This is a genomic window from Bowmanella yangjiangensis, from assembly GCF_018531185.1.
Lineage (GTDB): Bacteria > Pseudomonadota > Gammaproteobacteria > Enterobacterales > Alteromonadaceae > Bowmanella > Bowmanella yangjiangensis.
Genome location: NZ_JAHDJU010000003.1, coordinates 690,616 through 748,286, shown reverse-complemented (window position 1 = coordinate 748,286; position 57,671 = coordinate 690,616). Strand labels below are relative to the sequence as shown.

General features: G+C 48.1%; 52 protein-coding genes, 3 tRNA genes and 1 other RNA gene (2 of these 56 only partly in view). 45 read left to right on the top strand and 11 right to left on the bottom strand.

Features of this window, described 5'->3' with window-relative positions:
• A protein-coding gene (gene tsaA / locus KJY73_RS19095) for a tRNA (N6-threonylcarbamoyladenosine(37)-N6)-methyltransferase TrmO (protein ID WP_232848731.1) crosses the window boundary here: on the bottom strand, window positions 1-250 show its start. It extends 485 nt beyond the left edge of the window; 250 of the gene's 735 nt are visible here — the first part of the coding sequence; the start codon lies at window positions 248-250; its stop codon lies beyond the left edge, outside the window.
• A 259-nt stretch (window positions 251-509) separates the two neighbouring features.
• Between tsaA and KJY73_RS19090 the strand changes: the two genes are divergently transcribed.
• The 5 genes from KJY73_RS19090 to KJY73_RS19070 all read left to right on the top strand — a co-directional run bounded on the left by KJY73_RS19090 (window position 510) and on the right by KJY73_RS19070 (window position 7,745).
• A complete protein-coding gene (locus KJY73_RS19090) occupies window positions 510-1,433 on the top strand; it encodes an ABC transporter ATP-binding protein (protein WP_214345233.1) in 924 nt (307 codons plus the stop codon).
• Complete coding sequence (locus KJY73_RS19085) at window positions 1,433-2,161, top strand: ABC transporter permease subunit (RefSeq protein ID WP_214345232.1); 729 nt, start codon at window positions 1,433-1,435, stop codon at window positions 2,159-2,161. Before KJY73_RS19090 ends, KJY73_RS19085 begins: the two co-directional genes overlap by 1 nt.
• Window positions 2,162-2,164: 3 nt before the next feature.
• Complete coding sequence (locus tag KJY73_RS19080) at window positions 2,165-4,000, top strand: GldG family protein (protein ID WP_214345231.1); 1,836 nt, start codon at window positions 2,165-2,167, stop codon at window positions 3,998-4,000.
• Window positions 3,993-5,012: a DUF4340 domain-containing protein gene (locus KJY73_RS19075; RefSeq protein WP_214345230.1), complete on the top strand. Its 1,020-nt coding sequence runs from the start codon at window positions 3,993-3,995 to the stop codon at window positions 5,010-5,012. The genes KJY73_RS19080 and KJY73_RS19075 overlap by 8 nt, the downstream gene beginning before the upstream one ends.
• Before the next feature lie 108 nt (window positions 5,013-5,120).
• Window positions 5,121-7,745, top strand: a complete 2,625-nt coding sequence (locus KJY73_RS19070; RefSeq protein WP_214345229.1) for a DUF2339 domain-containing protein — start codon at window positions 5,121-5,123, stop codon at window positions 7,743-7,745.
• Here KJY73_RS19070 and KJY73_RS19065 read toward each other — a convergent pair.
• Both KJY73_RS19065 and folD read right to left on the bottom strand, forming a co-directional pair.
• The gene (locus KJY73_RS19065; RefSeq protein WP_214345228.1) at window positions 7,742-8,281 is read right to left on the bottom strand and encodes a DUF1415 domain-containing protein; all 540 of its coding nucleotides are present in this window, start codon (window positions 8,279-8,281) and stop codon (window positions 7,742-7,744) included. The two genes, KJY73_RS19070 and KJY73_RS19065, sit on opposite strands and share 4 nt — an antisense overlap.
• Entirely contained in the window at window positions 8,281-9,135 is an 855-nt protein-coding gene (gene folD / locus KJY73_RS19060) for a bifunctional methylenetetrahydrofolate dehydrogenase/methenyltetrahydrofolate cyclohydrolase FolD (RefSeq protein WP_206595403.1), read from the bottom strand. The genes KJY73_RS19065 and folD overlap by 1 nt, the downstream gene beginning before the upstream one ends.
• A 421-nt stretch (window positions 9,136-9,556) precedes the next feature.
• Between folD and KJY73_RS19055 the strand changes: the two genes are divergently transcribed.
• The 9 genes from KJY73_RS19055 to KJY73_RS19015 all read left to right on the top strand — a co-directional run bounded on the left by KJY73_RS19055 (window position 9,557) and on the right by KJY73_RS19015 (window position 18,708).
• Window positions 9,557-9,633, top strand: a tRNA-Pro gene (locus KJY73_RS19055).
• Window positions 9,634-9,655: 22 nt separating this feature from the next.
• Window positions 9,656-9,732: transfer RNA gene (locus tag KJY73_RS19050), tRNA-Arg, on the top strand.
• Window positions 9,733-9,766: 34 nt separating this feature from the next.
• Window positions 9,767-9,842: transfer RNA gene (locus tag KJY73_RS19045), tRNA-His, on the top strand.
• Between the two features lie 247 nt (window positions 9,843-10,089).
• The gene (tig, locus tag KJY73_RS19040) at window positions 10,090-11,391 is read left to right on the top strand and encodes a trigger factor (protein WP_206595404.1); all 1,302 of its coding nucleotides are present in this window, start codon (window positions 10,090-10,092) and stop codon (window positions 11,389-11,391) included.
• 138 nt (window positions 11,392-11,529) lie between these two features.
• The gene (clpP, locus tag KJY73_RS19035; RefSeq protein ID WP_408611402.1) at window positions 11,530-12,156 is read left to right on the top strand and encodes an ATP-dependent Clp endopeptidase proteolytic subunit ClpP; all 627 of its coding nucleotides are present in this window, start codon (window positions 11,530-11,532) and stop codon (window positions 12,154-12,156) included.
• A gap of 99 nt (window positions 12,157-12,255) precedes the next feature.
• Window positions 12,256-13,533 (top strand): ATP-dependent protease ATP-binding subunit ClpX, encoded by a 1,278-nt coding sequence (clpX, locus tag KJY73_RS19030; RefSeq protein ID WP_214345227.1) that lies wholly within the window; start codon window positions 12,256-12,258, stop codon window positions 13,531-13,533.
• Between the two features lie 124 nt (window positions 13,534-13,657).
• Window positions 13,658-16,027, top strand: a complete 2,370-nt coding sequence (gene lon, locus KJY73_RS19025) for an endopeptidase La (RefSeq protein ID WP_214345226.1) — start codon at window positions 13,658-13,660, stop codon at window positions 16,025-16,027.
• A gap of 295 nt (window positions 16,028-16,322) precedes the next feature.
• On the top strand, window positions 16,323-16,595 hold the full coding sequence (hupB, locus tag KJY73_RS19020; protein ID WP_206594796.1) for a nucleoid-associated protein HU-beta: 273 nt from the start codon (window positions 16,323-16,325) through the stop codon (window positions 16,593-16,595).
• A 226-nt stretch (window positions 16,596-16,821) separates the two neighbouring features.
• Window positions 16,822-18,708, top strand: a complete 1,887-nt coding sequence (locus KJY73_RS19015; protein ID WP_214345225.1) for a SurA N-terminal domain-containing protein — start codon at window positions 16,822-16,824, stop codon at window positions 18,706-18,708.
• A 75-nt stretch (window positions 18,709-18,783) separates the two neighbouring features.
• Here the strand turns inward: KJY73_RS19015 and KJY73_RS19010 are convergent, their stop codons facing one another.
• Genes KJY73_RS19010 through pspF form a run of 6 tightly spaced genes read right to left on the bottom strand, consistent with a single transcriptional unit; the run spans window position 18,784 to window position 25,175 of the window.
• Window positions 18,784-19,560 (bottom strand): ATP-binding cassette domain-containing protein, encoded by a 777-nt coding sequence (locus tag KJY73_RS19010; RefSeq protein WP_206594700.1) that lies wholly within the window; start codon window positions 19,558-19,560, stop codon window positions 18,784-18,786.
• Window positions 19,557-20,552 (bottom strand): oligopeptide/dipeptide ABC transporter ATP-binding protein, encoded by a 996-nt coding sequence (locus KJY73_RS19005; protein WP_214345224.1) that lies wholly within the window; start codon window positions 20,550-20,552, stop codon window positions 19,557-19,559. The genes KJY73_RS19010 and KJY73_RS19005 overlap by 4 nt, the downstream gene beginning before the upstream one ends.
• Complete coding sequence (locus KJY73_RS19000; protein WP_214345223.1) at window positions 20,552-21,445, bottom strand: ABC transporter permease subunit; 894 nt, start codon at window positions 21,443-21,445, stop codon at window positions 20,552-20,554. Before KJY73_RS19000 ends, KJY73_RS19005 begins: the two co-directional genes overlap by 1 nt.
• Entirely contained in the window at window positions 21,432-22,463 is a 1,032-nt protein-coding gene (locus KJY73_RS18995) for an ABC transporter permease (RefSeq protein ID WP_214345222.1), read from the bottom strand. Before KJY73_RS18995 ends, KJY73_RS19000 begins: the two co-directional genes overlap by 14 nt.
• Window position 22,464: 1 nt before the next feature.
• Window positions 22,465-24,081 carry an ABC transporter substrate-binding protein gene (locus KJY73_RS18990; RefSeq protein ID WP_214345221.1) on the bottom strand — a complete coding sequence of 539 codons (1,617 nt, stop codon included), beginning with the start codon at window positions 24,079-24,081 and terminating at the stop codon, window positions 22,465-22,467.
• On the bottom strand, window positions 24,081-25,175 hold the full coding sequence (pspF, locus tag KJY73_RS18985) for a phage shock protein operon transcriptional activator (RefSeq protein ID WP_214345220.1): 1,095 nt from the start codon (window positions 25,173-25,175) through the stop codon (window positions 24,081-24,083). Before pspF ends, KJY73_RS18990 begins: the two co-directional genes overlap by 1 nt.
• Window positions 25,176-25,385: 210 nt before the next feature.
• Here pspF and pspA point away from each other — a divergent pair, with 210 nt between their 5' ends.
• The 10 genes from pspA (at window position 25,386) to maiA (ending at window position 34,182) form a co-directional block, all read left to right on the top strand.
• Window positions 25,386-26,069 carry a phage shock protein PspA gene (gene pspA / locus KJY73_RS18980; RefSeq protein ID WP_214345219.1) on the top strand — a complete coding sequence of 228 codons (684 nt, stop codon included), beginning with the start codon at window positions 25,386-25,388 and terminating at the stop codon, window positions 26,067-26,069.
• Between the two features lie 77 nt (window positions 26,070-26,146).
• Window positions 26,147-26,338: an envelope stress response membrane protein PspB gene (gene pspB / locus KJY73_RS18975; RefSeq protein WP_232848779.1), complete on the top strand. Its 192-nt coding sequence runs from the start codon at window positions 26,147-26,149 to the stop codon at window positions 26,336-26,338.
• Window positions 26,335-26,754 carry an envelope stress response membrane protein PspC gene (gene pspC / locus KJY73_RS18970; protein ID WP_214345218.1) on the top strand — a complete coding sequence of 140 codons (420 nt, stop codon included), beginning with the start codon at window positions 26,335-26,337 and terminating at the stop codon, window positions 26,752-26,754. The genes pspB and pspC overlap by 4 nt, the downstream gene beginning before the upstream one ends.
• A gap of 65 nt (window positions 26,755-26,819) precedes the next feature.
• Window positions 26,820-28,238: a YcjX family GTP-binding protein gene (locus KJY73_RS18965; RefSeq protein ID WP_214345217.1), complete on the top strand. Its 1,419-nt coding sequence runs from the start codon at window positions 26,820-26,822 to the stop codon at window positions 28,236-28,238.
• Between the two features lie 89 nt (window positions 28,239-28,327).
• Complete coding sequence (locus KJY73_RS18960) at window positions 28,328-29,281, top strand: TIGR01620 family protein (protein WP_214345216.1); 954 nt, start codon at window positions 28,328-28,330, stop codon at window positions 29,279-29,281.
• A 169-nt stretch (window positions 29,282-29,450) separates the two neighbouring features.
• Window positions 29,451-30,260, top strand: coding sequence for a phenylalanine 4-monooxygenase (gene phhA, locus KJY73_RS18955; protein ID WP_332874235.1), 810 nt, complete (start codon window positions 29,451-29,453; stop codon window positions 30,258-30,260).
• 29 nt (window positions 30,261-30,289) lie between these two features.
• The gene (locus KJY73_RS18950) at window positions 30,290-30,628 is read left to right on the top strand and encodes a 4a-hydroxytetrahydrobiopterin dehydratase (protein WP_214345214.1); all 339 of its coding nucleotides are present in this window, start codon (window positions 30,290-30,292) and stop codon (window positions 30,626-30,628) included.
• A 141-nt stretch (window positions 30,629-30,769) separates the two neighbouring features.
• A complete protein-coding gene (gene tyrR, locus KJY73_RS18945; protein WP_206594712.1) occupies window positions 30,770-32,326 on the top strand; it encodes a transcriptional regulator TyrR in 1,557 nt (518 codons plus the stop codon).
• Window positions 32,327-32,515: 189 nt separating this feature from the next.
• Window positions 32,516-33,529 carry a fumarylacetoacetate hydrolase family protein gene (locus KJY73_RS18940; protein ID WP_214345213.1) on the top strand — a complete coding sequence of 338 codons (1,014 nt, stop codon included), beginning with the start codon at window positions 32,516-32,518 and terminating at the stop codon, window positions 33,527-33,529.
• The gene (maiA, locus tag KJY73_RS18935; protein WP_214345212.1) at window positions 33,529-34,182 is read left to right on the top strand and encodes a maleylacetoacetate isomerase; all 654 of its coding nucleotides are present in this window, start codon (window positions 33,529-33,531) and stop codon (window positions 34,180-34,182) included. The genes KJY73_RS18940 and maiA overlap by 1 nt, the downstream gene beginning before the upstream one ends.
• A gap of 38 nt (window positions 34,183-34,220) precedes the next feature.
• Here maiA and KJY73_RS18930 read toward each other — a convergent pair whose 3' ends face one another.
• Window positions 34,221-34,688, bottom strand: a complete 468-nt coding sequence (locus KJY73_RS18930; RefSeq protein ID WP_188696899.1) for an Lrp/AsnC family transcriptional regulator — start codon at window positions 34,686-34,688, stop codon at window positions 34,221-34,223.
• 220 nt (window positions 34,689-34,908) lie between these two features.
• On the opposite strand from KJY73_RS18930, the gene KJY73_RS18925 reads away from it, so the two are divergent.
• Together KJY73_RS18925 and ffs are read left to right on the top strand one after the other, a co-directional pair.
• Window positions 34,909-35,961: a Leu/Phe/Val dehydrogenase gene (locus tag KJY73_RS18925; protein ID WP_214345211.1), complete on the top strand. Its 1,053-nt coding sequence runs from the start codon at window positions 34,909-34,911 to the stop codon at window positions 35,959-35,961.
• 106 nt (window positions 35,962-36,067) lie between these two features.
• Window positions 36,068-36,164: signal recognition particle sRNA small type (gene ffs, locus KJY73_RS18920), an RNA gene on the top strand.
• 12 nt (window positions 36,165-36,176) lie between these two features.
• On the opposite strand, the gene KJY73_RS18915 is transcribed toward ffs, so the two are convergent.
• Complete coding sequence (locus KJY73_RS18915; protein ID WP_214345210.1) at window positions 36,177-36,452, bottom strand: late competence development ComFB family protein; 276 nt, start codon at window positions 36,450-36,452, stop codon at window positions 36,177-36,179.
• A 117-nt stretch (window positions 36,453-36,569) separates the two neighbouring features.
• Between KJY73_RS18915 and KJY73_RS18910 the strand changes: the two genes are divergently transcribed.
• From KJY73_RS18910 to KJY73_RS18820, 19 genes are all read left to right on the top strand, one after another.
• Entirely contained in the window at window positions 36,570-37,664 is a 1,095-nt protein-coding gene (locus KJY73_RS18910) for a tryptophan 2,3-dioxygenase family protein (protein ID WP_214345209.1), read from the top strand.
• A gap of 295 nt (window positions 37,665-37,959) precedes the next feature.
• On the top strand, window positions 37,960-40,911 hold the full coding sequence (locus KJY73_RS18905) for a TonB-dependent receptor (RefSeq protein ID WP_214345208.1): 2,952 nt from the start codon (window positions 37,960-37,962) through the stop codon (window positions 40,909-40,911).
• Window positions 40,912-40,979: 68 nt separating this feature from the next.
• Window positions 40,980-42,470 (top strand): sulfotransferase family protein, encoded by a 1,491-nt coding sequence (locus KJY73_RS18900; protein ID WP_214345207.1) that lies wholly within the window; start codon window positions 40,980-40,982, stop codon window positions 42,468-42,470.
• 381 nt (window positions 42,471-42,851) lie between these two features.
• Complete coding sequence (locus KJY73_RS18895) at window positions 42,852-43,616, top strand: DUF3450 domain-containing protein (RefSeq protein WP_214345206.1); 765 nt, start codon at window positions 42,852-42,854, stop codon at window positions 43,614-43,616.
• Window positions 43,617-43,621: 5 nt separating this feature from the next.
• The gene (locus KJY73_RS18890) at window positions 43,622-44,974 is read left to right on the top strand and encodes a MotA/TolQ/ExbB proton channel family protein (protein ID WP_214345205.1); all 1,353 of its coding nucleotides are present in this window, start codon (window positions 43,622-43,624) and stop codon (window positions 44,972-44,974) included.
• 1 nt (window position 44,975) lies between these two features.
• Window positions 44,976-45,500 carry a MotA/TolQ/ExbB proton channel family protein gene (locus tag KJY73_RS18885; protein ID WP_102796662.1) on the top strand — a complete coding sequence of 175 codons (525 nt, stop codon included), beginning with the start codon at window positions 44,976-44,978 and terminating at the stop codon, window positions 45,498-45,500.
• A gap of 12 nt (window positions 45,501-45,512) precedes the next feature.
• A complete protein-coding gene (locus KJY73_RS18880) occupies window positions 45,513-45,914 on the top strand; it encodes an ExbD/TolR family protein (RefSeq protein ID WP_188696923.1) in 402 nt (133 codons plus the stop codon).
• Window position 45,915: 1 nt separating this feature from the next.
• Window positions 45,916-46,530, top strand: coding sequence for an energy transducer TonB (locus tag KJY73_RS18875; RefSeq protein ID WP_214345204.1), 615 nt, complete (start codon window positions 45,916-45,918; stop codon window positions 46,528-46,530).
• Window positions 46,530-47,801: a hypothetical protein gene (locus KJY73_RS18870; protein WP_214345203.1), complete on the top strand. Its 1,272-nt coding sequence runs from the start codon at window positions 46,530-46,532 to the stop codon at window positions 47,799-47,801. Before KJY73_RS18875 ends, KJY73_RS18870 begins: the two co-directional genes overlap by 1 nt.
• A 342-nt stretch (window positions 47,802-48,143) precedes the next feature.
• The gene (locus KJY73_RS18865) at window positions 48,144-48,683 is read left to right on the top strand and encodes an HvfA family oxazolone/thioamide-modified RiPP metallophore (RefSeq protein ID WP_214345202.1); all 540 of its coding nucleotides are present in this window, start codon (window positions 48,144-48,146) and stop codon (window positions 48,681-48,683) included.
• A 66-nt stretch (window positions 48,684-48,749) separates the two neighbouring features.
• Window positions 48,750-49,589 carry an HvfB family MNIO-type RiPP peptide maturase gene (locus KJY73_RS18860; RefSeq protein ID WP_214345201.1) on the top strand — a complete coding sequence of 280 codons (840 nt, stop codon included), beginning with the start codon at window positions 48,750-48,752 and terminating at the stop codon, window positions 49,587-49,589.
• The gene (locus tag KJY73_RS18855; RefSeq protein ID WP_214345200.1) at window positions 49,589-50,317 is read left to right on the top strand and encodes an HvfC family RiPP maturation protein; all 729 of its coding nucleotides are present in this window, start codon (window positions 49,589-49,591) and stop codon (window positions 50,315-50,317) included. Before KJY73_RS18860 ends, KJY73_RS18855 begins: the two co-directional genes overlap by 1 nt.
• Before the next feature lie 234 nt (window positions 50,318-50,551).
• The gene (apt, locus tag KJY73_RS18850; RefSeq protein WP_206594727.1) at window positions 50,552-51,088 is read left to right on the top strand and encodes an adenine phosphoribosyltransferase; all 537 of its coding nucleotides are present in this window, start codon (window positions 50,552-50,554) and stop codon (window positions 51,086-51,088) included.
• On the top strand, window positions 51,089-53,437 hold the full coding sequence (gene dnaX, locus KJY73_RS18845; RefSeq protein ID WP_214345199.1) for a DNA polymerase III subunit gamma/tau: 2,349 nt from the start codon (window positions 51,089-51,091) through the stop codon (window positions 53,435-53,437).
• A 40-nt stretch (window positions 53,438-53,477) separates the two neighbouring features.
• Window positions 53,478-53,804: a YbaB/EbfC family nucleoid-associated protein gene (locus KJY73_RS18840; protein WP_214345198.1), complete on the top strand. Its 327-nt coding sequence runs from the start codon at window positions 53,478-53,480 to the stop codon at window positions 53,802-53,804.
• A 65-nt stretch (window positions 53,805-53,869) separates the two neighbouring features.
• A complete protein-coding gene (gene recR, locus KJY73_RS18835; RefSeq protein ID WP_214345197.1) occupies window positions 53,870-54,469 on the top strand; it encodes a recombination mediator RecR in 600 nt (199 codons plus the stop codon).
• Window positions 54,470-54,607: 138 nt separating this feature from the next.
• Window positions 54,608-56,530 (top strand): molecular chaperone HtpG, encoded by a 1,923-nt coding sequence (gene htpG, locus KJY73_RS18830; protein ID WP_214345196.1) that lies wholly within the window; start codon window positions 54,608-54,610, stop codon window positions 56,528-56,530.
• Between the two features lie 180 nt (window positions 56,531-56,710).
• The gene (gene adk / locus KJY73_RS18825; RefSeq protein WP_214345195.1) at window positions 56,711-57,355 is read left to right on the top strand and encodes an adenylate kinase; all 645 of its coding nucleotides are present in this window, start codon (window positions 56,711-56,713) and stop codon (window positions 57,353-57,355) included.
• Between the two features lie 66 nt (window positions 57,356-57,421).
• On the top strand, window positions 57,422-57,671 hold the 5' portion of the coding sequence (locus tag KJY73_RS18820) for an alpha/beta fold hydrolase (RefSeq protein WP_214345194.1). The gene runs 527 nt beyond the window's last position; 250 of the gene's 777 nt are visible here — the first part of the coding sequence; its start codon is at window positions 57,422-57,424; the stop codon falls past the right edge of the window.

The window sequence follows — 57,671 nt, the reverse complement described above, 5'->3', positions numbered from 1 at the left end:
GGCGGACTAATGGACTCCACCCCCTGTGAGCGGTTTGATGGAACTGGAACAGCAACCACAAATGCGAGAATTCCTCTATTCCCCTAAACGCGTTGGGATCGGCGAAATCGGCGTGCAGATGAATCTCCCCCACAGCTTCTTTTACCAGGCCGGGTTGGCGGGGAATGGCAAATTTTTCTTTGTAAGGGGTATGGATAATACCGATTGGAGTCAGTTGCATAGCCAGATTAGGTGTCATAATTTGCAACATTTTCAGTGCTGGCGGTAATAATTACAAAACCTTTTGTCGGTAGATTATCCATCAGGTATTGGATTTAACCCCAATGCTCATTCCCGGACTGGTTTTTTTAACCCACCTTTTAGGTGGGTTTTTTTTTGTCGATCAGGCATGCTGAGTCTCTTTGCGAAACCTTTGAACCAGGCTTGCTGTCTATCAGGGGTTGAAATTTGGGCGGCAGTGCCCATATGGCTAATGATTTTTCTAACTCTTTGATCATTTAAGGAATCTTATGATCTCAGTAAAGAACCTCTGTAAACAGTTTGGCAGTTTCAAGGCTGTCGATAACCTTTCCTTTGAGGTCAGGCCGGGCGATATCGTCGGTTTTCTCGGACCCAATGGCGCGGGCAAGTCCACCACCATGAAAATGTTGACGGGCTTCTTGCCCCCCAGCAGCGGGGAGATCCGTATTTTCGACCAGGACATGCAGCAGTCTGCCAAGCAAATACAGCGCCGCTTGGGCTATCTGCCTGAAGGTGCTCCAGCCTATGGAGACATGACACCGCTGCAGTTTCTCAATTTTATTGCCGATGTGCGTGGCCTTAAGGGCGAGCAGAAAAAGCAGCGGCTGGCTAAGGTTATCGACATGGTGGAACTGCGCAGCATGCTCGACCGACCTATCGAGAACTTGTCCAAGGGCTTTAAGCGCCGGGTTGGGCTGGCCCAGGCCATTTTGCACGACCCTCAAGTGCTGATTTTGGATGAACCCACAGACGGCTTGGATCCCAACCAAAAACACCAGGTCAGGGAACTGATTCAGAATCTGTCGAAAGACAAAATTGTGATCATCTCCACCCATATTCTTGAGGAAGTAACCTCGGTATGTAATCGCGCCATGATTATCGCCGGTGGCAAGATGCTGTTTGATGCCAGCCCGGACGACTTACAACGCCGTTCCCGTTACTACAAGGCTATTAGTCTGCATTTCACCCAAATGACGGATATTTCCGGCCTGGCGGAACTGCCTGGTGTGGAAGATATGGAAATTGAAAAGCACAGCGGACGGGTCGTACTGTTCCCTGAGCGCCAGCAGGACATCATGCCGGTAGTATCAGCGTACATAAGAGATCGAGGATTACAGGTAGACAGCCTGTATGAAGAGCAGGGGCGTTTGGACGATGTATTCAGACAAATGACAGCTGAGGTGAGTGAATAATGGTTGGAACATTATTTCGGCGAGAATTCGCCAGTTACTTCGCCACACCAGTGGCTTATGTGTTTATCTTGATTTTCCTGATGCTGGGCGGCGTGTTCAGTTTTTACATCGGTAATTTCTATGAACGCGGTCAGGCTGATTTACTGCCGTTTTTCAACTTTCATCCCTGGCTTTACCTGTTTTTGGTACCCGCCATGGCAATGCGCAGTTGGTCAGAAGAGCGTAAAAGCGGCACCATAGAACTGATTATGACACTGCCTGTCACTATCTGGCAGGTCATGCTGGGTAAGTTCCTGGCCGCCTGGATGGTACTGGGGCTAGCCTTGGTACTGACGTTCCCGCTGTGGTTAACGGTCAATTATCTGGGCAATCCGGATAACGGTATTATTCTGGCCGCCTACTTAGGCAGTTGGCTGATGGCCGGCGCTTTTTTGGCGATTGGCATGTGCATGTCGGCACTGACCAAAAGCCAGGTGGTGGCTTTTATCTTGGCCGTCGTGGTGTGTTTTCTGTTCGTTTTGTCAGGCAGTGGTATTGTTCTGGATGCCTTTAAAGGCTGGATGTCACCCATGATGCTAGACACTTTGGCTTCTTTTAGTTTCCTGACCCATTTTGAGTCCATGGCAAAGGGCGTGATCGCGCTCAATGATGTGGGGTATTTCCTGATCGCCATTGGAATTTGGTTATACGGTGGCTTTTTAGCCGTTGAGCAGAAGAAGGCGGAGTAACCCATGTTGAACCGATTATCGACTTTTGTTGCCGGTGTGCTCTTGCTGCTGGTGTTTTTTGTATTGGTGCTGCTAAACAATCAATTGCTGGGATCTGCACGCCTGGATTTGACAGAAAATCAGGTTTACTCCCTGTCAGAGGGCAGTAAACAAGTACTGAACGAGCTGGATGAGCCTGTCCACCTATATTTGTTTTTCTCTGATAAGGCCTCCAAGGGCATGACCGGACTGCGAAATTACGCAAACCGGGTGGAAAGTCTATTGGAAGAATATCGCTCCGCGTCAAAGGGCAAGATCATTTTGCATAAAGTGGATCCCGAACCCTTCTCTGAGGCAGAAGACGAAGCCAGTCGTTTTGGTTTAACTGCCGCCAGTGTTGGTGCGGCCGGTGATGCCATTTATCTGGGATTGGCGGCGCGTAATGCCTTTGATGATGAAAAAGTGATCGGCTTTTTTGATCCGCAACAGGAAAGCTTTCTTGAATATGAAATCAGTAAGCTGATTTATCAGCTGAGCGATCCAAAACAAGTGAAAGTGACGTTGATAACGGACTTGCAGGTGCAAGGCGGTCAAAACCCCATGACCGGGCGATTTGATCCGGCCTGGACCAGTATCAGCCAGTTGCAGCAGCTTTATGATGTACAGGTGCTGGGCTCTGATGCGGCAAGCGTGCCCGTCGACACCGACGTGTTGTTGCTTATTCATCCCAAAAATCTGACCGACGCTCTGCAATTTAGTATTGATCAGTATGCACTTAACGGTGGCAAGCTGATGGTCTTCGTTGACCCTCATCATGAGTCAGACCCGATGGCGGCGATGGGCGGCGCTAATGGGTCGGATCTGCATAAGCTGTTTGATGCCTGGGGCATCGGCTTCGATGCTGACCAGGTGGTGCTGGATGCCGCCACTGGGCTGGATATTCGTACCCAGTCCGGTGTAACAAGACATATGGGCTTTTTGGGATTGGGCGCTGAGCAGTTGGATAGCTCGGATGTCATCACTCGTGGTCTGGAACTGATTAACGGTGCGTCTTTTGGTCAGTTTAGTGCCCCCAAAGGACCAGGGTTAAGTTGGCATCCCCTGCTGCATTCCTCCGCATCCAGCCGCTTAGTGGATAATATGTCCTACGCCATGACTCGCGATGCCAAGCAACTGGCGGATAACTTTGTCAGTAGTGACCAGCAATATGTGCTAGCGGCAAGACTGGCGGGCAAAGTGAAGTCAGCCTTTGATTCAGCTCCAGAAGGCGCAGAGGTCTCACAATGGCGCGCAGAGGGTGAGATCAACGTGATTCTGGTGGGTGACACAGACCTGTTAACCGACAGGTTCTGGGTTAGTCAGAGCAACTTTTTCGGTCAAACCATCTTTACCCCTTTTGCTAATAATGGGGATTTTCTGACCAATGCAGTGGAGAACCTAGGCGGTAGTAATGCCCTGATCAGTATCCGCAGTCGCGGTACCTTCTCGCGTCCCTTTGATGTGGTTCAGGCACTCACAGTGAAAGCCGAACAGGCGTTCAGAGATCAAGAACAATTGCTGCAGCGTGAACTGGATGAGACCGAGCAGGCTTTAGCACAGCTACAGGGGCAGCGCAGCGAAGGTGGAGCCCTCGTACTTGATGCGCAGCAACAGCAAGCGCTGGACGACTTTATGCAGAAGAAAATTGAGATTCGTCGCGCCCTGCGTGATGTGCGCCATCAGTTAGATAAGGATATTGAGCGTCTAGGTAGTTGGTTGAAATTTATTAATATCGCGGTTGCGCCGATTTTATTGGTGTTGTTGTTGGGCTTGATGGCCAGATTGCTGCGCAGAAAAGCGGGGAAAGTTAAACATGGCTAAACATCTTCTCAGTTTGTTTTTGGTGCTGCTACTGGGCACTGGTGCTGGCTGGTTTTTGTTTCTGCAGGACAGCCAACCAGATGTATTGAAACAAGGGCCTCTACTACCTGAGTTGGCAGAGCAGGGCAGTAAGATTCAGCGTCTGGCAATGTTGGATGCCCAAGGTTTGTCCATCGAAGCCGAGCAGGTTGACGGCAAGTGGCTGATCAGCAGTGAAGGTGGGTATCCTGCTGATGAGCAGAAGCTTGCTGAACTATTGCAAGCCCTGGTTGATGCCAAGCGCTTGCAGGCCAAGACCCGACAGGTTAATCAGTTTCATCGTCTAGGATTACAAGCGCTGGATGCGCCAGGCAGCACGGTAAGTCAGCTAACGCTTGAAACTGACGATCGCAGTTGGCAATTACTGGTGGGTAATACGCCAGCCAGTGGGCATGGGCGTTATGTGCGTTTTGCCAATGACAACCAGAGCTGGCTGATAGATCAGGACTTAACGCTGCCAATGGCGGTGCGTGACTGGATGCGCCAACCTATTCTAAATCTTGATAAACAGCAAATTGCCAGCATCAGTCGTTTGGACAGTAAAGGCTGGCGTATCAGTCGAGAGTCGGCAGAGCAGACAGACTTTGTGCTGGATAAGCTCCCCTCCGGTCGGGAACTTAAATACGCCAGCGTGCTCGATTCGCTGTTAGCCAATGTGCTTAACCTTAATTTTGAGGAGCGCCTGGTGGTTGGCGAAGAATTCTGGCAAGCGCCCCTGCAGGCCAGCATGCAGCTAGTCACTTTCGATGGACAGCAAGTTGACCTAAGCCTGCTCGAATCTGAGGAAAAACATTATGTACGTTTTACCTCTCAAAGTAGTGCTCCGTATTGGCAAGGTGAGACTTATCTGATTTCCGGTTTTTCCGCCAATCAGTTGGACAAGCAAGTTGAGGACTTCCTGGCTGAGCCACCTGCACCTGAAAATAAATTGCCGGTTGGCCACGTAGAGGAAGGGGAAGCGCCCCATCGCTAGCCCTAAATAAACAGGCTAATAGATAAACCCGCTTATGGCGGGTTTGTTTTTTTTCAGGAATTGCGTATTGTCTTTGCTTTCAACAGGCTGTGGTGACCGGAGGTAAGCATGGATGCACTGATAGGCCTTATTTGTATTTCGGGATTGATTGCTGGTGTGGTGGCCTTTTTTAAAGTGCTTGGATTGCGCCGGGATCTGGATGCATTGCGTAAGCAAGTGGAAATCCTGCAGCAAGGTAAATCCTTGCCTTTACCTGCGCGGCCGCCTGCTAAACCCGCCAGTTTGGCTCCCAAACCCGATGCGCAGCATGCTGCTGTATCGCCTGGCAATAGCCAATTGATGCCAGGGGGCGAGCACCTACCAGCTAAACCGGCCGTGACCATTTTCTCTGAGCCTGCCCCCCAAAACCGCAGTACGACAAACCTGTCTGATACGCTCAAAGGCTGGCAAAAGCGCTTTGAGCAAAACGGAATGGTGTGGATTGGTGCGTTGGCTTTGGCCCTTGGCGGGATATTCCTGGCCAAGTACAGCCTGGAAATGGGCTTGCTGTCCCCTGTGGCCAGAATAATATTAGGGGCTGGATTCGGCGTGGCTCTGATTGCCGCTTCAGTTTGGTTACATCGCCGCGCCGTGCCTTTTGAAGGTTGGGCTAATTACACCCCCGCAGCCCTCGCCAGTGGCGGTTTTATTACCAGCTTTACCATGGTGCTGTTGTCCTACCATAACTATGCCATGCTGGGACAATTGCCGGCTTTTGTGTTGCTGGCGGTTATCGCCTTGGCTGCCAGCTATTTGTCATTACTGTTAGGGCCTTTACTGGCTGCTATTGGTATTGTTGGCGCTTATACGGTTCCCCTGTGGGTTAGCAGCGACAGTGGTAACTTGTTGGCGTTACTCAGCTATGTGAGTTTTGTCAGCTTATCGGTATTGCTGCTGGCTAAGCGGGTACAACAGAACTGGTTGTGGAATGCCTTATTTGTTGGCCACTTTGGTTGGTATATAGCGGCGCTTTGGCTTGGGCAGCCTGCAGACAGCTTAACTTTTGCTGGCTTCATTTTGTTGACTTTCTATGCGCTGGTTATTGCGCCGGAATGTGGTTGGCTGCTTAATCAGCGAGACACTACAGCCAAACCATTTAAACGGCTTTGGCAACCTAACCGCGTTAACCTAGCGCTGGCCGCGTTATTGATACCGGCTCTGCTGCACTGTCTGAGTTTAGCTTATCAGCCTGGCAGTTTGATGTTGGTGCTGACTCTGGCCATCATGCTAATCAGCCTGCCGCTGCTGAGCAGCCGTTTTGATCATGCGGCATTACTTAGCGTGCTATGCCTGCTGGTGGGTGTTTGGGTCGTGCCGCCTCCCGGCCTTGTGACGGATATCAGCCAGCTATTGCAAGACGGTTACTTGTTGGTGCTGGCAGGCAGTCTGGTGATTTTCGCTTACGGATTTTGGTACGGGCGCGGCCAGCCAACGCGCTTGGTCTTCCATCTGTTAACCGCCTTTGCCCCTTTTGTACTCATTGGTGTTGGCTATGCTATGGCGCCACAAGGCGATACCGGCATGCTCTATCCGCTTTGGGCGACTGTGCTATTGCTGATGGCGATGGTATTGGCGATGCGGGCTAAGGGGCTCACGGACAACTGGCAGGCCTTTTGTTACCTGGCAGGCAGTAATGCCAATCTGTCGCTGAGTTTAACCATGCTACTGGATGGCAGCACCCTGACGCTGGCATTGTTGATACAAGTGCTGGCGGTAAGCTATCTGGCCAAACAACGTGCACTGGCATTGCCCCATTGGATTATTAAAGTGCTGGTCAGTTTGGTGCTGTTGCGCTTGAGCTTAGCGCCCTGGACACCAGGGTATGAAGACCTGACATTGCTCGGTGTACATTGGAGCTTAGTGATTTATCCTGTGGCAATTGGTTTGTTCTATGCCACCGCCCGTCTATGGCGAGACTCTGAGCTGCAAGCTTGGTTACAAGGGGCTATCTTACATTTAGTCGCTCTGCTAGTTACCACAGAAACCAGTTATTGGTTGGTTGGGCATTACCCCTGGCCAGGTCAGTTGATCTTTGAAGAGACTGTCTTGTTGGCAATGAACTGGTGGCTGCTGGGCAGCCTGTATCTGTATCGTATGCAATTTGCCGGTGTGCTGGCGGGGCTTTACCGCACCGCCGGTGGGCTGTTGTGGTTAGGTGGTGGGTTGTTGCAGTTACAGCTGCTGTTTGGCGACAACCCTTTTATCGACTACCAAGCTATTGGTGAATGGCCGTTACTTAACTGGTTAATTCCACTTTGGGGAATTCCTGCTCTATTGGTTTGGCATCTGTCCCGGCAGCACTTGCAAGGTAAGGCCGCCGAGGTGGCCGGGTGGGGGAGTGGACTGCTGGCCATGCTGTTTATTAACGGCCAGATCCGACAGTATTGGAATGGCAGTGATATTCAAATCTGGCAAGCCACCTCCGATGCTGAGCACTACAGCTATTCACTGATTTGGTTGATATTAGCCTCGTCGTTGGTTGCCTTGGCCTACCGTCTGTCTCGTCCAACCTGGCAACGTGTTGGATTTGGCCTGATGCTGCTGGTGATCCTCAAGGTGTTTATTCTGGATATGGCGAATCTGCAGGGACTTCTGCGCGCCTTATCCTTTATCGGTCTGGGACTGTGTTTGGTGTTGCTGGGGTGGCTGTTTCAGCGGCTCAGACAGGTCGCTGAGCCAGCCACCAGTAATTAGTTTTGCTGTTTGCAGGCATCCAGCATCGATTGCAGTTGCTCGCGGCCAAGCTTTTGTGCGGTGGCGATATTCCTGGCCGGGATGTTTTCCGGGTCGCGGAATTTTGCCACGGCCAGTTCAATACTGGACTCACGTAAAAGATGCAGGACTGGAAAAGGCGCACGATTGGTAAAGTGGGCGGGGGAGTCTTTTGCCTCGCCCTCAAACCAATACTCAGGATGAAAGCTGGCGAGTTGATAGGTGCCCCTGAGCGCATTGTTGTCCAGACTCAGGTTTGCTTCATCCAACAACTGCAAATACAGCTCGAAGTCCGCAAAATGCGGCAGTATCAGTAGGCTGGTAACAATTTCTGGATGCGCATCAAGAAAATCGCATTCCTCCAGCAAGCGCTCGACAGCCTGAACCATACCGCTTTGATGGCACACTTGATAACGGGTATTGGCCAATTCTTTTTTAGCAAAAGGGCAGAAATTAAGCCCCACCACCAAGGTTTCAACCCAGTGGCGGGTTTGCTTAATGATAAGCGTGTCGTCCATTAGCTGTGGTATTTAACGTAGGCTTCCAGAGTATTCTCAATCAGGCTGGCTACCGTCATAGGGCCTACACCGCCTGGCACAGGGGTGATCCAGCCAGCACGCTCGGCAGCCTCGGCAAACTGCACATCGCCAACCAGTTTGCCATCATCAATGCGGTTAATACCTACATCAATAACGATGGCGCCAGGCTTGATCCAGTCACCAGGAATAAATTCCGGTTTGCCTACCGCGACGACCAGCAAGTCAGCTCGCTCTACATGGGCACGTAATTCTTTGGTGAACTTGTGGCAGACGGTAATAGTGCAACCAGCCAATAATAATTCTAAGGACATGGGACGGCCGACGATATTTGAGGCCCCAACCACCACAGCGTCCAGACCTTTAACCGGACGTTTGGTGGATTCGATCAAGGTCATAATGCCTTTGGGTGTACAGGGGCGCAAGGCAGGAAGGCGCTGTGCCAATCGTCCCAGGTTATAGGGGTGGAAGCCATCAACATCTTTATGCGGGTGAATACGCTCTAAAATTTGCTCGGCATTCAGACCCGCAGGTAAAGGTAACTGTAATAGTATGCCATCGACACTATTGTCATTATTTAACTCATCAACCAACTCTAGTAGCTGTTGCTGGCTGGTGGTGGCCGGCAAATCATAGGAGCGGGAAGTAAAACCGACTTCTTCACAAGCGTTACGTTTACTGCCTACGTAAACCTGAGAGGCGGGGTCACTACCGACCAGGATAACTGCCAGGCCCGGCGCCCGCTTTCCTGATGCCCGGATGGAGGCAACCTGATTGGCGACGTTCTGGCGAAGTTGTTTAGCAATGAGTTTACCGTCGATGAGTTGTGCTGGCATAGGTTTGGAATCAGTTGTCAAAAAATGATTGGCAATATTGTCCCACAGAATCGCGATTCCATTAAGTACTTGATCGGGGTCCGTCAGGCTTGTTTGATTATTTCCAGAGAAAGTGGGTTTACGGTCTTATATATAGAGCGTGGGTTTTTCTTCTTATCTATGTAGCGAAAACAAAAAATACCGTCTGGGATTCTTTGCTATAAACATAAAAGGAGAATTCGCCGAGGAAACGGAGAGAAACCGGGATTAAGGACTGAAATTGGCTAAAACGACAACGATTAAGCCGAATAATCACCACTGTGCTGAAAAAGTGCGCATACGAACTTTTTTTATTGAAAAAGTGTTTGACGGTCATAGGTCATGTGGGTAATATTCGCGCCCCGTAGCAGCCAGTAAATGTTTACCCTGCTACAGCAAGAGTCGGTGAGTAGCGCAGCTTGGTAGCGCACTTGTTTTGGGTACAAGGGGTCGCAGGTTCAAATCCTGTCTCACCGACCATCTCTTGCTTCAGGTTCGAAGAGCGCCCGTAGCTCAGCTGGATAGAGCAACGGCCTTCTAAGCCGTGGGTCGCAGGTTCGAATCCTGCCGGGCGCGCCATTCTAATCTGGCGTGACCAAAAAGAGAATCAGTGGTGGGCGTAGCTCAGTCGGTAGAGCCCCGGATTGTGATTCCGGTTGTCGTGGGTTCAAGTCCCATCGTCCACCCCACTCCTCTCTCCTCCTTATTTTAATCTCAATCTCAAATTTCTTTAAATTGTGCGTTTATCTACGCAATTTTTTCATTTTTACAACTGGAATTGACCTATTGCTGCCGCTATAATGCTGCGTCTTTTTATCAGGTCCAAGTTCACCCTTCACCAAACCTGATCCCCGCCACACAATTTTGGGCGTGATTATAAGGAAATGGGTGGGCATACAGAAAAGCCGCCTAAGTGCGCAAAGTTGAGGTAGAAGAATGCAAGTTTCCGTTGAGACGACAAAAGGTTTAGAGCGCCGTCTTACCATTACCGTACCGGCAGAGAAGATCGATGTTGCGGTAAAATCCCGTTTGCAGCAATTGGCCAGAACCCAACGGGTTAACGGTTTCCGTCCTGGCAAAGTGCCTGTAACTGTTATCCAGAAGCGTTTTGGTCAGGCTGTTCGCCAGGAAATCGCTGGTGAAGTGATGCAGCGTAATTTCTACGAAGCCGTGATCCAGGAGAAACTGAGTCCTGCTGGCATGCCTGCGTTTGAACTGAAGAAAGATAACCAAGGCGAAGACCTTGAGTTCGTTGCGTCTTTCGAAGTTTATCCAGAAGTTGAAATCAAAGATCTGAATAAGATCAAGGTGGACAAGCCTGTTGTTGAGATCACTGATAAAGATCTGGACAACATGATGGATACACTGCGCAAACAGCACGCTAACTGGAAAGAAGGCAAGCGTAAGGCTAAGAAAGACGACCGCGTGACCATCGACTTCGTTGGTACTATCGACGGTGAAGAATTCGAAGGCGGTAAAGCCGAAGGTTTCCAGTTGGAGCTAGGCAAAGGCCGTATGATTCCTGGTTTTGAAGAGCCAATCGTTGGTAAGAAAGCTGGTGAAGAAGTGGTAGCAGAAGTCACTTTCCCTGAAGATTACCATGCGGAAAAACTGAAGGGTAAAGCCGCTCAGTTTGCTATCAAGGTAACTAAAGTTGAAGGTTTGGACCTGCCAGAAGTAAATGACGAGTTTGCTAAGTTGTTCGGTGTAGAAGAAGGTGGTGTTGAGGCACTGCGCGCTGAAGTTCGTAAGAACATGCAGCGTGAACTGGAACAAACGCTGAAAAACCAGGTGAAAGAGCAAGTTATCAAAGGTTTGCTGGAAACCAACGAAGTTGAACTGCCTAAGGCTCTGGTCAGCCAGGAAATCAATGTACTGCGTCAGCAAGCTATGCAGCGCTTTGGTAACCAGCAACAAGGCAACCTGCCGCAACTGCCAGACGAGCTGTTTGAAGAAAACGCACGTCGTCGCGTAAGCATTGGTTTGTTGTTGGGTGAAGTGATCAAGCAGAAAGAGTTGAAAGTTGATCAGGCCAAAGTTGACGCCTTGATTGAAACCACCGCTTCTGCTTATGAAGACCCTGCTGAAGTAGTAAGCTACTACAAAGGCAACAAAGAGTTGATGCAGCAAATGCAGAATATCGCCTTGGAAGACCAGGCGGTTGAAAGTGTATTGGCTGACGCTAAAGTTAAAGAAGTGAAAAAAGCCTTTGACGAAATCATGAACAAGCAAGCCTAATTTGCTCGTTGTTCGTTGACTTAACTAGTCAGCAACTGCTTAAATGCTCGGTACCTACCGAGCATTTTTATTTTCAGCGGACGAAATTCTTAGTGACAAGGAGACGTCCCATTGGTGAATAACGAGAAGCCTTATATGATGCAGAACGCCTTTGAGCCCATGAATTCTTTAGTACCCATGGTGGTTGAGCAAACTTCCAAAGGGGAGCGGGCCTACGATATCTATTCCAGACTTTTAAAAGAGCGGATTATTTTCATGGTTGGCCAGGTCGAAGACCATATGGCAAATCTGATTGTGGCGCAGATGTTATTTTTGGAATCTGAGAATCCGGAAAAAGATATCTTCCTGTATATCAATTCGCCCGGTGGTTCTGTTACCGCCGGTATGGCTATTTACGACACCATGAATCTGATTAAACCTGATGTCAGCACCATGTGTGTTGGTCAGGCTGCCAGTATGGGGGCGTTTTTGCTGTCTGGCGGAGCTAAAGGTAAGCGTTACTGCCTGCCTAACTCACGAGTGATGATTCACCAACCTCTGGGCGGATTCCAAGGGCAGGCTTCTGACTTTGAAATTCATGCTCGCGAGATCCTGTCTATTAAAGAGAAGCTGAACCGTTTAATGGCTGAGCATACCGGGCAGGATTTCGAGGTTGTTGCCAGGGACACTGACCGGGATAATTTCATGAGTGCTCAGGAAGCGATGGAATACGGCCTGGTTGATCAGGTGCTGGCAAACCGGCTTGATGCTCACCAGGAAAAATAGTCAGCTGACCTAATTGCAGCCAAGAAATTGAGAAATTGGTCGATAAGGGTTAATACTTGTAAGACAGGTAGCCCCAGGTCTGACAGAGGTAACGAGTAAATGAGTAATAGTCACAGCGGGGACGGCGATAATAAGCTGCTGTATTGTTCTTTCTGCGGCAAAAGCCAGCATGAAGTGCGTAAGCTTATAGCCGGGCCATCAGTTTTTATTTGTGATGAATGCGTTGAGCTATGCAACGACATCATCCGCGAAGAAATCAAAGAAATAGCCCCGAAGAAAAAGCAGGCAGCCCTGCCTAAGCCTCAGGATATTCATAAACACCTGGATGACTATGTCATCGGTCAAGAGCATGCCAAGAAAGTCTTGGCAGTAGCGGTGTATAACCACTACAAGCGTTTGCGTAACGGTGACGTACACGAAGGTGTTGAGCTGGGTAAGAGCAATATTCTGCTTATTGGCCCTACCGGTAGTGGTAAAACCTTATTGGCGGAAACCCTGGCGCGCTTCCTGGATGTGCCCTTCACTATGGCGGATGCCACCACGCTGACCGAAGCCGGTTATGTGGGCGAAGACGTGGAAAACATTATCCAGAAGTTGCTGCAGAAATGTGATTACGACGTAGAGAAGGCCCAGCGCGGCATTGTTTACATCGATGAAATCGACAAGATTTCCCGCAAGTCGGACAACCCCTCTATCACCCGTGATGTATCAGGTGAAGGAGTGCAACAGGCGCTACTTAAGCTGATTGAGGGCACCATTGCCTCTGTGCCACCGCAAGGTGGGCGTAAGCATCCGCAGCAAGAGTTCTTGCAGGTAGACACGTCCAAGATCCTGTTTATCTGTGGTGGTGCCTTTGCCGGATTGGACAAAGTTATCGAACAGCGCATGCAAACAGGTACTAGCATCGGCTTTGTCGCTCAGGTGCGCAGCAAAGAGCGTAAAGAGGGTTTAGGCAAGCTGTTCCAGCAGGTTGAACCGGAAGACTTGATCAAATATGGTTTGATTCCTGAGTTTATCGGTCGTTTGCCTGTAGTGGCGACACTCGAAGAGCTGAATGAAGAAGCCCTGATTCAGATCTTGCGTGAACCTAAGAACGCCCTGACCAAACAATATGGCGCATTATTCTCTATGGAGAATACTGAGCTGGAATTCCGTGATGATGCGTTGCATGCCATTGCAACCAAAGCCATGGAGCGTAAAACCGGTGCCCGTGGTTTGCGTTCGATTGTTGAAGGCGTTCTGCTGGAAACTATGTATGAGCTGCCAGCCATGACTAATGTCAGTAAAGTGGTAATTGACGAGTCCGTGATCCGCGGCGAGTCCAAACCCATATTGATTTATGATAACGCCAAAGAAAAAAAGGCGGCATCTGAATAAATTAAGGCCCCCACAGGGGCCTTTTTTGTTGCTAGGATGACAAATATGACAGGGCATTCGTTGAACTTCCCCTGACTATCCCCATATAACTTCCAGTTTAGATTAGAACGATAAGAGATTGAGTATGACGACTGAGCGACCTGAACGTGTCGAAATGCCCGTCCTGGCATTAAGGGATGTGGTGGTGTATCCGCACATGGTGATCCCGCTGTTTGTTGGCCGGGAAAAATCCATCCAGTGTCTGGAAGCTGCCATGAATAATGACAAGCAGATCTTTTTGGTTGCTCAAAAAGACGCTGCTATTGATGAGCCGCAGACCGATGACATTTATAAGGTCGGTACTATTGCCACTATTTTACAGCTTTTGAAGTTGCCTGATGGCACGGTCAAAGTGTTGGTTGAAGGGAATGTGCGCGGTGAGATCCAAACCTACTTACAAACCGAAGAGTTTTTTGTTGCCGAGGTTATTAAGCAGCAAGACGATGCGATGGCTGATAGCGAACAGGAAGTACTGATTCGCTCAGCGATTTCGCAGTTTGAAGGTTATGTCAAACTGAATAAAAAGATTCCACCAGAGGTACTGACATCGCTCAGCGGTATTGATGATGCCGCGCGTTTAGCCGATACCATGGCCGCCCATATGCCGCTTAAGTTGGCGGAAAAGCAAAAAGTACTGGAAATGGCGCAGGTCAACGAGCGCCTGGAGTACTTAATGGCGCTGATGGAAGGCGAGATCGATCTGCTGCAAGTGGAAAAGAAGATCCGTACCCGGGTTAAGAAGCAAATGGAAAAGAGTCAGCGTGAGTACTATCTGAATGAGCAAATGAAAGCCATTCAGAAAGAACTGGGAGAGCTGGACGAAGCGCCGGATGAGTTTGAAAGCCTGAGCAAGAAAATTGAAGAGGCAAAAATGTCGGCGGATGCTAAGCAAAAGGCATCGGCTGAGTTGCAAAAGCTGAAGATGATGTCACCTATGTCGGCCGAAGCAACAGTGGTGCGCAGTTATATTGATTGGTTGGTGTCTGTACCTTGGCATAAGCGCAGTAAGGTGAAGAAAAACCTGTCTGCCGCCGAACAAGTTTTGGATGCCGATCACTATGGCCTGGAGCGTGTCAAAGAACGTATTCTGGAATATCTGGCCGTGCAACAACGAGTTCGTAAACTCAAGGGACCGATTCTGTGTTTGGTGGGACCTCCTGGGGTCGGTAAAACCTCCCTTGGTCAATCCATTGCCAAGGCCACTGGCCGTGAATATGTACGCATGGCATTGGGCGGGGTGCGCGATGAAGCGGAGATTCGCGGGCATCGCCGCACTTATATAGGTTCACTGCCTGGCAAACTAATTCAGAAAATGGCCAAAGTAGGGGTGAAGAACCCCCTGTTTTTACTCGATGAAATCGACAAGATGTCTTCGGATATGCGTGGCGACCCTGCTTCCGCGTTATTGGAAGTGCTAGATCCAGAGCAGAACAGTAGTTTTAGCGACCATTATCTGGAAGTTGACTACGACCTGTCGGATGTCATGTTTGTGGCAACCTCCAACAGCATGAACATCCCAGGACCATTGCTGGACAGGATGGAAGTGATTCGTTTGTCGGGTTATACCGAAGATGAAAAGCTGAATATTGCTACCCGCCATCTGATTGAAAAGCAGATGAGTCGCAATGGCCTGAAAAAAGGTGAGCTAATCATCGAAGAGTCGGCCATTTTGGGCGTGATTCGCTATTACACCCGTGAAGCCGGGGTACGTAGCCTGGAGCGGGAGATTTCCAAAATCTGCCGTAAGGCCGTGAAGAATATCTTGCTCGACAAGTCTATCAAGAAGGTCGTGGTGACCCAGGAAAACCTGGCTGACTATCTTGGTGTACAGCGCTTTGACTACGGTAAGGCTGACAAGAATAACCAGATTGGTCAGGTTACCGGTTTGGCCTGGACACAAGTGGGCGGTGATCTGCTGACCATTGAAACCGCTGCCGTTGCTGGTAAGGGCAAAACTACCTTCACTGGCTCCTTAGGTGATGTGATGCAGGAGTCTATTCAAACTGCCATGACGGTGGTGCGCAGTCGTGCTGGCAAGTTGGGTATTAACGAAGACTTTTATGAAAAGCGCGATATTCACGTGCATGTGCCTGAAGGGGCTACCCCTAAAGATGGCCCAAGTGCGGGGATCGCCATGTGTACTGCTCTGGTATCGACGCTGACTGGCAACCCGGTACGCTGCGATGTGGCGATGACAGGGGAAATTACCTTACGAGGCGAAGTGCTGGCTATCGGTGGGTTAAAAGAGAAACTACTGGCCGCCCACCGTGGTGGCATTAAAACTGTGGTTATTCCTAAAGAGAACGAGCGCGATTTGAAGGAAATTCCGGATAACGTGAAGCAGGATTTGGATATTCACCCGGTGCAATGGATTGATGAAGTGTTAGTTTTGGCACTGGAAAACAATCCTGAAGGCTTCGAAGTGATCAAAGCCAAAGAGGCTAAAACCTCTTAGTCGGACTGCCGCACAAGCAAAAAATGCCCTGTAATGGGGCAATAAGCGCAAAAAGTTGCTGTAAAACGTGGCTTTTTGCGTTTTTTTTGATTTGTGGGGCTTCCCTCCCACAAAAGTTGTGGTAGCCTTAAATTCGAATTCGCTTCAAGCCTTGTCACGAAAGGGATCGCAGCGATTCAGTAACTGAAAAATTAACGAAAACTTGGCTTGAAGTTGCTATTCAAGCTTGTTATAACAATTTCGCAACAAGTGTTTGCGAATTAGCAATATAATAACAATTGAAGGGGATGATATTGTGAATAAGTCTCAACTAATCGATAAAATCGCTGCTGGCGCGGATATTTCCAAGGCTGCTGCAGGCCGTGCTCTTGACGCCCTGACTGACGCAGTAACTGAAGCGCTTAAAGGCGGTGATCAAGTTGCTCTGGTTGGCTTTGGTACTTTCTCCGTGCGTGAGCGTTCTGCTCGTAGCGGCCGCAACCCTCAGACCGGTGCGACCATTCAAATCGCAGCTGCCAAAGTGCCTTCTTTCAAAGCTGGTAAAGCTCTGAAGGATGCTTGCAACTAATCCGATTTTTCGGTTTAAAAAAAGCGATGAGAAATCATCGCTTTTTTTATTTATGCGCAGCAAAGAAGCAAAGTTGTGTTGAATGTCAGCGACCTGTCAACTGCGCATTTTGCCACTGCCAATGGCATTCTGTTTCCAGCCATGCTGGGTTATAATCCCACCCGTTTGACTAAGTGCTGACCACACCGATAGCGGTGCTGGAGCGAATTGGAGTTTAAAGACCAAGATGTTAGAGAGAATCAGAGAAGGATCCCAAGGATTTTGGGCCAAAGCTATATTGGGCTTGGTGATATTAACCTTCGCCTTGGCTGGTGTTGGTAGCTATTTAAATGCCAAGACCGATGTCCCGGTTGCAACGGTCAATGGTGACGATATCAGCCAATCCAGCCTGGAGAATGCTTATCAGAACGAAAGAGCCAGGATGGAAAATCAATATGGTGAAGCCTTTGCCAATTTGATGGCCGACACTGAATATATGAAAACCTTCAAGCGTGGTCTGCTGGATCGCTTGATTGCGGACAAACTGGTTGAGCAAACCGCCGCAGACCTGGGTATGCGTGTCAGTGATGCTCAGGTAAAAGATGCCTTGTTAGCCATGCCTGAGTTTCAGGTTGGAGGTATTTTCAATAATGACAGGTATCAGGCCATTTTGCGCCAGGCAGGTATGCAGCCACAGGATTTTCGTGAGCGAATCCGTCTGGACATGACTCGCCAGCAACTGGTCAGCGCGCTGCTTGGCAGTGAATTTAGCTTAGATAGCGAAGTTGAGCTGGTGTACGCGCTGCAGCAGCAGCAAAGAGACATCAGCTATGTGATGATATTTGCCAAGCAGTTTTTGGACAGCGTAGCAGTATCTGAAGAAGATGTTAGCAACTATTATCAAAGCAATATCAGTAATTTTGACACCGAAGAGCGCGTATCTCTGCGTTACCTAGAGCTTAAAGTTGAGGATCTGATGGCTGGCATTGACGTCTCCGAACAAGAGATTAACGATGCTTATCAAGCCAATATGGAGCAATACCGCACCGCGGCTGAGCGTCGTGCCTCGCACATCCTGATTGAGTTTGGTGATGATGAGCAAAAAGCCAGAGAGCAAGCCGAAGAGGTGCTGAAACGGGCTAAGAGCGGCGAAGATTTTGCCGCGTTGGCTAAAGAGTTCTCTGCTGATGATTTTAGTGCTGAAAATGGTGGTGACTTGGATTGGTTTGGTCGGGATGTGATGGATCCTGCCTTTGAAGAAGCAACTTTTGCACTGACCCAAGAAGGCGATATCAGCGATGTGGTAGAGAGTTCATTTGGCTTGCACATCATTAAGCTGACCGGTGTCAAAGCGGAAGAAGTGCAGCCTTTGGATGCTGTCAAAGACGAGATTGTTGCACAGGTTAAACGTGATAAGGCGCAAGCAGAGTTTTACCAGTTGCATCAACAAGTCGCAGAGATGGCCTTTGAACAACCAGATAATCTGGAAGATGTTGCAGGCTTGCTAGGTAAAGAAATACAAACCAGTGACATGTTCAGTCGTGCAGAAGCGCAGGGTGTATTCGCAGGAAACCAGGTGTTGAATGTCGCTTTTTCTGATGAGCTGATCGAAGAAGGCGTAAACAGTGAAGTCATTGATGTTACCCCTGATCATTTAATCGTGATGCGCGTCGCAGAGCATCAACCTCAGCGTACTCGTCCTTTGGCTGAGGTTTCTGAAGAAATCCTCGCGCAATTAAAGGCTGATAAGGCGCAAAGTGCGGCCAAGCAATGGGCCGATGAAGTGGTGAGTTTGTCTACCAGTGGCGAGGATATTCAGTCCAAGCTTGACGAAAAGGCCTTGGTTTGGGCAAGCGAAGCGAATCAGGTGCGTTATGGCTCTTTGTTGCCTGCCGCTGTTGTAGAGCAAGCGTTCAAGCTGGGTATGGATGCGAAAATGGCCGCAGTTAACACTGCTGACGGTAATGTCGCTATCGTCCGTCTTGATGCTATTCATCAGGCTGCTAAAGCGGAAGAGGCGATGCTGGCAGGGTTGGAGCAGCGTTTGACTTCTGGTCGCAGCCAGCAGCTTTATGTGGACTTTATTGAGGCGCTAAAGGAAAAAGCGGATATTGAGATCCACGCCGTTCAGTAATGTGGTTGATATAAAAAAAACGCTGCAATTGCAGCGTTTTTTATGTCTGGGGGATTGTCGTTTTCCTGATTGGGGTTAGTCATCACGACTGATCAGCGCCTGGTAAGCATGAATCAATCGGCGAGTGTAGTCAGACTTAGGCCAGTTGAATATTACATCGGTCTTTCCAGACTCCACCAACTGGCCGGCTTCCAGCACCAGAATTCGGTCACTGATATGCCTGACAATACCCAGATTGTGCGAGATAAATATAAAACCCAGTCCCAGGTCTCGTTGTAACTTCATCAGTAAGTTGACCGTTTGCGAGCGAACCGACGGGTCAAGGGCGGCAAAGGGCTCATCAGCCACTAAAACCTGGGGGTTAAGAATAAGAGCTCGTGCTACGGCAACCCGTTGCCTTTGCCCCTCAGATAACATATGGCGGTAAAAATATTGGTGTTCCGGCAGCATGCCTACCAGTTTCAGGGTTTCTTCTATTTTGCGTTTACGTTCACGCGCATCCAGGTCCGTATTAAGGATCAATGGCTCTTCTAGCAGACTACCCAGCGTCAGGGCGGGATTTAGCGATTCCTTACTGTGTTGAAAAATCATGCGGATAGCCTGAAAGCGCTGACGCTTGTCATGCAATGATTCACCATTTAACAGGATTTCCCCGGCACTGGGACGCGCTACACCAACGAGTAATTTAGCCAACAAGGACTTTCCTGAGCCATTCTCACCCATAATGGCCATAGTCTCGCCAGCTTTAAGTTCAAAGCTGACCGGAGCCAGGCTGAAACGTTCTTGCTTGGCGAACCAGGATTTATCTTTCTTACAATAACTGAGGTTAGAGACAGTCAGTAACGGGTTCATATCTTATCCCTGTGCAGGGGGAAATGGCAGGCGTAGTGATGGTCATGGATGCGGCGCACATCGGGCATTTTTACACATTCCTTTTGTGCTCTGGGACAGCGAGGTCCGAGACGACAGCCTATAGGTAAATGTTGCAAGGTAGGAATGGTGCCGTCCAGGCTGGAAAGAGCTGCCTTAGGTGGTAGATCACGCCTGAAACTGGGGGCGCTATCCAGTAAGGCTTTAGTATATGGATGCAGTGGACGCCTTTTTAATTGCCCCATTTTGCCACTTTCTACGGTTTGCCCACAGTAGAGCACCGTCATAGTGTCTGCCATGGCTGAAATGGCCAGCAAGTCATGACTGACAAACAGTATGCTTAATTCTCGGGTTTTGTTCAGCTTGGCCAGCAGGCGCAGAACCTGGACTTTGGTTGTAGGTTCCATGCCCATGGTCGGATTATCTGCGATAAGTAATTTGGGGTTAGACACTAATGCCATGGCGAGGGCAAATTTTTGACTGATGTCCTCTGCCACCTCATGGGGATAACTGCCAAGGCAGAGGTCATGATCTCGAATGCCGACCTTATGTAATTGCTGTGCTGATATCTCTCGTCTTTGTTGTCTACGTTGCCAGAACCAGCCTTTACTTAATTGTGAATCGGCAATGCTTTCTTCAATTTGCTCGCGCAGGGTCGCAGAGGGATCGAGTGAGGTTGCCGGGTTTTGCAGCACCACAGATATTTCACTGCGGGTGATGGCGCGTCGCTGGCTATCAGACATGGATAATAGATCCTGTCCTTTCCAGTTCATACGGTCGGCCGTGACCTTCCAACGATCAGACAAGGCCCCAACAATGGACTTTACCACCAGGCTTTTGCCTGACCCAGATTCGCCAACCAATGCGCGCACTTCGCGGCTATCAATGCTTAGATTTATCTTATCCAGCGCCTTGACCCAGCCAAGGGGAGTATCAATCTCTAAAGTCAGGTTTTTGATATCTAACAGCGGCATTATTGATTCACCCTGTTTTTCAGTGCGGTACGAAGGCCATCACCCACCAGATTGATGGAGAGCACCATTAAAAAGATCGCAGCACCTGGCAGAGAAATACTCCAGGGGGCGACATACGCCGTTTCCAGGGCATCGGACAGCATCGCACCTAACTCAGGGGAAGGGGATTGGGCACCCAGGTTCAGAAAGCCCAATGCGGAGATATCCAATATGGCCACTGACAGTGCCATGGTGGCCTGTACGACCAGCATCTCGATCATATTCGGCAGTATGCTGTGAAAAAATATTCGGGCATCACTGGCGCCATCCAGACGCGCGGCGGTGACATACTCTTTTCGATATTCACGTCTGACCATATCGCGGGTGTGGTGAATAAACTGTGGAATAAGCGCCAGGGTGATGGCCCACATGCTGTTCATTAACCCTGTTCCAAGGATAGCCACAATGATAATGGCAATGAGCAGGGTAGGGATGGCCATAATGGCATCCAACAGGTGGTTGATGATGCTTGCCCGCAAGCCACGACTCATCCCCGCATAAGCCCCTATGCTACAGCCGACCAACATAGCTAACAGCACCAGAAAGAAGCTGGCGCCAAAGGTAATCTGACAACCATGTACTACCCTGGCAAGTAAATCTCTGCCAATCCCATCAGTTCCAAACAGATGAGCCACATCACCATTGGCATCCCAGGCGGGCGGCAGCAGTATGGCATCGGTGTTTTGATCAAGTGGACCAAAAGGGAGAAACCAAGGGCCGAGTAACACTAAGAGCACAAAAAATCCCAGGCACCAAAGACCGGCAAGGGCAATGTGATTACGCTGGAACTCATTCCAGGTCTGGCGCACCGGTGAAGGATAAAATTCTTCGTCGTAAAAACTAGACTTGGGCATGGAGCTGCTTCTTACTTAACGGGTAGATCATGCGTATTAGTAAATCTACGCCAATAGTAACTATGACAACTAAGGCCGATACCGCCAGCATACCGCCCCGGATCGCGGGGAAGTCTCTTTGATAGATAGCCTGAATCATCCATTCACCTATGCCTGGCCAGGAAAATATGACTTCCACAATCATGGCATTGGTTAGCAAAACGGTAAACTGCATCGCCAATTGCGGCATGATAGGGAGCAGGGCATTCTTCATTCCATGGTGCCAGAATACCTGAGTTCGACTTAGCCCTTTGGCATAGGCCGCCTTAATGTAATCACTGCCCATCACATTGATGACTGAGCGGCGGGTTAAGCGTATTACCAGTGAGCTGGTGACGATGGACAAGGCCAGAGTAGGCAGAAACAAGTGGTGTAAGGCATCCATCAGTACTTGCTGTTTGTTAGCAATATCGGCACGTAAAATATCTACCAGCATAAACCCGGTTTGATGAGGGATGTCATAGATAAGGCTTACCCGTCCTGACATTGGTAATCCCCCCCACTGCAGGGCAAACACTAATATCAATAGCAGTGCCAGCCAAAATACCGGCATAGAAAAGCCAATTAAGCTGACCGACAGAATACCCATGTCTGTATAGCGGCGATGATTCAGCCCGGCCACAATGCCTAATGGGATCCCAATAAGCAGTGAAACAGCCATAGCATATAGGCTTAGCTCCAAGCTGGCTGGCAGAAACTGGCAAATATCCGAGAAAATTGGGTTTTGTGACGTCAGGCTGAGGCCCCATTCACCCGAAAGGGTTAATTTCAGATACTGCCAAAATCCAGCAATATAGCCATTATCCAGAGCGTACATCATACGTAGTTGCTGGGTTTGATCATCAGATGCCGTCGGGTTACCTGACAGGTTTGTCAGTGGATCGCCAGGAAACAAAAATGCCAGGGTATAAGAGGCGATGCATAGGATCAGCAAGGTGATAAATAGGAGATTAAGGCGACGTCCCAGATAAACAAACATATCAGCGCCCTTCCTTACGAACCTGGCCAAACCGAATCCCGCCGAACGGATTGATTTGCATACCGGTTATACCTTCCCGGTAAGCCTGAAAACGATAAGCATGGGCAATAGGTACCAATGGCATTTGCTCTACCAGAAGCTCATTTACCTGATGATAGTAATGCATACGGCTGTCCTCATCCGTATAGCGTAACGCTTCATTTATCAACTCATCATACTTGGGCAAACACCAGTTGGCCCTATTGGTGCCAGAAGCGATAGCGGAGCAGCTTAATAACGGACGGTAAAAATTATCTGGGTCGCCATTATCAGCCGACCAGCCAATCAGAACTGAGTCATGCATACCCTGCTTGAGTAATCGGCGAAAGGTGGCCCATTCGTAGCTGACAATGTCTGCTTTTATATCAACTTTATCCAGATAGCTTTGGATAAGCTCAGCCATCTTAGTGGCATTGGGGTTGTACGCACGTTGTACCGGCATGGCCCAGATATTCATGCGAAAACCACGCTTAATCCCTGCTTCATCCAATAGTTGTCTGGCAAGCGCCGGATTGTAATGAATCTCACGCTGATTTTCGTCAAAAGCCCAGGATGTTGGCGGTAATAAGCCTTTTGATGCAACGGCACTGTCTGAATATACCGCATCAAGTAGTGCTTTTCTGTCTACCGCCATGGCCAGGGCGCGACGCACCCTTGGGTCATCAAAGGGAGGGCGAGCAGAATTGAATGCCCAAAAGCCCACATTCAGGCCAGGTTTCTCATCTAGCACTAAATCCTGGCGCTGATCGACAATGCGCAGTTCTGTTTGGGCAGGAAAAGCGATGACATCACATTCCCCGGTAATCAGTTTGGCCAAACGCATGGAACTGGTAGGGGTAATGTCAAATATCAACTGCTCCTGATAGACCTCGCCGTTCCAGTATTCTGGGTGTTTGTAATACCTGATGTAATTGTTCTTTCTGAAATGCTCAAACTTAAACGGGCCAGTGCCTATGGGTTGACTGTCTATCAGTTCAGGTGTGCCGGCAACTAACATGTTTTCAGCGTATTCCGCAGATAGCATCACGGCGAAATCGGTGGCTAGTGTGGCTAAAAATGAGCTGTCGGGGTGGCGTAGTTTTATCTCTACCCGGTAGCCATTGAGGCGGTTAACTTCAGCAACAATATCCTGCAGTCCTAAGCTCTCAAAGTACGGATATATACCACCAGAAACTTTATGATAAGGGTGCGAAGGTAAGCGCCAGCGGTTGATGCTAAATAGTACGTCATCAGCATTGAAAGGCCGGGTCGGGGTAAAATAACTGGTTTGGTGAAACTGTACGTCTTTGCGCAGTTGGAAGGTGTATGTCAGGCCGTCTTCACTGACCAGCCAACTATCCGCCAGAGCTGGAATAACCTTGCTGGTTTCTGGGTCGAAGTCCAGCAAACCGTTATACAACTGGTGTGCAGCGGCATCTGCGGTGGTACCGGAAATATCTAGCTGAGGGTTAAAGGTCACAGGGCTACCCTCAGAGCAGTATATTAACCCTTTTTGTTTGACCTCAGCATCATTCAGGTCTTGGCAGCCTACGCTCACTATGCATGACAACATGAGACCCAGGCAGGTTCTGTTTTTCATCAATCCAGCTCTCTCGACGAGCCATCCAGCAGATTGTACTTTTTAAGATAGCCACGCAATTGGTGGTAGGTCAGGCCAAGTTTATCAGCGGTTTTCTTCTGATTAAACTGGCTATCTGCCAATGCCTGGCGAATGAGTTCAATTTCAAAGTCTTGAGAGAGGGTTTTAAGATCAACCGGAAAGTTGAAATTCATACCAAAACCATTGGTGGCGGGTATTGGTTCTGCTGCAACAGTTTTGGGCGGCGTCGGCTCGCTGGGCTTATCTGCAGGCTGGATTCGGTTCAATGTTTTAACCCGTCCTTTTGGACGAAAGGGAGAGTCAAAGGGATCTAGCACTATCTGGTGAACGGGTAAATGTGGGTTATTGCAACGATAAACGGCGCGCTCTACCACGTTTTTTAGCTCACGAATGTTGCCCGGCCAGTCATACTCCATAAGTGTGCGTTTGGCCTTTTCAGTAAACCCACTAAACAACTCCATCTCAAGCTCTCTGGCCATATTGATAGCGAAGTTTTCGGCTAACATCATGATATCCTCCGGGCGTTCCCGAAGTGGCGGAAGCGTAATAACGTCAAAGGCTAACCTGTCCAGCAAGTCTGCACGGAACTCACCTTGCTCTGCCAGACTTGGCAGATCTTCATTCGTTGCGGCGACCAGGCGCACATCTACTTTGACCGATTTTGAGCCACCGACCCGTTCAAACTCGCCATATTCTATAACACGCAGTAATTTCTCCTGGATAAGCCCTGAGGTATTGGCTAATTCGTCGAGAAATAACGTGCCGTTATTGGCAGTTTCAAAGCGCCCTTCGCGGCGTTTTGCGGCGCCGGTAAAAGCACCAGCTTCATAACCAAACAGCTCACTTTCAAGCAAATTATCGTTTAGGGCTGCGCAGTTGAGCTTTAAATAGGCCTGATCCCAACGCCCGGATAAATAGTGCAAACGGGCTGCAACTAACTCTTTACCTGTCCCTCGTTCTCCAATGATCAACACGGGTTTGTTAAGTGGGGCGATTTGAGATATCTGCTCCAGAACTTCCAAAAAGCTGTTGGATTGTCCCAACAGATTATCTTGTTGGCGAAACCTGCTCACTGTGTTCCTTAAAAAGTGGTGTAATCGACTAATTAGTGGTTGATATCAATATTATGCTAGCTGACATGAAAAGCCCAGAAAATAAATATTCCCTATAAAAGCAATGGCTTACCTTTGTTTGTCTGATTGGCCTGTTATTTGTATAGCATCTACAAAGGTTGGAAGTGTAAGTCCATTTCCATTCAAATCATGAAGAAAGAGGTAAACATCATGGGTATTTTCTCTCGTTTCACCGACATAGTGAACTCCAATATCAACGCACTGCTGGATAAAGCGGAAGATCCTGAAAAAATGGTGCGCCTGATTATTCAGGAAATGGAAGATACGCTAGTGGAAGTGCGTTCCACGTCAGCAAAAACCATTGCCAACAAAAAAGAGATCAGCTCGCAAATCAGTAAACTGCAGCATCAGGCTGATGATTGGCAAGCTAAAGCTGAGCTGGCACTAAGTAAAGACCGTGACGATTTAGCCAGAGCAGCGTTAGTGGAAAAGAAAAAAGCCGCTGAGCATGCCGAAGCGCTGACAAAAGAACTGCAACTGGTTGAAGATCAGATTGCTAAACTACAGAGTGAGACAGCGCAGTTGCAGGAAAAGTTAGCTGATGCGAAAGCCAGGCAGAAAGCTATTATTTTGCGTCAGAAGACTGCGCAATCCAGACTTGAGGTGAAGCGCACGCTGGACAGCAGTAAAGTCGATGATGCCATGGGACGCTTTGAGCGGTATGAGCGCAAGATCGATGATTTAGAGAGTCAAATTGAAGCCTATGATCTTGGCCATAAGACCTTAGCCGACGAATTTGCTGCGCTGGAAGCCGGTGACAAAGTCGACGATGAGCTGGCAGAGCTGAAAAAGAAATTGAATAAAAAAAGTACTAAAGCAGCAAGTAAAGACTAAGCCTATAGGCAGCCTAGGTTGAGGAGAAGATTGTGGAAGATGTCATAGGTATTTTAGTAGCGCCCATTATCATATTTATGATTTTTGTGGCGCCCATCTGGTTAATTCTGCATTACCGCAGTAAGAAACAAGTAGCACAGGGCTTGTCTAAGGAAGAGTTTACAACCCTGACTGAGTTAGCCGATAAGGCTGAGAAGATGGCTGATCGCATTCAGACATTGGAAGCTATTCTGGATGCCGAAGCGCCGCAGTGGAGGAACCGGGCATGAAAACCAAAGGTGAAATGTTTCGCAATAGTCAAAAAGGCAAAGTTGCCGGTGTCTGTGCAGGAATTGCAGACTACTTTGGTTGGGAAGCCTGGTTAATTCGAATCATTTTGGTCTCTGCGGTATTACTTTCTGGACCGTTTTTCATCATGGCCTATATTGCTGCCTGGTTTATTCTGGATAAGAAGCCGGTGACAGAAGCGTCAGTCAACCATCAGGGTAAGGGTTGGTATAGCGGTGAAGAGGACAATTCTCATGTAGAGGTTAAGTCTAAGGTGTGGCAAGCAGGAGAACCTCCTCGTCAGGCGTTTAAGGATATTAAGGGACGTTTTGACAGACTGGAGATGCGTCTGCGCAAAATGGAGACCTACGTCACTTCTTCTGAGTATCAATTGAACAGAGAAATCAGTCGTTTGTAATATTGTGACCATTAGCGTGGAGGGGCGGGTAACCGCCCATTTTTGTATTTGAAACAGGATGTAGGATGACAGACCGCGGCATACAAAGCTTTTTTGAACGTTTGCAGGGTAAGGCGCATCAGGCTGCCAGTCGCTTAGCTGACCAACACGTTAAACTGGCGGTAACCGGTCTTAGCGGCGCAGGCAAAACGGCGTTTATTACGTCCTTGGTCAATCAATTGCTGGAGAGCACGGGGTCGGCCAACCTGCCTTTCTTCACTGTTAGCAAAGAAAGCCGACTAATTGGTGCTAAACGAGTCACTCAGCCCGATCTTCGTTTGGCCAGATTTGCCTATGAGCAAGGGATGGACGCCTTGAATGCGGAGTTACCAAGCTGGCCTATACCTACTCGTGGTGTCAGCCAGATCCGTTTGCATCTTCGTTATAAACCCGGACAAGGGGTGAGTAAGTATCTGTTTGACCAATCAACCCTGATTTTGGACATACTCGACTATCCAGGAGAATGGCTACTGGATTTACCTCTGCTGGGTATGGATTATGCGCAGTGGAGCGCATTTTGTGTTAAGCAAATGCAAGAAGGTGCCAGAGTCAGCCTCAGTGAGCCCTTCCGTGCAGCTTTGCAGGAGATGGACTGGCTGGGACAGGGAGATGAGTTAAAGCTTCAAAGGTTAGCCTCCCTGTTCAGACAATACCTGGCAGAGTGCAAACAGCAGGGATTAGAGTTAATTCAGCCGGGACGCTTTGTCTTGCCCGGTGAACTGGAAGGCGCACCGGTACTGCAATTTGTGCCCTTTATTGCCAACCAGACAGACATTGACTGGCAAAGTCTTCCTGCAGGGAGCAATTTGGCACTGTTGGTAGACAGGTATACTGAATATCGCAGCAAAGTGGTTAAACCATTTTATAAAGCGTATTTCAGCGACTTAGATCGTCAAATCGTATTAGTGGATTGCCTATCGGCACTTAATCGCGGGGAACAGGCATTTGATGAGTTGCAGCAGGCAATCAACTGGATATTAAAGAGCTTTGACTACGGCAAAAATTCTTTGCTGCGAAGAATGTTCTCACCGCGCATTGATAAGCTAATCTTTGCTGCCAGTAAGGCGGACCATGTGACGCCTGACCAGCACGATAATTTGATTCGTTTGCTTGAGTCTATGGTGCACAGCGCCAGGCAAGAAATGCAGTATCAGGGCGTTAAATTACAAACAACAGCGCTCGCTGCCATTCGAGCTTCTCAGGTTGGACAAACTCTTTATCAAGGACAAAGGCTTAGTGTGCTCTCCGGGCATGGCCTGCAAGGTGAAACCTTAACGCTCTATCCAGGTGATGTTCCATCCCGTCGACCAGCTCCCACCTTCTGGCAGAAACAAGGATTTGAGTTTCCGCAGTTTGCTCCTCCGGCGAGAGACCCATTAACCGCTTTGCCACACATTCGCATGGATCAAATGTTGGAGTTCTTGTTAGGAGATAAATTGGTATGAATAACATGTCTCCGGAGACTCAGTTAAAGCCTAGAGTTGTACTGGATAATGAAAGCCCAGAGAGGGTTTCTGAAACTATCAGGAAGGCTATGCACATAGAACATGAGGTGGAACTGACCTTACCTGTCGAATCAGATGTGCAACCCGCTCCGAAGCTTGACAGTGTTAGGCCCGGCAAACTTTTCTGGCTGTTACTTCTGGCACTGCTATTGGGCACAGTGCAATTAGGGGTAACTTTGTGGCAAGGCTGGCAGGCCTTGGACTTACTCGCCATGGCCTGGGCCATTTTGCTGCTTTCCGGGATCGTTGGTGTCAGTTGGTCTATTGGTCGCGAATGGCTAAGTTTTCGCAAACTTGAGCAGCGGGAGCATCTGCAGCAAATGGCGTTGGGTTTTAGCCAAAGCCCGGCTATTGGTGAGGCAGGGAATTTTTGTCGGGATCTTTTGGCTAAAATGCCATCCGCTTCTCAAGCGGATGGGCAAAACTGGCTGACTTCACTTGAGCAGCATTATGCCGACAGGGAAGTGATTCAACTCTTCGAGCAGCAGGTTATGGCACCTGCCGATAAAAGGGCGTTAGATGAAATTAGCCGCGAGGCCAAAGCCTCGGCTGCACTCATTGCGGTTAGTCCTTTTGTTATGTTGGATATGTTGTTGGTGCTGTGGCGAAATCTTCGCATGATCAACAAGATCTGTGCTTGCTATGGGGTGAAAACCGGATACCTGAGCAAGATTGCATTATTAAAAAAGACCGTACGCACTATGTTATATGCAGGAGCCAGCGAGCTTCTTGCCGAAGCCTCGGCCTGGGCGCTGGGGGGCAGTCTGACAGCTAAATTATCAACCCGGGTGGCCCAAGGGCTGGGTGCTGGTGTGCTGACTGCAAGATTTGGTGTACAGGCATTGAAACAGTGTCGTCCTTTGCCCTTCGTCAGTGAAACAGAGCCGAAGATCAGTGTGATTGCCTCTGGCGTTTTAAAGCAATTACGTGGCATCGATGATTCCACTAAGACAGTCAGTCGTAATGATGGACAAGACGCTTAGGCTATAGGTACCAGGATAGGGATAAACCTGACCTTGTAAAAAAACTGTTACAGTTGAAACTATTGGCTAACGTGCCAGTCGCTTTTTCTTTGCCACTATTTGAGTAGACTCACGTCCAACTTAATAGCCCTGATGCAGGTATCAGGGCGAGGCGAACAACAAGCGACAGATTTGTATGAGTAAAAGTACCCAATATGTTTCCCGTCAGCCGGATGCGAATGGGGTTATCCACTGGAGCGATGAAGAAAACCAGATTTGGCATGATTTGGTTGAGCGTCAGTTGCAGATTATCCGCGGGCGAGCCTGTGATGAGTTTATGCATGGCCTGGATTTGCTTAATTTACCGCATAACAGAATTCCCCAGTTACATGAAGTCAATGAGGTGCTTGCCAGAGAGACGGGCTGGCAGGTCGGTCAGGTACCGGCCCTGATTAACTTTGATGAGTTTTTTAAGTTGCTGGCAAACAAGCAGTTCCCGGTAGCTACTTTTATCAGAACCCGGGAAGAGTTCGATTATTTGCAAGAGCCGGATATATTCCATGAGATATTTGGTCACTGCCCCCTGTTAACAAACAAAGCATTCGCCCACTTTACCCATACATATGGAAAGATTGGCTATGCGGCAAGTAAGCAAGATCGCGTTTATCTGGCCAGGTTGTATTGGTTTACCGTGGAATTTGGCTTGTTAAAACAGGCGGATAGCTTACGAATTTACGGTGGGGGAATTCTTTCCTCGCCAGGTGAAACCTTGTATGCCCTGGAAAGTGACAAGCCCGAGCGCCATGATATGGTGCCGCTGGAAGCACTGCGTACTCCGTATCGAATTGATATCATGCAGCCGGTTTACTACACCCTGAATGGTTTGGATGATTTATTTGGTCTAGCTGAGATGGACATGATGGCGCTGGTGGAAGAGGCTAAACAACTTGGTTTGCATGCACCTAAGTTTCCACCAAAGCCGCAAAAGATGGCCAGTTGAAGTAAGTATTATTGGAGAACTACAAAACCATGAGCAATTTAACTCAACAAAAATGTGAAGCCTGCCGTGCGGATGCCCCACAAGTATCTGAGCAGGAACTGGCCGAGCTGATACGTGATATTCCTGATTGGGTACCTCAGGTCAGGGATAATGTTATGCAGTTAGAACGTGAGTTTACCTTCAAAAACTTCAAGCAGGCTTGGGCGTTTTCCAACCAGGTGGCTGAATTGGCCGAGGTTGAGTTCCATCATCCTTCTATCCTGCTTGAATGGGGTAAAGTAACCGTTACATGGTGGACTCATGCTATTAACGGATTACACAAGAATGATTTTATTTGCGCGGCGAAAACTGACGCTCTGCTGAAGTAACTTGCCTAGGCTTCGGTACATTGCCGAAGCCTTACCATCCCAGCTTCCCACCTTTTCTTCAGACTGGTATACCAGATTTCGCTGTTCTCGCCCTTTTGAATGTCATAAAATGTTTACAACCTCGTCACATTGGATTTGTCTATGCGTTTGGAGATCAGCTGTCAGGATCGACTTGGGATTACCCAGGATGTGCTGGATATACTGGTTGAATATGAAATCAACCTGCGTGGCATAGAGATCGACAGCAGCGGTAAGATCTTTTTGCATTTTCCGAATGTTGAATTTGCAGAATTTCAGCATTTGATGCCCAAAATCCGTCGTATCGAAGGCATTGAGGACGTCAAAACCACGCCATTTATGCCTATCGAGCGCGAGCAAAATCAACTTAGAGCTTTGCTGCGCACTTTACCGGATCCGGTTTTTTCCATCGATAGTCGCGGCAATATCTTGTTGGTGAATGAAGCGGCGGTTTCCAGCCTTGAAAGCTCACAGGATGAACTGGTCGGCAAAGATATTGCCGAGTTTGTTAAAGGGTTCAACTTTGGGCGCTGGCTGGACGGTAAACAGGTGCTTGCACAAACCCAAAAGGTTAAATTCATCGAGCAGGATTTTCTGGCTGACATTCTGCCGGTGATGGTGGCAGACGGCGAAGCCGACTCGGTATTAGCCGGGGCGGTTCTGTTGCTGAAATCTGAGTATCGCCTGGGGCAGCAACTGACAGTATTTCACCAAGCCAGTGGTGATTCTTTTAATGAAATCCACGCCAGCAGCGCACAAATGAAAAAAGTGGTGCGGGAAGCCAAAAAAATGGCTGAACTGGATGCACCTATATTGCTTGTAGGAGAAACCGGAACGGGCAAAGAGCTGATTGCCAGAGCTTGCCATCAAGCCAGTCGTCGCGGTGGCCATGAATTCGTTGTGCTTAATTGCGCCTCAATGCCGGATGATATGGCCGAGCAAGAGTTGTTTGGCTACGGGCAAGGTGCGTATGGGCAGAGTCAGGCAAAAAGTGGCTTGTTGGAACAGGCAGAAAACGGCACCTTGTTCCTGGATGAAGTGGGTGACATGTCGTTGTCATTGCAGGCCAAGCTCTTACGTGTTTTACAAGATGGTACCTATCGCCGGGTTGGTGACACCAGGGAACTGGTGGTAAATGTTCGTATTATCGGAACCACGCAGAAAGACCTGGCGCAGATGGTGGTAGAAGGACGTTTTCGTGAAGACTTGTATTACCGGCTTAATGTTTTAAGTTTGGCTATTCCATCATTGCGGGAAAGAAAGAGCGATGTGATTGGTTTGGCCGAGCACTTCCTGAAGAACCAAAGCGTCAAGTTGGGACGCAGGCCACCTAAACTTAATAAGTCCTGTGTTGACTTCCTGCAAGGTTACCCCTGGCCAGGTAATGTAAGGCAGTTGGAGAATGCCTTGTATCGTGCACTCACACTGCTGGAACGCGATGAGTTAAGCAAAGAAGACATCCAGTTGCCTGACACTATGGCAAGTTCCAGTTATTTCTCCAGCGAAGTGGAAGGTACACTGGATCAGGAAGTGAAACGCTTTGAAAAAGACTTGTTGCGTCGCTTGTATCCGACCTATCCAAGCACACGACAGTTGGCCCGTAAGCTGGGACTGAGTCATACGGCTATCGCCAATAAGCTCAGAGAGTACGGGATCAGTAAGAAGACCGTAAAAGTTTAAGCTTGCCGGAACATCTTCGGCGTAAATGCATTTTTACGCCGAGATAGACAGTCAGACTCACTCAACTGTATATCATGCGCTTTAATTTAACCCTCACCTGTTGTTAAGTAGTAATAGTGACATTCAGGGTAGGTGCGCTTTTTGCAAACTTACTGTGCTTAAGCATTTCGAACAAATAAAGAAAGAAGTATGAAACTAGCGACACTTAAAAATGACACTCGCGATGGACAATTAGTCGTCGTCAGCAAGGATCTGCAATCTGCTGTTGCGGTGACCCATATTGCGCCAACCATGCAGTATGCTTTGGATAACTGGGATACCTTGTCCATGCATTTGCAGGCCACCTATCATGCGCTGAATATAGGCCAGTTGGATGATGTAATGGTGTTTGAACCAAGCCTGTGCGCATCTCCCTTGCCCAGAGCTTATCAATGGGCCGATGGCAGTGCCTATGTGAATCATGTTGAATTAGTCAGAAAGGCGCGTGGTGCAGAATTACCGCCAAGTTTCTGGACCGATCCTCTGATGTATCAAGGGGGCTCTGATGACTTTATTGGACCCAATGACGATATTCTAGTGGCCGATGAAGCCTGGGGCATAGACTTTGAGGCTGAAGTCGCGGTTGTTACCGGCGACGTGCCAATGGGCGTATCTTCATTGGAAGCTGGCAATCACATTCGACTGGTTATGCTGGTCAACGATGTGTCACTACGAGGCTTGATTCCACAAGAATTGGCGAAAGGATTTGGATTTTTCCAATCCAAGCCAGCCTCTTCTTTTTCTCCTGTGGCCGTTACGCCCGACGAGTTAGGTGATGCCTGGCAAGGATTTAAACTACAGCGTCCGCTGCAATCCACATTAAACGGCAAGCTGTTTGGGAAACCCGATGCGGGGGTTGATATGACCTTTGATTTTGGTCAGTTAATTGCCCATGCAGCTAAAACCCGTAATTTGCGAGCCGGTGCAATTATTGGGTCCGGAACTGTGTCCAACAAGCAGGGGACAGAATACGGCAGTGCGATAGAAAATGGTGGTGTTGGCTATTCTTGTATTGCTGAAGTACGCATGATTGAAACTATTCGTGACGGTAAACCTAGCACCCCTTTTATGAAGTTTGGCGACAGAATACGCATTGAAATGCTCGATGAGCAGGGCGGCAGTCTGTTTGGCGCTATAGATCAATACATCAGAGAGTATCCATAATGAGTATTAAATTACATGGTTATTGGCGTTCATCGGCAAGTTACCGGGTCCGTATTGCGCTTAATCTCAAAGGTATTGCTTATGAATATGTGCCAGTGCATCTTGTTAAAGATGGTGGAGAACAACATCAGGCTCGTTATCAGGGATTAAATCCATCTGAATTGGTGCCAACTCTGGTAGATGAAGATGAGGATATTATTCTCAACCAGTCACTGGCGATCATTGAGTATGTGGATGAAAAGTATCCATCTGCGGTTAAGCTTCTGCCGGAGCATAAACTGCAACGGGCCAGGGTGAGGGCGCTGGCGCAGGATATCGCTGCGGATATTCAACCCCTGGCAAATTTGCGGGTATTGCAATATTTGGAAAGCCACTACCAAGTTGATGCTGACGGCAAAGCTGAATGGAGTCGTCATTGGATTGAAAAGGGGTTTGCTGGGATTGAAAAACGCTTGCAGACCACGGCGGGCAAATACTGTTTTGGCTTTGATCTGAGTTTGGCGGACGTTTGTTTAGTGCCGCAAATCTACAATGCGCTGCGTTTTGGTGTGGATATGGCCAGTTTTCCGTTGATTCAGCGAATTCATGAGAATTGCAACAAGTTGCCTGAGTTTGTTGCTGCAAAGCCGGAAAATCAACCTGATGCTCAATAGTTAAAGCGGCTTTGCCCGGCAAGCCGGGCAAATCATTATTATTGGTTCTTGATGGGCAGTTCGGTAGTGTTCTTAACTTGCTTCAGGGCAAAGGTAGAACTTAGATGATCCACGCAGGGAAGATGAGTGAGCTTGCTTTTTAGCAGCAACTCATATTCTTCAATGCTCTCTACCACGACTTTGAGCAAATAGTCCTTCTCACCGCTGGTGGTGTGGCATTCCACGACTTCAGCAATATGTTGAACGGCAGCTTCAAAGCCATTGAGAGATTCTTCGTCATGATTTTTAAGTGTGACATAGATGAAAACACTCACACCAAGGTTGAGTTTCTTACCGTCAAGCAGGGTGACTTTACGTTTAATAATGCCATCACTCTCCAGGCGTTTAACCCTGCGCCAACAAGGCGTATGGGATAATCCCACCCGCTGACTGAGTTCAGCCATGGAGACGGTGGCGTCTTTTTGTAGCACCCGGAGAATTTCGCGATCAAATTTATCTAATTTCATAAAGCACAGAGGGTTTATAAAGTGGCTCAAGGATGCGGAAAAACAAGGCGTTTTTCAACTGAAATTACTAGGATGAGCCTCCTACTCAGGTTCGATTTTTAAGATTGGTGTTGCTCATTGAGGCTGGGCATGGGCTAAAGTTAGCAAGACATGTCCTCTGTTCCATGCGCTACCATGTGCAACAATTTTCTAACATCCCGCATTTTTACAGGGTAACAATATGTCTGTTTTCGATCACAAGGCCTACGACAATCATGAAGAGGTGGTGTTTTTCCATGATGCCAAGTCAGGATTAAAGGCCATCATCGCTGTGCACAACACTAATTTAGGGCCAGCCTTGGGCGGGTGTCGGATGTGGCCTTATGCCAGCAGTGAAGAGGCGTTAACTGACGTACTCAGATTGTCAAAAGGCATGTCATACAAGTCTGCCATGGCCAACCTCAAGTTGGGGGGCGGTAAGTCAGTAATTATCGGTGATCCTCGTAAGGATAAATCTGATGCCATGATGTTGGCGATGGGCGAATTTGTTCAGCGCCTGGGCGGCAAATACATCACCGCTGAGGATTCAGGTATTGCGGTTCGTGACCTGCAATTGATGGCTAAGCACAGTGACTTTATTGCAGGTACGCAGGCTAAATTCCGTTACGATGGCGGGGAGGCTGATGGTAACCCTGCACCTTCGACTGCCTATGGTGTATTTGTTGGCTTACGTGCTTCAGTGCGCCATGCCTTGGGTTCAGACTTAAATGGGGTGAAAGTGGCTATTCAGGGACTTGGACACGTTGGTTACCGCTTGGCAGAGCATCTGCATAAAGAAGGGGCCAAGCTTTTTGTCACGGATATTTATCCGGATAACCTGGATCGGGCCGTTCAGGAATTAGGCGCTACTGTGGTGTCTCCTGATGAGATCTTCGGTTTGGATGTGGACGTGCTGGCTCCTTGTGCCATGGGTGCCATCATTAATGATAACAGTCTTTCTATACTCAAGGCTCGTGTGGTTGCGGGCGCTGCCAACAACCAGCTAGCTGAAGAGCGTCATGGTCACATGTTGAAAGACAAAGGTATCTTGTATGCACCAGACTACGTAATTAATGCTGGCGGTGTTATCGATATTTATCATCAGAAGATGGATAGCAACGCACAAGCCATGCGCGAGCATATCGAAGGTATTGGCGATACTTTGGTTGAGATATATCAGCGCGCGGAGCAGCAAGGTTTGCCGACCAACCTGGAAGCTAATCGCATGGCCGAAGAGCGTTTTCTGAACCGTTAAGACTTAAATCGGCTCTGTGCCCTTGCAACCTGTGTGGGCATCGGGGATAATGCGCGCCGCTTTAGAAGCGGCGTGTACGCTTTCTAAGGCATATCAATGGTGGTCCTGTCGGTCCTCTCGCAATGATACTTTATGAACCCGGTCAGGCCCGGAAGGGAGCAGCCGCAGTAAAGGACTCATGTGCCGGGATGTGGCTGGTGGGACCGCCACCTTACCTACGCTTTTTTCTTCGCATCGTCTGAATCCAGATACTTCAAGGCTTTCTCCATGGCTTCTGCTACGTTCATTTCCATCTGTTGGCGTTCGCTAACTGAGATGTAAAAGGCCATATCAACTTCAAATCGAATATACCTAGCAGGACATTGATTTAGCGTCAGACAACACAAGTCGGCGATAAAATCATCATCTTGGTTCTTATGTAATCCGAGCTTTTCTATTCTTTCTAATACTAAATGCTCGTAATAATTATGGATATCGTCGTCCAGTTTCATTGTTTATCCCGTTCAGAATTGATTCCAGAAGGCTAGTTGATGATTTGTCATCCAGCCAGACACAACCGCCATATCATGATGGTAAACTCCAGTGTGTCAGAATAACGGATAATAATCATGAAAAAGAATCTGGAGCCCTGCTACTACGGTGATTACCTGCATTTGGATAAGCTGCTGAGTGCCCAGCACTTGCAAAGCGCCAAATACGGTGAAGCCGCACACGATGAAACTTTATTTATCATTGTTCATCAGGTTTATGAACTTTGGTTTAAGCAAATCCTGCACGAACTATCCTCCGTCATTGATGTGTTCTCTGAGCAACAGGTGAAGGATCAGCAGTTGACTACAGTTGTGCATCGGCTGAAGCGAGTCATCAGCATTCAAGGCCTACTTAATGACCAAATAAGTGTGATGGAGACCATGAGTCCACAGGAATTCCTGGCTTTTAGGGACTATCTGGTACCGGCCTCTGGTTTTCAGAGTATTCAGTTTAAGATGCTGGAAATCGGCTTGGGCCTGAAAAGGGAGTTCCGCATCGATTTTGATAAGCAGTCTTTCTATAACCGCCTGGAACAAAAGGATAGAGATTTTCTAGAAGCCTTGGAAAAGAAAGACAGTTTGTTTGAGTTGACCCAGCGTTGGTTAGAGCGCCTGCCTTTGCTGGAGTTCGATGATTTCAAATTCTGGACTCTGTATCGTCAGGCCACAGATAAAATGTTAGCCAGCGATGAGGCAATCATCCGCAGCAATCCAACCCTAACCGAAAAAGACATACGCCAGGAGCTTAAAGAGCTGCAATCCACTCGCGATACCTTTGCCGCTTTGTGGGATGAACAGGAATATAGCCATTGGCAGAGCCAGGGGCATTTCAGATTGTCGCAGCGAGCCTTACTCGCCGCCCTCTTTATCAACCAATATAACGAAGAGCCCCTGTTTAATCTGCCTTATCAATTTATAACTTGCCTGACCGAGATTGACGAGAAGTTAACTATTTGGCGTTACCGCCATGCAATGATGGTGCAGCGTATGCTAGGTGGAAAAATTGGCACGGGGGGATCTTCGGGACATGAGTATTTAAAACGTACGACCGAATCGAATCGCATTTTTAAAGATTTTTTCAACATGGCGACATTCATGCTACCGAAAGCGGTCCTGCCGGAACTACCTGGTAAGGTAAAAAACCAATTGGGTTTTGCCTTAATGCAGCGCTAATTATAGAAATATCAAGTAAATGGAGTAGGCGAGAAATCCGCAGTTTGACACTAAAATGTAACAAATTGCTTTTTCGTCTACTCTCTGCTTATGTAAGGAAATTGTTACAAATAGATTATTTTGCGCTCTATCGGCGTGTTGGAGGCTCAAATGCATCCAAAAGCGTCAGTTGACCGTATTGAAGTCACGTGTATATTATCAATCAGGGGTTCACTACCCCTTACAAAAAATATCCGCTTAAGCGGAACTAAAAATTGCCACAAACAAAACTATAAGTGGTCCAGGGAGACAATATATGTTTACATTCAGAAGAAGCCTGACAGCCTTGGCTGTTACGGCAAGCTTAGGCCTTGCTGCGCCTGCAATGGCGACAGATACCAACGGCTTTATCACAGGTAGTGCAACTACAACTAGTGGTGCTGTTCTTTCAGGCACAACTGTTACCATCGAAAACATTGAAACCGGTCTGAAACGTTCTGTTACAACTGGTGATAATGGTGTTTTCCGTTTTCCTTTGCTGCCACCAGGAGCCTATAAGGTTACTGCTGAAAAAGATGGTTACCAGACCTTAGTTCAAGAGAAGGTTCAGGTAGGTATCAGCGGCAAAGTCAATATGGAAATTGAGCTCAGCAGCGAAGACGTGGAAACTATTTCTGTTACTGGCTCTATGGTGTCTATGGTTGACGTAACCAGCACCAGCACTGGTATTACAGTAGATACTCTGGTACTGGATAAGGTGCCTGTGCCACGTGATTTCACCGGCGTAGCGCTTTTAGCCCCAGGTACTACCAAAGGGGATAGCGCATTCGGTGACTTGCCTTCAATTGGTGGCGCATCTGTTGCTGAAAACGCGTTTTATGTTAATGGCCTGAATATTACCAACTTCCGTACTGGTGTGGGTTCCAGTGAACCACCTTTCGACATGTTCGAAACTTTCGAAGTTAAGACCGGCGGTTATTCTGCCGAGTTTGGCCGTGTCACCGGTGGTGTTATTAATGCTAAAACCAAAAGCGGTAGCAACGAATTTAAATTCGGTATGAATGCCTATTGGGAACCCGACTCACTGCGTGCGGACAAGCCCACCACGTACACTGCCGAAGGACTTTCCCGTATTGATAACCGTTATGATGAAAATGATTACTGGGATGTGAATATCTGGGCAAGTGGTGCGATTATTGAAGATCGCTTGTTCTACTATGCTTTGTACAATCCTCGTTCAGACATTTTCGAGTATCGTGGTCGCGAAACTCAAAGCGGTGCAGATCTACTTCAGGAAGTGTATAAAGACGAAGATAAGGATGCATTCTGGGCTGCCAAGATTGACTGGTACATTAACGATTCCAACATTTTGGAAGTCACAGCCTTCTCCGATGAGAGCAAAGAAGAAAACTACGTTGACTTTGCAACCAATGGTGATATCGATTCTTCCAGGCAGACTCTCGGTTTCACGGAGAATGGTGGTAAAAACTACACAGTTAAATACACTAGTATCCTGACCGACAACTTCTCTGTGTCCGCACAGTGGGGGTTGAACAAGTACAACCGTTCTACAACTAGTGCACTAGATGCAAACCCTGCTGTTTATCGTCGTTTTGATAGCAGCGGTGCGTTCGTTATTGGTGGAAACTGGGCCAACTTTACCTTTGGTAGCGGTGAAGATGAGCGTGAAGTACTTCGTGTCGATGCGGATTGGTACTTGGGCGATCATGAGATTCGCTTCGGTATTGATACGGAAACACTGACTGCGGTTCAAACTACTATTAACTCAGGTGGCTACTATTACCTGATTTATGTGGATGACGTTACCGATCCAGCGAACCCATCGCCTTATGAAGTACGCCGTCGTACTTATGCATCAGGTGGTGAATTCGAGAACGTTAACACCGCATTCTACATTCAAGACCAATGGCAAGTTTCTGATAACCTGGTACTTAATTTAGGTCTGCGTAATGACTCTTTTGAAAACAAGAATGGTGCAGGTGATACCTTTGTTAAGCTTGATAACAATTGGGGATTGCGTACCGGTGCGGTTTACGATCCAACCGGAACCGGTGACTCCAAAATTTGGGTGAACTACGGTCGTTACTATCTGCCTGTTGCAGCAAACACCAACATCAGACTTTCCGGCGCCGAAACCTATATTCAGGAATACCGTGAGTGGACTGGCTTTGCGGATTCTGCATTGGATATTCCAAACTTCGATGGTGCTCAGAGTCGTCCAACAGACGTATTCTCTGATGGTGATGTACCTTCTGCACTATCTATCGTAGATGCGAATCTGGATTCCATGTACTCGGATGAGTTTATTGCCGGTTATCAGTTCCAATTGAACGATGAATGGAGCATGGGTATTCAGGCTACCTATCGTGAGCTTTCCACTACTATCGAAGACGTAGCGATAGACTATGGCTTCAACAAGTATCTGGAACGCGAGTTCGGTAGCTCTTGTACCGAATGTTCAGGTTTCCATTACTATGTGTTGGCTAACCCTGGTGCTGATATTACTGTGACCACTGATCCAGATGGTGACGGCCCGCTGAAAGAGCAGGCGTATACTATTCCAGGTTCAGACCTGAACTACCCAGAGTCCGTACGTAACTTTGGTCAGCTAGACATCACAGCAGAAAAAGCCTGGGATGGCGTATGGATGATGAAAGCCGCTTATACATGGTCGCACAGCTGGGGTAACAACGAAGGTTACGTTCGCTCAGATAATGGTCAGGATGATGCAGGTTTAACAACCTTGTTTGACCAGCCGGGTCTGCTGGATGGCGCTTACGGTAATCTGCCTAACGACAGACGCCATGCGGTTAAAGTGTTTGGTTCTTACCAATTAACTGATGACTTGCAACTTGGCGCAAACTTCCAGTGGCAGACCGGTCGTCCGAAGAATGCCTTTGGTTATCACCCAACGGATGATTTTGCTCGTATTTACGGCTCGGAGTCATTCTACTCTCAAGGTGAATTGGTACCACGTGGCTCTCTGGGGACAACCCCAAGTACCTGGCAGTTGGATTTGACTGCCAGCTACAATGTAGATTTGGGTGATTTTGATCTGACGTTGCGTGCCGATGTCTTCAACGTATTCAATAACGACTCCGTTACTGAAGTGTTTGAGATTCGTGATGACGAGTCAGCGCCAACTCAGGGTACCTATGTTAAGCCTGGTGTTGATGCGGACTACGGTAATCCATCAAACTGGCAAACTCCGCGTTATGTGCGTTTGAGCGCTAATCTGCGCTTCTAATCAAGTACAACGCAAATAAGTAAACGAAGCCCCGTATAGCGGGGCTTCTTATTTTCAGCCTAAAGCAAATGAAGAAGTGGTGTGTTGTGACGGGGACAAATACAGTGTTGACTCAGTTGGTTGGTGCTTTGAAACAAAGTGATGATGTCTTAATCGAAGCGCTTATCGAGAAACTAATTCAAAGCAGAGTCTCCTTGAATGAAGACTGGCTGGGGATAAGCCGGGTGGCATATATGGCTTGTCATCCTAAATTGGCACTTTCAGCACTGGCTCAATTTGAACCAGAACCCGGATCCCAAAGTTTCGTGAAGAAACTTGCTATGATGTTGGAGTGCGGGGACATTGCAAATGTTGAGTCTACACTGAGGGCTCTGCCATTACATGCTTATACTCCAGCAGTTTTACACTTCAAGGCGACGTTAAAACTGCAGCTTGGTGATTTTGTTCAAGCAAGCGCTAGTGCCAGGCAAGTACTGAAGAGTTATCCAGCCTCTGGTGAATCATGGCTAAACTTGGTTAACGCCGATACATCCGTCACATTCAACAGTGCCGAGTATCAACAGATGCGGAAACTGGCAGAGTCTATGTCTTTGCGGCAGGCACCGCCAAGCCAATCTTTGGCATGCCTATATTCGGCACTTTCAAAGCTGGAGTTCTCGGCCGGAGAATATGATCTAGCGTTCTTATCAGCACAACGAGCAGCGAGTTCCGATATCAGAGGTAATTCTTATAGCTTTGAGCAGGAACTTAAAGCCGCAGATAAGCTCATAAAAACCACTGAATTGCCACCGTTTGTGCCAGACCCTGGCCAGCCAGAAATAAAGCCTATATTCATTGTTGGGCTTCCCCGTAGCGGCACAACCCTACTAGAGCAGGCATTAAAAGGGTACTCGGGGACTTTCGGGCTTGGTGAATGTGAGACCTTAACCAAGGCTGTGGCTTTTGTCGTCGGAAAAGCCGGGCAGTCAGCTCAATCTGTTGCTGGTGAGCAGAATTTAACGGCCGAGCAGCGACATCAGATTAAGAGATTATATATAAGAGAGGTTACTGCACTGGGGGGGAATTTTACGCAGTGCATTGATAAAAGTTTAAGTAACATGTGGCATGTTGGGTTGATTAAAAGTTTATTTCCGCAATCTACAATTATCCATATTGAACGTGAATCATTGGATTCTGCATGGTCATGTTTTCGAACGCATTTTAGTCAGGGATTGGAGTGGAGTTTAGATCTGGGACAGATTGCAGAACACTTTCATATCCATTATCAACTTAAAGAACACTGGTTGTCTCAGAGCGCTGTTGTGCCAATACAGTACGCTGATCTGGTTAACAAGTTTGAGGAAACTATGAGTAAAATATTGAGACAACTAAAGGTGTCAGAACAGCCAGTCAAATCAAACTTCCACATATCAGAGGGACTGGTAAAAACGGCCAGTGTCAGCCAGGTTCGTCAACCTATTTCAAAAACGATCACTGGCGATGGGGAAGCAGTCAAACGCCAAATGGAGAAATTTACACTCAGATTTGATGCATTGCGCGGTGGCAAAAAAACAAATTAGCTCGGTAATTCAGGTAATTGCCTGAAACCTAGAGTTATCCTCTTAATAATGAAAGGAATATGTTGTCTACTTGTTAAACGAAAGTACTGGGGGAACAAAGTGTTTGGTGCTGTAATATCAATCATTGTAACCTCCTATCTTGGCCCCGCTCTTTACTGCTGGCGGTTTCGTCACTGACAAATAGACGGCTAGCCTTGACAATTTTGATCGTTCCATGTGAACATTCGGCGTTCGAGTCGGCAGGCTTCGTTGGTCCATCTTCGGTATGGCCTGCCTTCTCAAATATTATTAATAGAACCGTTTTTAAGCCCCTCGTGGTCGGCTGGACCAGGCTGGTCTCGGGGATTCAAGAAAAGAAATTGGTTGGGAACTATGTCCAAAATGAGCAAGAGAAATCTAATTGCTTCTGCCGTTATCGGTGCCTTCGCACTAGGTGGCAGCCAAGTTGTCTCTGCAGACCCTCTTAAAAATTTGCAAAACGAAGAAGCAAAGATCCACGCGGCTGCAGCGCAATCCCAAAAGAAGATCGACAAGATCTATGAGCAAACTCAAGAATTATTGTTTGAGTACCGTGGTGTCGTTGATGAGACCGAGAACCTGAAAGTCTATAACGATCATTTGGCTCGTTTGGTTGCTTCACAGGAAGAAGGTATTGCCTCTCTGCAACGTCAAATCGACGGTATCGAAGGCGTTAAGCGTGGCGTAGTTCCTCTGATGTATCGCATGATTGATGCGCTGGAACAGTTCATTGAGCTGGACCTGCCTATCAATTACGAAGAGCGTAAAGCGCGTGTAGCGCATTTGCGTGATCTGATGAGTAATGCAAACGTAACTGTATCTGAGCAGTTCCGTCAGGTTCTGGAAGCCTATCTGATTGAAAACGAATACGGTAATACTATCCGTGTTTATCAGGAACAGCTTCAGTTCAACGGTCAGAACATTGCTGCTGACTTCTTCAACCTGGGCCGTACAGCGTTGTTGGCGTTGTCTTTGGACCAGAAGCAAGCTTGGGTCTGGAACAATGAGAGCCGTGCTTGGGAAGAGCTGGGTGATGAATACCTGAATTCCGTAGTTAAGGTTATCAAGATGGGCCGTAAGTTGGAGCCCTTCGATCTTATCAAACTGCCAATTAAAGCTGCGGAGTAATCAGAATGAAAAACCTATTCAAATCTGCCCTGCTTGCAGCTGCGATGGCTGTGAGCGTTGCACCTGTTCAAGCTGCTACCAGCTTGGATCAGTTGCTCGAACAAGTTAAAAAGAACCGTGTTTCCGAAGCGCGCATTAATGCTCAACGTGAAGCCGAGTTCAATTCTGCCCGTGCTGATAAGCAAGCGTTGCTAAAGAAAGCGCAAGACGGTTTGAAGGCCGAACAGGCTCGTGGTGACCGTTTGGCTAAGCAATATGCGGACAACGAAGTACGTTTAGCCGAAAAAGAGCAGGAGCTGAAAAATGCGACTGGTACTTTAGGTGAGATGTTCGGTGTGGTTCGTCAGTCATCTGGTGAAGCCTATGGTCTGATTTCTAGCTCAATTGTTAGTGCTCAGTACCCAGGTCGTTCCGCTTTCCTGGAAGGTATGGCCTCTGAAAGTAAAGGTCTGCCAAACATTCAGGAACTGGAAGAACTGTGGTTCGCGCTACAAACTGAAATGACCGAGTCTGGCAAAGTTGCCCGTTTCGAAACTGATGTTATCAGCTTGGATGGTGGTTCTAGCCGTCAGGAAGTAGTACGTGTTGGTACGTTCAACCTGGTGAGCAAAGATGGTTATCTGACCTACAATGCTGAGAAAGGACAAGTGCAGCCTCTTGGACGTCAACCTGACAGCCATATGGTCGATGATGCATCAAGCTTCATGGATGCCAAAGCTGGTTTCAATCCTTTCTTTGTAGACCCGACTCGCGGCACCATTTTGGGCCTGTTGACTGCTAAGGCTACCTTGTCTGAGCGTTACCATGCAGGTGGTGTAGTAGGTTACGTTATTACTGGTATGTTGGCTCTAGGCTTCCTGATTGCTATCTACAAGTTCGTAACACTGACTACCATTAGTGCCAAAATGCGTTCACAGCTGAACAACACGGCCAATCCTTCTTCTTCTAACCCGCTAGGTCGTATCCTGAAGGTTTATCAAGAGAACAAAGGCGCTGATGCTGAGAACCTGGAATTGAAACTGGATGAAGCTATTCTGCGCGAGCTGCCAAGCATTGAGTCCGGTATCAATATCATCAAGATCTTCGCTGCAGTAGCTCCTCTGTTGGGTCTATTGGGTACGGTTCTGGGTATGATCGCAACCTTCCAGCAAATTACGCTGTTCGGTACCGGTGACCCTCGTATCATGGCGGGAAGTATCTCAATGGCCTTGGTAACTACTGCTCAAGGTATTATTGCGGCACTGCCTCTGATTCTTCTGCACAGCATTGTTGCTGGTCGCAGTAAGTCAATCGTGCATATCCTGGATGAGCAAGCTGCGGGTATCGTAGCGGCTCACGCCGAGGTGGAGAAAGCTTAATATGTTATACCTGATAGAACTCTTGGAATCTGTCAGGGATTTTATCGCTACCGGCGGTGACGTACTGTATGTTGTTGCTGCCGCGCTCTTCCTCATGTGGATATTGATGATTGAGCGCTACTGGTACGTCACCAGCGTGTTCCCTAAGGTGATGAAGCAAATCATCACCGACTGGGACGCAAGGAAGGACACCACATCCTGGTATGCGCATAAGATTCGTGATGCATGGATTTCGCAAGCATCAGACAAACTCAGTGAGAGAATGTTGTTGATTAAAACTTTGGTTGCCATGTGCCCCCTTATTGGTCTGTTGGGCACAGTAACCGGCATGATTACCGTATTTGAAATCATGGCGGTGCAGGGAACGGGTAACCCGCGCTTGATGGCTGGAGGTATCTCCATGGCTACAATTCCCACTATGGCGGGAATGGTTGCGGCGCTTTCCGGTGTGTTCTTCAGCACACGTCTGGAAGCCAAAGTTAAAATTTCTAAAGAGAAGTTGGTCGACAGCTTGCCTCATCATTAAAGAGAGATTTATATGGCTCGTAAACATCGTGCAGAAGAAGAAGAAGCAACGATCGACATGACTCCCATGTTGGACATCGTGTTCATCATGTTGATCTTCTTTATCGTAACTACCTCTTTCGTAAAAGAGGCAGGTATCGAAGTAAATAAACCTAAGGCTGAACAAGCGACTAAACAGAAATCTGCCAACATCTTTATTGCCATCAATGAAAATGGTGAAGTATGGATGGATAAGCGCATGGTTGATGTTGAGCGTGTGTCTGCCAACATTGAGCGCCTGCTGGCTGAACAGCCGACTGATGTCGTAATCGTTCAGGCTGACGTTGAAGCCAAACACGGTGTCGTTGTTGAAGTAATGGATCAGATCAAAGCTGCTGGCATTGATAGGATATCGGTAGCAGCAAAGGATAATTAATATGCTTCGTCTAATAGTATCAATACTAGTAGGTGCGGCCATAACCTTTGCCTTGTTTGTGATTATGGCGAAATTAATTGCCAATTCTTCACGGCCTGCTGACGAGGTTCCGGAAATTCCGGTAATCGACGTCGTCATGAGTGAGCCTGAAGATAATACGCAAACTCGTTCCAGGGTGCCGCCGCCGCCTCCGCCGCCGCCGCAGCAGCCGCCAAAAATGCAGCCTCAGGAGCCTGAAGCAAACGATCCTAACACTGACGGCATGGCGTTTAACTTGCCTGGTGTGGATGTTGGTGGTGCTGACGTGGCCATCGGTGGTCCTGGTGCTTTAATGCGCGACGGTGAAGCTACACCAATAGTGCGTATTGAGCCCAAGTACCCCATAGAGGCGGCACGTGACGGTAAAGAAGGATGGGTAAGGTTGTCTTTCACCATTAACGAAGTGGGTGGTGTAGACGATATTGAAGTTATCGATGCTGAACCCAAACGTATCTTTGACCGTGAAGCACGCCGCGCTCTAAGCCGCTGGAAGTACAAACCAAAGGTGGTAGATGGCAAGCCTGTTAAGCAGTTGAATCAAAAAGTACAGTTGGACTTTAAGTTGGAGCAATCGTAATGAAAATAACGAAAAATCCAATCAGTAAGCTGATCGTGCTGAGCTCTATGGTGCTCTGTTCATACTCTGGGTTGGTGCAGGCGCAGTCTGCACCACCTGTAGTGTGTCCTGGTTATAAGCAAGGGCCGTCTAATATTCCTAGCGAACGTGTAGGTAAGAAGATTCAGAAAGCCTTTGAGGCATACAATAATGAGCAGCTGCAAGAAGCACTGACCATTCTGTATGAAATCGACACTTCAGATGCCTTTGATCGCGCTTTTACCGACAAGTTTATTGGCCAGCTTTTGGCCTCTCAGGAAGGTCAAGCTTCAAAGGCTTTGGGTTACTTGCAAAATTCTGTGAAAGACAAGCAACTGACGGATGCAGACCACGCCTCTATCCTGAAACTTGTTGCTGACCTTAACCTGCAGGAACAGAAGTACAGTGATGCGCTGGTTTGGTATCAGAAGTACATTGACTTTACCTGTAAACAGGATCCAGATGTTTATGTTCGTATGGCTAACGCCAACTACGAATTAAAGCAGTGGGATAAGGTTGTGGGGCCTGCAGACAAAGCCATCGCTTTGTACGAAAAGCCGAACAAGAACCCTTATGTACTGAAGCTGTCAGCATTCTTTGAGCGTAAGATGTGGCCACAAACCATTGAGGTTGCAGAGGAATTGGTAAGACAGTTCCCTGATACCGCTCAGTGGTGGTCTCAGTTAGGTATGTTCTATGCTCAGGTTGAAGACTTTAAGAAGTCTTTGGCTATGCTGGAAGTTGCCTATAACAACGGTTTTTTGACTAAAGAGTCCGAAATCCGTGTACTTAGCCAACTTTATGCAACAAATGATATTCCTTATAAAGCTGCCACCATCATGGAGAAACACCTGAAGGATGGTTTGCTTAAGAGTGACGAGAAGAATCTTGCCAGTTTGGCGAACGCCTTCCACTCTGCCAAGGAGATCAAAAAGGCTGCTTACTACTACGGCAAAGCGGCTGCACTGAGTAATGATGTCGATCATTATCGTCGTCAGGGCTCTCTGTTAGCTGCTGCTGAAGACTATAAGAATGCCATCCCTGCATTTGATAAGGCGTTAGAGCTATCTAAAGGCAAAGATGAAGGTAAGTTACACATCGAATTGATGACTTCTTACTTTTACTTAAATGACTTTAAGCAAGCGCATAAGCACGTTAAGCTGGCTATGAATGACAGCGCAACGGCACGCACAGCGAAGAGCTGGGAAGCCTATATTAAGGAAAAGGCTCGTAACCGCGGTGTAAAACTGTAAGTTTCGAGTAGAACTTAGTAAAAAAGGCCCCGATATCGGGGCCTTTTTATTTGTACCATGTAGCTTACACTCGCGCCTATGCGGTTGCATTATGCTCTACGCTGGCTGATGTATCGGCGAGTCATAAGATTTGTATTCTGTAATAACTGTCCTTGCCAAGCGCTTCACTTGCTTCAGCTTATTTTGTCTGAAAGTATTCCGTCTTGAATAATATTGCTCTAGTCTGAAATTTCATTCTTTAAAGAAATGTGAAATTATTTTTTTGCTGCATTGGTCTAACATCATGTTAGTGCCTTTCGGCCAGTCACCTGTATTAATACAATTTTTGCTTAGGAACTGAATATGAAACAGATAAAGAAAACCGGTATAGCAACAGCTTTAGGTGCCGTAGTGATTGGCTCTCTGTCAAATGTGAGCATGGCTGCAGATAACGGTGCATTTGCAATGCAAGCCTTAGAAAGCGGTTATATGCAGTTTGCCGGAGAAGGGAAATGCGGCGAAGGTAAGTGTGGTGAAGACAAAAAAGCCAAGAAAGAAGGGAAATGTGGCGAAGGTAAGTGCGGTGAAGACAAAAAAGCCATGAAAGAAGGGAAATGTGGCGAAGGTAAGTGCGGTGAAGGCAAAAAAGCCATGAAAGAGGGAAAATGTGGCGAAGGTAAGTGCGGTGAAGGCAAAAAAGCCATGAAGGAAGGAAAATGTGGCGAAGGTAAGTGCGGTGAAGGCAAAAAAGCCATGAAGGAAGGAAAATGTGGCGAAGGTAAGTGTGGTGAAGGCAAAAAGGCCATGAAAGAAGGAAAATGTGGCGAAGGTAAGTGCGGTGAAAGCAAAAAAGCCAAGAAAGAAGGGAAATGTGGCGAAGGTAAGTGTGGTGGTTCCCATTAAGCCATAAGAATAGAGAGGGCCGCCACGGGCGGCCTTTTGCTTTCGTGCAGATCTTGAGGAAATCGTATGGCATTAAATGCGACGAATGTTGGTTTGGGATTACGTCGAGAGATGCTGGAAGAGGTTCAATCATTCGGCTGTGTACCCGTCGACTTTTGGGAAGTTGCACCAGAAAACTGGATGCCACTGGGTGGGCGTTATCAAAAGCAACTGAGTGCGCTTACTCAGCAATATGAGTTTAAAACTCACGGGTTGTCGCTTTCCATTGGTAGTCCTGATGCACTAGATATTGGCTTTGTGAAAGCGGTAAAGCGCTTTTTGGATGAATACAATATCAGTACCTACAGTGAGCATCTGAGTTATTGCTCTGCAGCCGGCCATCTTTACGATTTAATGCCCATTCCTTTTTGTCAGGACGCGGTGCGGCATGTTTCTGACCGAGTTAAGCAAGTGCAGGATATTTTGCAGCGACCTTTGGTGCTTGAAAATGTTTCCTATTACGCAGCGCCACATGCACAAATGGCGGAAATAGATTTCATCTTATCGGTGTTAGAGCAGGCTGATTGCCAGTTGCTTCTTGATGTAAACAATATCTACGTCAATGGCGTTAATCATGGTTATGATGCTGCCACTTTTCTCAAAGCAATGCCCACTGACAGAATTGCTTATCTGCATATAGCCGGCCATTACAATGAAGCTGACGATCTCATCGTTGATACTCATGGAGCCGATGTCATTCAGCCCGTATGGGACCTGTTGGAGTTGACTTACCAAACCCATGGCGTGTTGCCCACCTTGCTGGAACGGGACTTTAATATTCCTCCTTTACCTGTGTTGCTCAAAGAAGTGGAGCGTATTCGGGCCTTGCAGATGAACTATTTACCCAGACAGGAACAACGAGCCTGATGTCACACTTATCAAAACAGTTCGCATTTGCTAATCACATCCGGGATCCCGAGACGTTTCCAGCACCTGAAGATGTTGAAGACAGACGAATGAATATCTACAGGGAGCTTTTTTTTAACAATGTCAGTGGCTTTGTTACTAATGGTTTTCCTGTTCTATGTAGTCTCTACGACGACTCCAGCTGGCAGCAGTTATGCCGGGCGTTTTTAGCCAAGCATGCCTGTCGTTCCCCTTATTTCGTGGATATCAGTAAGGAGTTTGTTGAGTTTATTGCCAATGAATACGCGCTTCAGCCTAGCGATCCTCCTTTTATGGCAGAGCTGGCTCATTATGAATGGGTTGAGCTGGCATTGAGCACGGCTAAAGGGCAAAGTGCTGGTGATTGGGCCGGGCAGCCTTATTCGGCAGTAAAGCTATCTGAACTTGCCTGGGTGCTTAGTTATGAGTATCCCGTACATCAGATAAGCACAGAATTTCAACCTGAAACCCCTTCAGGACCACACTATTATGTGGTGTTTCGGGATAAAGAGGATGATGTGCACTTCCTTAACATCGACCAAGTCAACGCTTTTGTATTGTCTTGCGTTGAAGATGACGCTGAAGAAGTTAGTGCTCTGATTGAAAAGCTACAAAATGCGATGCCGCATTTACCTGCAGACCAAGTTGCAGCAGGGTGCCGTCAGGCGCTGGATAAATTTGTCGGTAAAGGTATCTTAGTACCGACTTAGTTGCAGTTGACGCTTGATACTAACCTCTGCTGTTAATCCTTGTCAGTTTGCATTAAGATTTGCCGCTTCCGTTTTAAGAGATTTCAGACATGCATCACGACGAGAATTTCAAAGACCCTTTTAACGTTAAATATCTTCTGGCTGCGCTAGTGACAACCTTGGCATTGCCATTGTTGCATGTGATCCTGGGTTGGTTCGTTTTCTATCTGAATCACTAAAAAGAGCAGCGATAGCGTGACGATAGAGTATATCAAGTCAGCCATAAAAACCGTGCCTGACTACCCTAAGCCCGGTGTGCAGTTTCGGGATGTGACTTCCCTCATGCAAGACGGTAAGGCCTTTGCCGCTTGTATTGATATATTGGCGGCTCACTACCAAAATCACGGCTTTGACAAGATCGCAGGCACTGAAGCCCGGGGCTTTATTTTTGGTGCGCCATTGGCCAAGGCATTAGGCTGTGGTTTTGTGCCTGTTCGTAAGTTTAACAAGTTGCCTCGTGCAGTTATCCGTCAAAGCTACCAATTGGAGTATGGTGAAGACGTGCTGGAACTCCACCAGGATGCAATTCACCATGGCGAAAACGTGTTGTTGATGGACGATTTGCTGGCCACAGGTGGCACTATGCTTGCCACGGCGAAATTGGTACGTCAGCTGGGCGGCAAAGTTGAGCATGCTGCGTTTGTTATCAACTTACCGGACCTGGGCGGTTATCAGCGTTTAGTTGAGCAAGGTATTATTTGTCACTATCTTTGCGAATTTGAAGGGGACTAGGTGAGTTACCAGGTTCTCGCCCGGAAATGGCGGCCAGCGAATTTTGCGCAATTGGTCGGTCAGTCGCATGTTGTGTCCGCTATTTCGAATGCATTGGATAATGACCGCCTACACCATGCTTACCTATTTACAGGTACTCGTGGGGTAGGTAAAACCACAATTGCCCGGATTTTTTCCAAAAGTTTAAATTGCGAGCAAGGCATGAGTGCGACTCCTTGCGGAGAATGTGCAACATGCCGTGAAATAGACCAAGGCAACTTCGTAGATTTGCTGGAAATCGATGCGGCGTCTCGTACTAAGGTAGAAGATACCCGAGAGCTGTTGGACAACGTTCAATATCGTCCAACCCGAGGTCGCTACAAGGTTTATCTGATTGACGAAGTGCATATGCTGTCCAAGCACAGCTTTAATGCCTTGCTCAAAACCCTTGAAGAACCGCCTCCCCACGTCAAATTTTTACTGGCAACCACAGATCCGCAAAAATTACCCATCACTATTTTGTCCCGATGCCTGCAGTTTAACTTAAAGGCTTTGTCACGAGACCAGATTGCTCAGCAGTTGACGCATATTTTGCAGCAAGAAGGGATTAGTGCTCAGCCTGAGGCGCTGGCGCAGCTGGCGCGTGCTGCTCAAGGTAGTATGCGAGATGCATTGAGTCTGACTGATCAGGCGATTGCTCAAGGGAATGGCCAAGTCAATGTAGTGACTGTTGTCGATATGCTCGGCTTGCTGGACAAAAACCAGGTGCTGAAGTTGTTGCATGGCATAGTGCAAGGTGACAGTGTAGAAGTGATGCAGCAAGTCGAATCACTTGCGATGCAGGCTCCTGACTTTAGCCAGATTCTGGCGGAGTTATGTAGCCTGTTACACCAGATGGCATTGACCCAATTTGTCCCAGACAGTTGCAAACTTGAAACTGTCACGGCAAAAGCCATCTACCAATTGGCAAAGGCGGTGTCTCCTGAGCAAGTGCAATTGCTCTACCAAATAGCGTTACAGGGCAGAAGAGACCTACCTTTTGCTGCTGACGGTCGCAGTGGGTTGGAAATGACGCTGCTGAGAATGCTGGCATTCCAGCCCGTGGCTCAAAAAAAAACTCTAGCGGAAATCCGCCAGCTCAGTGAAGAAGCCGCAGTTCCTTTTGATATACCCTCCGATGGTGAGGAAGATATCTCTGATGAACTACAGCAATTGCAAAATGACCAGGCGTTAGTCTGGCAACAAGCAGAAGCACTGGGCCCACAAGCACTTGTTGGCCAAGAAACCTCTGCTCAGACTGTTTTACCTGAGCCTGAGCCTGAGCCTGAGCCTGAGCCTGAGCCTGAGCCTGAGCCACTTGTGGCAGCTGCACCCAATACCACAGAAAGCTTGTTGGCATTAAGGCGCAAGCTGCGTGAAGAGGTGCAAGCTGAGAAAAACGCGCCAGCGGTGGCAGTGGAAAAATCTGCTGCGCCGACTATCAACTTCAGCCGTCCCGTTGCTGATGCCAAGCTTGAATTTGTTGATATGGCCTTGCCCGAGCAAGAGACTGCCGCTGCGATTTCTGCTCCAGAGCCTGATATCAGTTTGCCGGTGGATGAAGATGACAGCCCGCCCTGGCATGATGAGCCTGCGAATTTCCCTGCTGCTTTTGGTGCCCAGCAAAATGCCATGCCAGAAGAGGCGATGTTCGATGTGTCGCAGCAGGCAATAGAGGAGCAAAATGAATATCCGCGTGATGAAGAATTTGTCCATCATGAAGGTCTGATAAGTGATTCGGACGAGGATATTTCAGCACCAGATATGCAGGCCTATCAGGCTGATATGACGGCTTATGAAGATGAACAGGCGGCAGATGAGGCGAAATCAATCGATGATGATATGTCTGCCACCGAAGATCTGCTGGCAGCGTATCAGGATGAAGATCCCTCTGTTTTACAGGTTGATAGGGATGTTCCCGCATTTTTATCAGACGGGCAGAAAGTTTTACATGCCAGCCAGCTGGATAATTGGAGCCGTCTGGTTGAACATATGGGAATTAATGGTCTGGTTAAGCAGTTGGCGTTACACGCTGGTTGTCAGGTACAGGGCAATGAGGTCAATTTGCTGTTACATAGTAGCAAGGAGCACCTGTATTCACCTTCTGCACATCAACAGCTTCAGCAGCATTTAAGTGATGCCCTAAAGCGCCCAGTTGAGCTTAAAGTGGAGTTGGGGAGCCCGGTCAATACCCCGTTTGCCCTGGCTCATGCTATTCGACAAGCCCGCCAGGCGTATGCAGAGCAGGTGGTGCAAACTGACCCCGGCATTAACTTGTTGCGCAGTGAATTTTCAGCGTCGGTTGCGGCGCAAAGTATTAAACCGAGATAGGGATAACCGGAAGTGTTATCCGCAAAGCAAAGAGGTGATTATGTTTAAAGGTGGAATGGGCAACTTGATGAAACAGGCCCAGCAGATGCAAGAGCGTATGCAAAAGGCCCAAGATGATCTGGCAAAATTGGAAGTAACCGGAGAATCAGGTGCTGGCATGGTGAAAGTGACTATGACCTGTAATCATAGCGTACGTCGGGTGGATATTGATGAAAGTCTGATGGAAGACGACAAAGAGATGATCGAAGATTTGGTTGCAGCTGCTATCAATGATGCGGTACGTCGTGTCCAGGAAACCACAAAAGAGAAAATGTCAGGCGTGACCGGTGGCATGCCTTTGCCTCCTGGTTTTAAGATGCCGTTTTAATCGATACCAATGAAGGGACGGCCGAAATCGTCCCTTTTATCATTTAGCCTAACTCTAAAGTTGTCATGAAATTCAGCCCATTACTCAGTGAACTTATTCGTACCCTGAAATACTTACCTGGTGTTGGCCAGAAATCTGCTCAACGCATGGCATTTCAGCTCTTGGAGCGCAATAGAGTGGGGGCGCAGGAACTTGCTTCGGCCCTGCACAATGCCATGGAGCATGTACAGCATTGTCAGCAGTGCCGCAATTTTACCGAGTCAGACTTGTGTGATATCTGTGCCAGCCCCAAGCGTCAGCAACAGGGAATTCTTTGCATAGTAGAAACTCCCCAGGATGTAATGGCCATAGAGCAAACGGCGGAATTCAACGGCCTGTATTTTGTATTGATGGGACATTTGTCGCCTATTGATGGCATTGGGCCTGCGGATATTGGTCTGGATAGCCTTGGCGAGCTGTTGGATAAGCACCAGATCCAGGAAGTGATCTTAGCCACAAATCCGACCGTGGAAGGTGAAGCAACAGCGCATTACATCGCGCAAATGTGTCGAAGCCGAGAGATAAAGGCCAGTCGAATCGCCCACGGTGTGCCGGTTGGCGGGGAGTTGGAATATCTGGATGGCTCAACGTTGATGCATGCCTTCAGTGGTCGCAGAGAGCTTTGAACAAAGCACATGCTTAGAATAAATTTCGACATTCATCGTTGAAATCAGACAATCTGTCCTTATCTCCTAGTTCGAAGTGAATGATGCCGATGGCCTATTGGCGGTCGGAAATGAAACAGTACTAGGAGATGTCCGTTTATGGCAGATGCAGCCCATAAAGAAACCCATGGTTTTCAAACTGAAGTTAAAAAACTCCTTCAGTTAATGATCCACTCCCTTTACTCGAATAAAGAGATTTTCCTGCGCGAGCTGGTGTCAAACGCCGCCGATGCTGCAGACAAACTGCGTTTCCGCGCGCTGTCTGACGACAAACTCTACGAGAACGATGGTGATCTGCGTGTTCGTCTGATTGTAGATAAAGATGCTGGTACCCTGACCATTTCCGACAACGGTATCGGCATGAGTCGTGATGATGTGATTGAACATCTGGGTACTATTGCCAAATCCGGTACTGCTGAATTTTTCAGTAAGTTATCTGGTGACCAGGCCCGCGATTCTCAGCTAATTGGTCAATTTGGGGTGGGCTTCTATTCCGCCTTTATTGTCGCTGACAAAGTGACTGTGCGCACTCGCGCAGCTGGTCAGGATGCGTCTCGCGGTGTGGAGTGGGAAAGTGCCGGAGAAGGTGATTTCACTGTCGCTGATATTGAAAAAGCCGGGCGTGGTACCGACGTTATCTTGCACCTGAAAGACGACGAAAAAGAATTTTTAGATGACTGGCGTCTGCGCTCCATCATAGGTAAGTACTCTGATCACATTAGCGTGGCTGTGCAGATGTACAAAGACGAAGTGCCTGAGAGGGAAGGGCCTGATGGTGAGAAAGTGCCAGCTGAGCCGGGTAAGTGGGAGACCATCAACAAGGCCACGGCAATTTGGACCCGTGATAAGTCTGAAGTCAGTGACGAGGAATATCAGGAATTCTATAAGCACGTTTCCCATGATTTTGGCGATCCGCTGCTATGGTCGCACAATAAAGTGGAAGGTAAGACTGAGTACACCAGCCTGCTGTATGTGCCGGCTAAAGCCCCCTTTGATTTGTGGAATCGTGAGCAGAAACACGGCTTGAAGCTTTACGTGCAGCGCGTGTTTATCATGGATGATGCCGAGCAGTTTATGCCGGTGTACCTGCGTTTTGTCAAAGGGGTCTTGGACTCTAACGACTTACCGCTTAACGTCTCTCGTGAGATTCTGCAGGACAATAAGATCACTCAGGCCATGCGCCAGGGCTGTACCAAAAAAGTGCTGCAGATGCTGGAGCGTCTGGCCTCTAATGACAAAGACAAGTACCAGAGCTTCTGGAACGAATTTGGCAATGTGCTTAAGGAAGGGCCGGCAGAAGATTACAGCAACCGTGAGAAAATTGCGGGCTTGCTACGTTTTGCCTCCACGCAGGAAGACAGCAGTGCGCAAACTGTATCACTGGACGACTATCTTGCCCGTATGAAGGAAGGCCAGGATAAGATCTACTACATTACGGCTGATAATTATCAGGCTGCTAAATCCAGTCCTCATTTGGAGATCTTCCGTAAGAAGGGCATTGAAGTCTTGCTGATGTCTGACCGCATCGACGAATGGCTGATGTCTCATCTGAATGAATACAAGGAAAAGCCGTTCCAGGCCATTACCAAAGGTCAGTTGGATCTGGGAGACCTGGACGATGAAGAGACCAAAAAAGCACAGGAAGAGGCCGAGAAGCAAGTTGCTGGTCTGACCGAGCGGGTTAAAACCGTACTGGGTGAGCGAGTCAAAGAGGTGAAATTAAGCCATCGTCTGACCGATTCGCCCGCTTGTGTGGTGGCTGATGAATATGGCATGAGCACGCAGATGATTAAACTGATGCAGGCTGCCGGGCAAAGTGTTCCTGAGATGACCTATCACTTTGAACTGAATCCAGATCATAGTCTGGTGAAGGTCTTAGCTGAGCTACAGGACGAAGACCGTTTCGCTCAGCTGACCGAAGTCTTGTTCGATCAGGCTGCACTCACTGAGCAGGGCAGTTTGAAAGATCCTGCGGCCTTTGTGGGGCGCTTGAATAAGCTGTTGATGGAACTAGTCAAGTAAGTTTTCAGTACCGATAACAAAGGGCGGGCCAGCAGGTCCGCCCTTTATGGTTAAAGACCGCTAAAACTATGGTCTGACATGGTGTTTTTCACACGGTTTTCGGCTTGTAACCCCTGGGCTTAATGTGTAAAGTTCCCAGCTCATTCATATAATTGTCACAGACCAGTAAGAGGATCAGGTATGCGCATCATTTTGCTTGGCGCTCCCGGAGCAGGAAAGGGCACGCAAGCCCAATTTTTAATGGGTAAATTCGGGATACCACAGATATCTACCGGCGATATGCTCAGAGCCGCCATCAGTGCTGGCACCGAGCTCGGCCTTGCTGCCAAGAAAGTCATGGACGAAGGTAAACTGGTCTCCGATGAGCTTATTATTGGTTTGGTAAAAGAGCGTATTGCTCAACCTGATTGCCAGAATGGTTTTCTGTTAGACGGTTTCCCTCGCACTATTCCTCAGGCCGATGCCATGAAAGAAAACGGCGTAGACGTTGATCATGTGATTGAGTTTGACGTAGCTGACGACATTATTGTCGAGCGTATGGCTGGCCGTCGTGTCCACCCTGCTTCAGGTCGGGTCTATCATGTGACCTACAACCCGCCGAAAGTGGAAGGTAAGGATGATGTAACAGGTGAAGACCTGGTTATCCGTGCTGACGACGAGGAAGAAACCGTACGCAAGCGTCTGGGTATCTACCACGAACAGACCAAACCTTTGGTTGACTATTACAGCAATGAGGCCGCTTCCGGTCGCTGTGCTTACCATAAAGTAGATGGTACCAAGCCGGTTGAACAAGTTAGCCAGGAATTATCTGCCTTGCTTGCTTGATCAAAATTGATTTTTGATTAAAAAGGAGCGTCAGCTCCTTTTTTTATGGGGAAAAGGGAAATGTCTATGCAAGGTGTGTATGTCAGTGGTAATCCTGAGGGACCAGCCCTGGTATTGCTGCACAGCTCGATGAGTAGTGCCCGTCAATGGCGGGAGTTAGTAGACCAATTGGAAGATGCGTTTCGCATAGTCAATTTTGACCTGCTTGGTTATGGTCAGGCGCCTGCTCCAACACTTACCGTACCGTTTAGTCTGGAGAACGAAACGCAGCGCATTGAGCAACATTTATCTGACTTAGGGGTTAGGCAGTTTCATA

Bases quoted from the DNA above. Each gene is read 5' to 3' on its own strand.
- KJY73_RS18915 (WP_214345210.1), bottom strand. From the start codon at position 36,452: ATGAAACTGGACGACGATATCCATAATTATTACGAGCATTTAGTATTA.
- KJY73_RS18960 (WP_214345216.1), top strand. From the start codon at position 28,328: ATGCACATAGAACATGAGGTGGAACTGACCTTACCTGTCGAATCAGAT.
- KJY73_RS19080 (WP_214345231.1), top strand. From the start codon at position 2,165: ATGTTGAACCGATTATCGACTTTTGTTGCCGGTGTGCTCTTGCTGCTG.
- KJY73_RS18885 (WP_102796662.1), top strand. From the start codon at position 44,976: ATGTTATACCTGATAGAACTCTTGGAATCTGTCAGGGATTTTATCGCT.
- KJY73_RS18990 (WP_214345221.1), bottom strand. From the start codon at position 24,081: ATGAAAAACAGAACCTGCCTGGGTCTCATGTTGTCATGCATAGTGAGC.
- KJY73_RS18860 (WP_214345201.1), top strand. From the start codon at position 48,750: ATGGCATTAAATGCGACGAATGTTGGTTTGGGATTACGTCGAGAGATG.
- pspB (WP_232848779.1), top strand. From the start codon at position 26,147: ATGATTTTTGTGGCGCCCATCTGGTTAATTCTGCATTACCGCAGTAAG.
- KJY73_RS18840 (WP_214345198.1), top strand. From the start codon at position 53,478: ATGTTTAAAGGTGGAATGGGCAACTTGATGAAACAGGCCCAGCAGATG.
- KJY73_RS18875 (WP_214345204.1), top strand. From the start codon at position 45,916: ATGCTTCGTCTAATAGTATCAATACTAGTAGGTGCGGCCATAACCTTT.
- clpX (WP_214345227.1), top strand. From the start codon at position 12,256: ATGAGTAATAGTCACAGCGGGGACGGCGATAATAAGCTGCTGTATTGT.
- KJY73_RS19005 (WP_214345224.1), bottom strand. From the start codon at position 20,552: ATGCCGCTGTTAGATATCAAAAACCTGACTTTAGAGATTGATACTCCC.
- KJY73_RS19010 (WP_206594700.1), bottom strand. From the start codon at position 19,560: ATGAACCCGTTACTGACTGTCTCTAACCTCAGTTATTGTAAGAAAGAT.
- pspC (WP_214345218.1), top strand. From the start codon at position 26,335: ATGAAAACCAAAGGTGAAATGTTTCGCAATAGTCAAAAAGGCAAAGTT.
- KJY73_RS19075 (WP_214345230.1), top strand. From the start codon at position 3,993: ATGGCTAAACATCTTCTCAGTTTGTTTTTGGTGCTGCTACTGGGCACT.
- KJY73_RS19000 (WP_214345223.1), bottom strand. From the start codon at position 21,445: ATGCCCAAGTCTAGTTTTTACGACGAAGAATTTTATCCTTCACCGGTG.
- KJY73_RS18900 (WP_214345207.1), top strand. From the start codon at position 40,980: ATGAAGAAGTGGTGTGTTGTGACGGGGACAAATACAGTGTTGACTCAG.
- tyrR (WP_206594712.1), top strand. From the start codon at position 30,770: ATGCGTTTGGAGATCAGCTGTCAGGATCGACTTGGGATTACCCAGGAT.
- maiA (WP_214345212.1), top strand. From the start codon at position 33,529: ATGAGTATTAAATTACATGGTTATTGGCGTTCATCGGCAAGTTACCGG.
- KJY73_RS18870 (WP_214345203.1), top strand. From the start codon at position 46,530: ATGAAAATAACGAAAAATCCAATCAGTAAGCTGATCGTGCTGAGCTCT.
- KJY73_RS18940 (WP_214345213.1), top strand. From the start codon at position 32,516: ATGAAACTAGCGACACTTAAAAATGACACTCGCGATGGACAATTAGTC.
- KJY73_RS18965 (WP_214345217.1), top strand. From the start codon at position 26,820: ATGACAGACCGCGGCATACAAAGCTTTTTTGAACGTTTGCAGGGTAAG.
- htpG (WP_214345196.1), top strand. From the start codon at position 54,608: ATGGCAGATGCAGCCCATAAAGAAACCCATGGTTTTCAAACTGAAGTT.
- tig (WP_206595404.1), top strand. From the start codon at position 10,090: ATGCAAGTTTCCGTTGAGACGACAAAAGGTTTAGAGCGCCGTCTTACC.
- KJY73_RS18880 (WP_188696923.1), top strand. From the start codon at position 45,513: ATGGCTCGTAAACATCGTGCAGAAGAAGAAGAAGCAACGATCGACATG.
- KJY73_RS19070 (WP_214345229.1), top strand. From the start codon at position 5,121: ATGGATGCACTGATAGGCCTTATTTGTATTTCGGGATTGATTGCTGGT.
- KJY73_RS18950 (WP_214345214.1), top strand. From the start codon at position 30,290: ATGAGCAATTTAACTCAACAAAAATGTGAAGCCTGCCGTGCGGATGCC.
- lon (WP_214345226.1), top strand. From the start codon at position 13,658: ATGACGACTGAGCGACCTGAACGTGTCGAAATGCCCGTCCTGGCATTA.
- KJY73_RS18925 (WP_214345211.1), top strand. From the start codon at position 34,909: ATGTCTGTTTTCGATCACAAGGCCTACGACAATCATGAAGAGGTGGTG.
- adk (WP_214345195.1), top strand. From the start codon at position 56,711: ATGCGCATCATTTTGCTTGGCGCTCCCGGAGCAGGAAAGGGCACGCAA.
- KJY73_RS18895 (WP_214345206.1), top strand. From the start codon at position 42,852: ATGAGCAAGAGAAATCTAATTGCTTCTGCCGTTATCGGTGCCTTCGCA.
- pspA (WP_214345219.1), top strand. From the start codon at position 25,386: ATGGGTATTTTCTCTCGTTTCACCGACATAGTGAACTCCAATATCAAC.
- recR (WP_214345197.1), top strand. From the start codon at position 53,870: ATGAAATTCAGCCCATTACTCAGTGAACTTATTCGTACCCTGAAATAC.
- KJY73_RS18865 (WP_214345202.1), top strand. From the start codon at position 48,144: ATGAAACAGATAAAGAAAACCGGTATAGCAACAGCTTTAGGTGCCGTA.
- clpP (WP_408611402.1), top strand. From the start codon at position 11,530: ATGCAGAACGCCTTTGAGCCCATGAATTCTTTAGTACCCATGGTGGTT.
- KJY73_RS19090 (WP_214345233.1), top strand. From the start codon at position 510: ATGATCTCAGTAAAGAACCTCTGTAAACAGTTTGGCAGTTTCAAGGCT.
- KJY73_RS18930 (WP_188696899.1), bottom strand. From the start codon at position 34,688: ATGAAATTAGATAAATTTGATCGCGAAATTCTCCGGGTGCTACAAAAA.
- KJY73_RS18855 (WP_214345200.1), top strand. From the start codon at position 49,589: ATGTCACACTTATCAAAACAGTTCGCATTTGCTAATCACATCCGGGAT.
- folD (WP_206595403.1), bottom strand. From the start codon at position 9,135: ATGCCAGCACAACTCATCGACGGTAAACTCATTGCTAAACAACTTCGC.
- KJY73_RS18995 (WP_214345222.1), bottom strand. From the start codon at position 22,463: ATGTTTGTTTATCTGGGACGTCGCCTTAATCTCCTATTTATCACCTTG.
- KJY73_RS19085 (WP_214345232.1), top strand. From the start codon at position 1,433: ATGGTTGGAACATTATTTCGGCGAGAATTCGCCAGTTACTTCGCCACA.
- KJY73_RS19015 (WP_214345225.1), top strand. From the start codon at position 16,822: ATGTTAGAGAGAATCAGAGAAGGATCCCAAGGATTTTGGGCCAAAGCT.
- KJY73_RS19065 (WP_214345228.1), bottom strand. From the start codon at position 8,281: ATGGACGACACGCTTATCATTAAGCAAACCCGCCACTGGGTTGAAACC.
- KJY73_RS18890 (WP_214345205.1), top strand. From the start codon at position 43,622: ATGAAAAACCTATTCAAATCTGCCCTGCTTGCAGCTGCGATGGCTGTG.
- KJY73_RS18910 (WP_214345209.1), top strand. From the start codon at position 36,570: ATGAAAAAGAATCTGGAGCCCTGCTACTACGGTGATTACCTGCATTTG.
- KJY73_RS18905 (WP_214345208.1), top strand. From the start codon at position 37,960: ATGTTTACATTCAGAAGAAGCCTGACAGCCTTGGCTGTTACGGCAAGC.